The following is a 54,974-nucleotide window of genomic DNA, read 5'->3' as shown; positions in this document are numbered from 1 at the left end:
CCGCGGCCCGCCAGCGCTGCGGGACCACCATCCAGCCGATCCCGAACGCCGGGGCCAGCGTCTTGCTCGTCGAGCCGAGCAGCAGCACCCGGTCCGGGTCGAGCCCCTGGAGCGCGGGTACGGGCCGGCGGTCGTAGCGGAACTCGGCGTCGTAGTCGTCCTCGATCAACAGCCCGTCCACCTCGCGCGCCCAGTCGAGCAGCGCCGCGCGCCGCGCGTCCGGCAGCGCCGCGCCCAACGGGAACTGGTGCGCCGGGGTGAGCAGCGCGGCCCGGGCCCCCGTCCGGGCGGCCTCGGTGCGCAGCCGCACGGGCGAGATCCCGTCGTCGTCCACCGGCACCGGCACCGGGGTGAGGCCCGCCGCGGCGGCGACGTCGCGCAGCGCGGCCCAGCTCGGGTCCTCGACGAGCAGGTGCGTGTGGCCCGCCACGGCAAGGGCCGCCGCGATCCGGGACATGCCGTCGGCGGCGCCCCGGGTGAGCACCACGGCGGCGTCGTCGGGCCCGGACACCATCCGGGAGCGCCGGAGGTGCGTCGCCACCGCCGCGCGGGCCGCGGGGTGCCCGGCGGGCGGCTGCGCGCCCAGGTCCTGGTTGGTCGCCTCCGCGAGCGCCTCACGGGCCGCGCGCAGCCAGGCGTCGCGCGGGACGTGCCGCAGGTCGGGCACGCCGGGGGCGAGGTCGTGGGTGGCACGGTCAGGAGCGTGTTCGAGTCCGGGGCCCCGAGGTTCTGGTCGAGCGTGCCGGGTCTCGACAAGCTCGACCGACGGCTGCCCGGGCGCGACCGCGGCGACCCGCGTCGCCGACCCGGTGCGTGCCTCCAGCACCCCCTTGCCCACCAGGTGCCCGTACGCCTCCGTGACCACCCAGCGCGAGATGCCGAGGGCGTCGGCGAGCGTGCGGCTGGGCGGCAGCGCCGTGCCGGGGGCCAGGCGGCCGGAGGCGATGTCGCGGAGGATCGCCTCCTCCAGCCGGTGCCGTAGCGCGCCCGGACCAGGGGCCGGCGCGATCAGCACGTCGGCGGAATTGGTCTGGTCCGGGGCCATGGCATTGGACCGTAGCACCAGACCGATCTCTCCCTAGCGTGGTGCGTACCGGGCAGGAGCCCCGGGACGAGAACCGCCGAAGGAGCTGACATGCGGTACCGCACGCTGGACAACGGGCACACGTCGTTCGAGGTGTCGACGCTGTGCCTGGGCACCATGTGGATGGGGACCCGGACGGACGAGGAGACGTCGTTCGCGATCCTGGACCGGTTCGTCGAGGCCGGGGGCACCTTCCTCGACACGGCGAACAACTACAACGACTGGGGCGAGGGCTACGGTCGCGACTCGGAGGACGTGCTGGGTCGCTGGCTGGCCGCCCGCGGCAACCGGGACGACCTGCGGATCGCGACCAAGCTGGGCGCGGCGAAGAAGGACCCGGCGCTGCCGCTGTCGAACACGCCGCCCACCAACTTCCAGGGCCTGGGCGCCGCGACGGTCGACCGGGAGGCACGCGAGAGCCTGCGCCACCTGGGCACCGACCACATCGACCTGCTCTACGGGCACGTGGACGACCGGGACACGCCGCTGGAGGAGACGGTCGGCGCGTTCGGCAAGCTGGTCGACGAGGGCATCGTGGGGATCCCGGGCATCTCGAACGTCGCGCTGTGGCGGGTCGTCGAGGCGCGGGAGACCGCCGCGCGCCTCGGGGTGGCACCGTACGGCGCGGTGCAGCAGTGCCACAGCTACCTCTACCCGCGCCCGCAGCCCATCCGGACCAACTGGGCCACGCCCGAGCTGCTCGACTACGCCCGGTCCACGGGCACCGACGGCCGGCCGGGGCTCACCGTGCTGGCGTACTCACCGCTGCACCAGGGCGTGTTCAGCCGCGACGACAAGCCGTTCTACGACGGCGCGGACCACGCGGGCAACCGTGCCCGGATCACCGAGCTCCGGGCGGTCGCCGCCGAGCTCGGCGCGACGCCCAACCAGGTGGCGCTCGCGTGGCTCCTGGGCGGCGAGGTGCCGGTGGTGCCGGTGTTCGGCGCGAGCAGCGTGGCGCAGCTCGACGAGGCGCTCGGCGCCGCGGACCTGGTGCTGGACGACGAGGTGCGGGCACGGCTCGACGCCGCGTGAGGCCGGCCCGCGTGACGCCGGCCCGCGTGACGCCGGGTCACCACCCGCCGCGGTGCACCACCTCGTCCAGGGGCTTGCGCCGGCGGCGGGTGGGCGAGCCCTTCGCCCCGCCGTCGGCCGGGTGCCCGATCGCGACGACGCCCGTGATCTCGAACTCCTCCGGGATGCCGAGCTCGGCCCGGACCGCCGGGACGTCCGCGGGCGGGACGCCGAAGAAGCAGGCGCCCAGCCCTTCGTCGACGGCGGTCTGCAGCATGAGCAGCGACGCCATGCCGACGTCGACGTGCCAGAACGGGACGGGCCAGCGGGCCTCGTCGAGGTCTTCCCAGCCCTTGTCGGGTTCCGCGTACCGCCGCAGGTAGGCGGCCTTGGACGCGAGCGCCAGCACGATCACGGGCGCGGTGCGCATACCGGCGAGCCAGGCCGACATGTCGCGCTCCGAGCGCTCCGAGCCCTGCGGGGTGGACGCCGCCCAGAACCGGTCCCGGTCCTCGGGCGTCTCCAGCACCACGAACGCCCAGCCCTGACTGAACCCCGCGCTCGGGGCGCGGACGGCGTTGCGGGTGATCCGGTCGACGGCCTGCGCCGGGACGGGTTCGGCGGTGAACTTGCGGTGCATCCGCCGCGTGCGGACGACGTCCTGGAACTCCATGCCCGCATTCTCCACCGGCGGCGAACGTAGACACAGTCGCTCCATGGCCGCTCATGACGCGACCAGGCCTACGTTCGGCCACCCACGAATCTGGTTGCCGCGCCGTGGCGTGGCCGCCAGTCTGGGGAGCATGACTCTTCAGGCGATCGAGCAGGCGACGCTGCCGTACGGGAACTTCGAGGGTTACCTCCACGGCTCCGAGGTGTCCGTCATCTTCGAGAAGGTGGCCCAGGACGGCACCGGCCCGCGGCTGCACCGGCACCCCTACTCCGAGACGTTCGTGATCCGGTCCGGCCGGGCGCTCTTCACCGTGGACGGCAAGGAGTTCGAGGCCGTGGGCGGCCAGATCCTCGTGGTCGAGGCGATGGTGCCGCACAAGTTCCGCACCCTCGGCGCGGACCTCTACGAGGCGGTCCACATCCACGCCAACGACCGCTTCGAGACGGAGTGGCTGGAGTAGGCCGATTCACCCGGGTGGAATCCAGCCGGACTGCCGCCACCGGCACGGGAGCCGTGCCAGGATCCGGGCGTGACCGAACCAACCACCGACGTCCCGGCCCAGCGTGCCTTCGAGGCCGAGCTGCACCTGACGGCGCCGGACTACCGCGAAGCCCTGTGGCACTTCTCGATCATGAGCGCGTTCCGCGGGTTCGCGGTGACAGTGGTGTTGTCGTCCATCGTGCTGACCGTCCTGGGTGTCGAGTCCACCGACACCGAGTACCTGGTCCCCTGGATTTGGTCGCCACTCCTCGCACTGGGCATCGTCGCCTGGTTCGTCCCCAACCTGTTCGCCTGGCGCCTCCTGCAGACCTCTCCGTTCCGGGAAGGTGCCACGGTCCGGCTCGACGCAGAGCAGATCACGTACACCGGCCAGCAGTCCTCGCTGTCGTACAGGTGGCCGCTCGTCAGGAAGGCGGTCGAGACCCACTCGGCGTTCCACCTCGTGGCCGGCACAGGTCTGTCGGCGGCGGTCTGCGTCCTCCCGAAGCGCATGTTCCCCGTCGAGGACCACGTAGCGATGAGCGGCCTCATCCTGAGCAAGGTCGGGCAGCTCCGCCAGCGGTGAGCGGCGCCCTCGGCCAGAGCTCCCCACGCCTGAGCCTCTCGGCGTCGTCGTCGCCTACAGCCGGTCGGCGATGACCTCCAGCAGCGACCTGCCCTCGACGCCCATGAGGTCGAGCGCCTGGGTGCGGCACGAGAAGCCGTCGGCCAGGTAGGTGGTGCCGGGGGCGGCGTCGCGGAGCGCGGGCAGCAGCGCGTTCTCCGCGACCGCCACCGACGTCTCGTAGTGCCCCTTCTGCATGCCGAAGTTGCCGGCCAGGCCGCAGCAGCCCGCCAGCACCTCGATCTGCGCCCCGCCCTGCTCCAGCAGCGCCTGGTCCGCCTCATACCCCATCACGGAGTGCTGGTGGCAGTGCGGCTGCACGACGGCCGAGACGTCGGCCAGCGAGGGCAGCTCCCACTCGTCCGGGGTGTCGTCCGAGGTGAGCAGCTCCGCCGCCGTCCGCGTCATGCGGGCCACGGCCTGCGCGCGCGGGTCGTCCGGGAACAGGTCGATCAGGTCGGACCGCAGCACCGCGGTGCAGGACGGCTCCAGGCCCATGATCGGGATGCCGTTCACCGCGTACGGCCCCAGCACCTCCAGGAGCTTGAGCAGCCGGCGCCGGGCGCCGTCGAGCTGGCCGGTGGAGATCCAGGTCAGACCGCAGCACGCCTGCTCGTCCGGCACGATGACGTCGAACCCCGCGGAGGTCAGCACCTTCAGGGCCGCCTGCGGCACGGTCGGCGAGAGCGCGTCGCTGAACGAGTCGGTCCACAGGACCACCTTGGGCTTGGTCGCGAGCCGCGCCGCCGTCCTGCCCTCGCGCCCCGGCTCGCCCGTGACCGGCAGCCCGGGCACGCCGTGCGTCGCGCCGCCGCGCGCCCACCACTGGCGGAACGGCACCTCGGCGAACTTCGGCATCGACCGGCGGGTGTCCATGCCGCCCGCCCACAGCACCGCCTTGCCGATCCACCTCACGCCGAGCAGGGCGTTGACCAGCTCCGGGACGGCGCCCGCGAGACGCGCCCAGCGCGGCAGCCAGCCGAGGGCGTAGTGGTCCACGGGCCGCAGCTTGCCGCGGTAGGTCCGGTACAGCACCTCCGACTTGTACTGCGCCATGTCCACGCCTGCGGGGCAGTCGCTGGAGCAGGCCTTGCAGGACAGGCACAGGTCCAGCGACTCCCGGACCTCGGGCGCGGCGAGGCCGCCGACCAGGGTGCCGTTGACGGCCTCCTGCAGCACGCGGGCCCGCCCGCGCGTCACGTCCTTCTCGTCCTTCGTGGCCTGGTAGCTGGGGCACATGAAGCCGCCGGACGCCGAGTTGTCGGCCCGGCACTTGCCCACGCCCACGCAGCGGTGCACGGCCGTGGTCAGGTCGTTGTGGTCGTGCGCGAACGAGAACCCCTCGTACCCGGCCTTGCGGCGCACGCCGTGCCCCGAACCCTTGCCGACCAGCGGCAGCTTGGTGCGCACGGCCGCGGCGGCCGGGCGGCGCAGGTCGTCGTCCACGGCCCGCGGGCGCACGACGACGCCGGGGTTGAGCAGGTCCTCCGGGTCGAACAGGGCCTTGAACCGCTCCATCAGGGCGATGGCCTCGGGCGAGTAGATCAGGGGCAGCAGCTCCGAGCGGGCCCGGCCGTCGCCGTGCTCGCCGGACAGCGACCCGCCGTACCGGGCCACGAGCTCCGCGGCCTCCATCATGAAGGTGCGCAGCACCGAGCCCGAGGTCTCCAGCGGGATGTCGATGCGCAGGTGCACGCAGCCGTCGCCGAAGTGCCCGTAGGGCAGCCCGTCCACGCCGTAGCGGTCCATCAGCGCCTGGAGGTCGCGCAGGTAGGGGCCGAGCTTCTCGGGCGGCACCGCCGAGTCCTCCCAGCCGGGCCACGCCTGCTCCCCGGCGGGCGTGCGGCCGGCGAGCCCGGCGCCGTCGGCCCGGATCTGCCACATCTTGGTGGCGTCCGGTCCGGCGGGCAGCACGGCGGAGTCGAGCGCCGTCGACGCCGCGACGATCGCGTCCGCGCGGCCCAGCGCCTCGGCCTGCGACGAGCCGCCGACCTCGATCATGAGCCAGCCCGTGACGTTCGGGTCGCCCGCGCCCGGCAGCGGCGGGACCGAGGTCGCGCCCTTGGCGCGCCGCACGACGTCGACCAGCCGCGCGTCGAGCCCCTCGATGGCGAGCGGCTTGTGGTCCAGGAGCCGCGGGACGTCGTCGGCCGCGGTGGCCATGTCCGGGTAGCCGAGGACGACGAGGGTGGGCGCGCCCGGCACCTCGACCAGGTTGAGCTCGGCCTCCAGGACCGTGACGAGCGTGCCCTCCGTGCCCACGAGCGCGCGGGCGAGGTTCGAGCCGTTCTCGGGCAGGAGGTGCTCCAGCGAGTAGCCCGACACCTGGCGGCCGAACCGGCCGAACTCGGTGCGGATCAGCGCGAGGTTCTCCCGGACGAGCTCCTTGAGGCCGGGCACGTCGGCGAACTCCGGGTCGCCCGAGCCCGCGGTGAACCGCCGGCCGGCGCCGTCGACCACGTCGAGCGAGACGACGTTGTCGGCCGTGCGGCCGTACGCGACCGCGTGCGGGCCGCAGGCGTTGTTGCCGATCATGCCGCCGAGCGTGGCCCGGTTCTGGGTGCTCGGGTCCGGGCCGAACCGCAGGCCGTGCGGCTTGGCCGCCGCCTGGAGGGTGGACATGATCGTGCCCGGCTGCACGCGGGCCGTGCCGCGCTCCGGGTCGATCGCGAGCACCTGGTTCAGGTGCCGGCCCAGGTCGAGCACCACGCCAGGACCCACGGAGTTGCCCGCGACCGACGTGCCGGCGCCGCGCGCCGTGACCGGGACCGCCAGCTCGCGCAGCGCGCCGAGGGCCGCGACGACGTCGTCCGTGCTCTCCGGGAACACGACGCCCTCGGGGACCACACGGTAGTTCGACGCGTCCGTGGAGTACTCCGCGCGGCGGCGCGTGCTGGTGTCGACGGCGCCGCCCACGACGGTGCGCAGCGCGTCGGCGACCGCCTCGCGGGCGGCCTCCGCGGCGTGGTCCGCCTCGCGGCGGGCGGCCGTGCGCCGCTCCTCGCTCTCGGCGCGACGGCGCTCCGCGTCCTCGGCGGCGCGGGCCTCGGCCTGCTCGCGCGCGGTGCGGGCGGCCTCGGCGTCGTCAGCGGTGTGGCCCTTGTCGTTCATGCCGTTCAGGGGTCGGGCGTCGTCGTGGGTCTGGGGTGGCACCCCGCGATTCTCGCACCACGGGGCAGCAGATCGCGTCAGGCGTTCACGGGCGCGTGGCGCGCCCGTGAACGCGCTGATCAGCCTTCGAAGGTGACGTCGAGCGTGATCTGGCCGACGCCGGTCAGCGCCTTCGAGATGGGGCAGCCGACCTTGGCGGCCTCGGCGGCCGCCTTGAAGCCCGCCTCGTCGATGCCGGACGCGAACCCGCGCACCGTCAGGGCGCTCCTGCTGATGTGGAGACCGCCGGCCGGGTCCGGGCCCAGCGTGACCACGGCCGTGACCTCGATCTGCTCCGGCGTGGCGCCGGCCTGGCCCAGCTCGTTCGTGAACGCCATCGTGAAGCACGACGAGTGCGAGGCGGCGAGGAGCTCCTCGGGGCTCGTGACCCCGTTCGCCTCCTCGGCGGCGCGCGCCGGGAACGACACGTCGTACGTGCCGACGCCGGACGACGAGAGCTCGACCTGGCCCGACCCCTCCTGGAAGGTGCCGTTCCAGGCGGTGCGAGCGGTACGTGCTGGCATGGTGCACTCCTTGAAGATCGCGTTGTGACCTCGAACGGGTCCCTGCGTGCCCGACCCTACGACGCCCGCCGCGCCGTCGCGTCACGGCGTGAAGTCGAGGAGCTCCTCGTCCACCGCGAGCACGGTCCAGCTGCTGCCCGCGGCGTCCGCCAGGTCGTACGCGGGGACGAGCAGCACGGCGCCGTCCGGCAGGGTGTAGCGCACCTCGGTGAGCACCGCCGACACGATCGTGACGTCGTCGACGGGCCAGGCGATCGGGCCGCCGGGGGCGGGCGCCGCCGCGGAGGCGTCGCCGTCGGAACCGGACTGCCCGGCCCCGCGTGCCGCCGGCGCGAACCTCGGGTCGCCCAGGCGTTCCACGGCCTCCTCCTCGCTGACCACGGGGTAGCTACCCAGGCTCTCGCCGCCGACGGCGTGGACCTCCGCCGTCCGCGCCGTGTCGGAGAGGCCGACGCCCGCGTGGAACACGAGCCTGGTCGCCGAGCCCAGCTCGCCCCCCGCGGTGAGCGGCTCCACCCCCTCGGTCGCGGGCTGGTCGGGCGCCCCCAGGACGGACGTCGGCTCGTCGTCCGTCCTGGACTCCGCCTCGCCGGACCCGGACTCGGAGTCGGCCCCGGAGTCGGACCCGGACTCGGGCGCCGCACCGACGTCCTGTGCCGTGGTGGCCATCTCCAGCCCGGACTCGCCCGCCAGGTAACCGCCGCCGCCCGCCGCGACGATGCCCGCCACGGCGGCGGCGACCAGCCAGGGCGTCCGACGGCGGTGGCGCCGCACCGCGATCTCGTCCACCCGCCCGGCCCCGGCGGTCTCGCGCCGTGTCGGCTCGGTCCGGGTCGGCTCGGTCCGGGTCGGCTCGGCCCGGGCCGGCTCCCGCCCCGGCCCGGAGATCAGCGCGTCGACCTTGGCCCGGAGCACGCCCTCGACCGGTTCGGGCGCACGCTTCGCGGGGTCCGCCGCCGTCAGGCGGTCGAACGCCGGGTCCTCCGGTCGCTGGTGCTCGTTCATCGCTGTCCCTCCGTGCCGTGCCCGGCTGCGCGCCGTCCATACCCTCTACATGTGCTCATGCGTCCACCGCTTGCTCGTGCGCGTCCCACGCGTCGCGCAGCCGGGCCCGGGCCCGGGACAGCGCGGCGTCGGCGCCGCCGCGGGAGACGCCCAGCACCTGGGCGAGGCGGTCGCCCGACAGCCCGTCCCAGGCGACGAGCAGGAGGATGCGCCGGTCGCGCGGGGACAGGCGGGCCAGCACCTGCCGCACGGCGTCGTCGTCCACGGCCAGGGTCGCGGGGTCCACGTCGTCGGGTTCGTCGGGGACGATCGCGACCGGCAGGGCGCGCATCTTGCGCCGGTGGTTCGCCAGCACGTAGCCGGCGGTGCGGTAGAGCCAGGGCAGCGCCGCCGCGTCGGGCACGTCGTCGCGCCGCCGCCACGCGGTGGCGAGCACCTCGGCGGCGAGGTCCTCGGCGTCGGAGGCGCGGCCGCCGTCCGGCAGCCGGCGCACGAAGTAGGAGTAGAGGGCGCGCGAGTGCGCGTCGAAGAGCGCGCCGAACCAGGCCTCGTCGTGCTGGGGCGGCTCGTCCTGCGGGGCGCCGGGGCTGTCGTCCACGACCTCACTCTGTCGCGGGCGCCCGGTTCCTTGCACCCCCGGGCACAGGAGAACCCCGGCGGGACAGGTCCGTCCCGCCGGGGTTCTCCGTCAGCGTGCCGCAGGGTGCCTCAGGTCAGCAGGCGCCCAGGTCCTGCCACACGCCCCACTCCCCCGTGGTCCCGGGCGTCTCGCCCTGGGTCCACCACTTGGCGCGCCACTCGTGGCCGCCGTGCGAGACGGTGTTGCCGCCCACGTAGACGGCGGACGCGGTCCAGGCGGCCGAGGTGCAGGCGTCGCCCGGCGGGTCGGTCGGCGGGTCCGTGGGATCCGTCGGCGGGTCGGTCGGGTCCGTCGGGTCGGTCGGGTCGCCGCCCTCCACGGGACCCGGGGTGCCGGAGCCGAGCACGTTCCACAGCGCGCCGGTCAGCGCGCCGGAGCGGTCACCCGACAGGTCCCACCACATGGCGCCGCCGAGCCCCTCGGACCGGATGTAATGCGCCTTCTTGGCGACCGACTGGTCGTTGTCGTAGGACCACCAGGTGTTGCCGTCGTGCCGCCAGGCGGCGCCGAGGTTCGCGTCGTAGTACCCGGTGCCCACGTTCTTGATCACGTCGTAGTCGTTGATGCCGGCCTCCCACTGGCCGGGAGCTGCGCCGGTCGCCGTGCCCCACGCCGCGGACGACGTCGCGCCGGTCCAGCCGCGGCCGTACATCGCGAGGCCGAGGCCGAGCTGCGCGGGGTCGATCCCGGCGTCCGTGTACGTCCGCACGGCGAGGTCCGCGCTGAACTGCCGGGCCTCCTCCCGCGGGTCGGCGGGGTCGTGGTAGAGGTTGCCCTGGTGGCCGGTGAGTGCCGGGTCCCAGGCGCCGTGCAGGTCGTAACCCTGGACGTTGCCGAAGTCGAGGTAGTCGAAGACCTCGGGGTCGTTCCAGCCGCCGTCCTCGACGTCCGCCGGGTTGGCGGGCAGGAACGCCGAGAGCTCGTAGTCCTTGCCCGTCGTCGCGCCGAGGGCGTCGAGCTGCTCACGGAACTCGGCGAGCAGCAGCTTGAAGTTGCGCGCGTCGTTGGCCTCGTCGACGTGGTTGCCCACGTTGCCGTTCTGCGAGCCGGGCCACTCCCAGTCGATGTCGAACCCGTCGAAGACGCCCGCCGCGGCGCCGGTGCCGCCGCGCCCGTCGATCACCGGCAGGTTGCCCTTGATGAACATGTTGACGCAGCTGGAGACGAACTTCTGGCGCGAGGCGTCCGTCGCGGCCGCCAGCGAGAAGTTCTTGGACCAGGTCCAGCCGCCGATCGACATCAGCACCTTGAGGTCGGGGTGCTTGGCCTTGAGCTGCTTGAGCTGGTTGAAGGACCCGGCCAGGGGCTGGTCCCAGGTGTCGGCCGCGCCGGAGACCGAGTTGGCCGCCGTGTAGCCCATGCCGTAGTCGGCCCACGCGTCACCCGCGCCGTCGGACCCGTTGGGACCCTCGCCCTGCGCCTTGTTGGCCTCGAAGCACTCGAGGTTCTGGTGGTGGATGTTGGCGAAGGCGTAGTTGATGTGGGTCAGCTCGTCGGCCACGCCGGACGTGTCGAGCTGCTTGACCTGGTAGCCGCGGCCGTACACGCCCCACTGCGTGAAGTAGCCGACGCTGCGGAAGCCGTTGATGGCCGAGGTGCTCGCGCCGGCAGCCGCGGTCTCGACCTCGGCCGCGTTCGCGTCCCGCAGGCCCACGCCTGCCACGGCGGCGGAGGCTGCCACCGCGAGCGCGGCGACCCCCGCAAGTATTCGTCGGGTGGTCTTACTGGCACCTGATAGCGGTTGGTACGTCGAGTCCATCGTCTTCCCTCTCTGGTCCGGTCGTCGATCCGGCAACGGTGGTCGCGCTGGTCATGCTCCGTTAAAAGTAAGGAAACCTGCGTTAACGGGAAATAAGGGGATTCCACACGGTGGGACTACGTAGTGATACGGGGCGGTCGACGCCGGGTTGTTTCGGTGTGAAACCTTCGCCACCGAAACAACGTCGTGCGGTATCAGGTACTCGAACGGCACGAGGCGGGGCAGGATCCCAGGGTCGGGGCCACATCGCAGCAAAAGTCGCACGCCCAGGTTGATGCGGGTGAAACGTGTGGCGGTCATACTTGCGAGCACCGTGAACGAATCCGGGAGGCTCGACGATGACCGCGCTGCCGCAGCAAGTCGTTTTTCCGCTCCCCCTCGGTGACCGCACCGTGGCCCCTCACGTCGCGTGCGAGCTCACGCGCGTGGTGGGTGACGAACCTGGATGTGTGGACCAGACAGCACGGATGCTCGACGAGGAGCATCTGGTCGGGACGGCGCTGATGCCGGACCCGCTGCCTGCCGCACGTGCGGTCCGCGAGGCCGTAGGCCCGCTCGGCCTCGACGACGACGCACGCCGTGTGCTGCTCGTCGCCGCCGTCGCCGTGGTGGACCGCACCGAGCTGTTGCTCGCCGCGTCGGGCACAGACATCGACACCCTCATGGCCGGCCCCGCCGGTCGCCACCTCCACCTCGTGGGCGGCCGGTTCCGCTTCCACCATCCGCGCGTCCGGTCGGTGGTGCACGACGACGCCGACCTCGCCTCCCGCACCGCCGCCCACGTCGCGCTGGCGGAGGTGCACCGCAGGGCCGACGAGCCGCTCATCGCGATGTGGCACACGGCCCTGAGCACGCTCGCGGGCGACCCGCTGCTCGCGGACGGCCTGGTCGAGCTCGCCGAGCAGCACCTCGCGCGCGGCGACGTCCACCGCGCGCACGAGGTGGCGCGCGAGGCCGCGAGCCACGGCACCGACCGGGTGCGGTCGCGCGCCTTCGCGGTGGCCGGGCGGGCGGCGCTGTGGGCGGGGCACGTGCACGACGCCGTCGTGTACCTCCGCCGCGCGACCAGCCCCTCGGACGCCGGCTCGTCCGCGGCCGGCGCGCCCGACGCCGCCCGCTCGCTCGGTGTGGCGCTGGCCCTCCTGGACGGCCGGCCCGACGCCGTCGTCCCCGAGGACGCCGCCGGACCCGACCGCGCCGCGATCGCCGCCGCCCGCAAGACGATCCGCCTGCTCGACGGAGCGCCCGGCGAGGCCGCCGCGATCCTGTCGGAGGTGGCCGAGCTGGCCCCGGCGCGCCAGCCGGGCTGGTGGTTCGACGGGCCGGACGAGGCCCTGACCCCGCTCGCCGAGGCGCACCTCCGGGTGGCGCAGTCATACCTGGCGCTGCGGCTCGGCAACATCACCGAGGCGGCCTCGGTGCTCGACGACGCCGTCGAGCGCCTGCCCGTGGCCCTCGCCTTCGGCGGGCTCGGGATCGCGCTCGCACGCCGGCTCGACCTGGTCCGCGACGGGCACCTCCGGCGGCCGACCGCCGCCCTCGAGGCGTCGGTACCCGGCCAGGTCGCACCCGTGGTGCGGGCCGCCACGCTCGGCGACCGCGCCCAGACCGCCGTCTTCGACGGGCGCTGGGTGGAGGCCGCGACCCTGCTCGGGCTCGCGGCCGAGCGCGGCGGCGACGAGCTGCGGCGCCTCTGGCTGCCCACGCCCGACCCGGTGGAGCTGCTGGTGCTCGCCGGGCAGGACCGGGCCGCGCGCCGCTCCCACGAGCGGCTGCGGCTCCGGGTGCTGCCGTCGGTGGGCTCCGACGCGGGCGGTTATCCGGCCGGGGCCGGGCACGCCGGGACCGGGCACGCCGGCCATCCGGGGACCGGTCCCGGGATCGCCGGGCCCGGCATGTCGGGCGGGGGCTTCTCGGGCGGGCCCATGCGGCGCCGTCGGCTCGATCTCGCGCGCGCCGAGCTCGCGCTCGCCGACGCGTCCGGCGTGAACCGGGCGCGCGAGCGCGCGGTGGAGGCGTCGCTGCGCGTGGGCTCGACGTTCGAGCGGGGCCTCACGGAGCTGGTCGCCGCCCGTTCGTTCGCGCGGCTGGGCCTGCCCGGCGACGCAGCCGCGCACCTGCTCGGCGCCCACGAGCTGTTCGAGGAGTCGGGCGCCAAGGCGTGGGAGCACATCGCCGAGCAGGCCCTCACCACACCGGGGTTCGTCCGCGAGTCACCGGCCCAGGCGGGCCCGGCGCCCGGGGACGGCGGCGGCCGCGTCCGCGCCGCCGAGGTTCCCCCGCGCCACCCCGACGTCGGCCGCGCGCGCCGGGACCCGGCGGGGCCGGTGCCGACCGAGTCACCGGGCGAGCCGGTCGTCGACGTCGGCGAGGAGCTGTGCGGGCAGTGGACCGACCTGCTCACGGAGCGGGAGCTGGACGTCGCGCGGCTCGTGGTGCAGGGCCGCACCAACCGGCAGGTCGCCGCGAACCTCTACGTGTCGGTCCGCACCGTGGAGGTGCACCTGGGGCGGGTGTTCCGCAAGCTCGGGGTGCGCTCCCGCACGGAGCTGGCGGTGCTGGCCCTGCGCGGGTAGGCCCGGCTCAGGCCTCCAGGAGGATGGTCACCGGACCGTCGTTGACCAGCTCCACCTGCATGTCGGCGCCGAACCGGCCCGTCTCGACCGTCAGGCCGCGCTCGCGCAGCGCGGCCACGACGGCGTCCACGAGCGGTTCGGCGACCGGCCCCGGCGCCGCCTGGTTCCACGTGGGGCGGCGCCCCTTGCGGGCGTCGCCGTAGAGCGTGAACTGGCTGACGACGAGGACCGGCGCGCCCAGGTCGGCCACCGACTGCTCGTCCTGGAGGATGCGCAGGTCGGCGATCTTGCGGGCGATGGTCTCGACCTGCGCCGGCCCGTCGTCGTGCGTGACGCCGACCAGGGCGAGGATGCCGGGCTTGTCGATGGCGCCCACCACCTCGCCGTCGACCACCACGGACGCGCGGGTGACGCGCTGGAGCACCGCCCTCACCGGCGGCCCTCGGCGTACTGGTCGGCGAAGACGGCCCGGACCTCGCCGACCGGCCGGCCGCCGCCGAGCACCGGGATGCGGCCCAGCCCGTCCAGGCCACCGGGGTACACCCCCGGCAGGCCCGCCGCACCGGCGGCGCGCAGCGCGGCCGCGAGGATGGCGGGACGTGCCCGGGCGGAGCCGTCGAGCACCTTGAACGCCAGCGCGGAGCCGTCGGGCAGCCCGGCGGCGTAGACGCCCTCCGCGCCGTCCTTCGCGACCAGGCCCGGTACGGCCTGCATGGCGAGCGTGACGTCGCGGCCGGTGCCGCCCACCATGTCGGGGTGCGCGGAGATGGCGCGGGCGGCGCGCGCCTCGTGCGAGCGGACGTCCTCCGTCGGCGCCGCGCCCAGGGTCGAGAAGGCGCGCGCCAGGCCGAGCAGCGTCGTGGAGAACAGGGGCGCGCCACAGCCGTCGACGGTGGTGTGCATGACGAGCTCGGTGTCGCCGGTCAGCTCCAGGATGGTGCTGCGGACCGCCCGCTGCAGCGGGTGCTCGGGCGACAGGTACGTCTCGATGTCCCAGCCCTGCGTGAGGCAGGTGGCGAGCATCGCCGCGTGCTTGCCCGAGCAGTTCTGGGCGAGCGGCGCCGGGCCGGGCCCGCCGTCGTGCGGCGCGATGTGCCAGTCGAGCGCGGCCGGCGGGTAGAGCGGCAGGTCGGGGGTGTTCTGGAGCGCTCCGGAGCCGAGGCCGACGGAGCCCAGGATCTGCAGCACGCCCTCCAGGTGGAACTGCTCGCCGTTGTGGCTCGCCGAGGCCAGCGCGAGCAGCCGGTCCGGCAGCTCCAGGCCCGCGCGCAGCATCGCGAGGAGCTGGAGCGGCTTGAGCGACGACCGCGGCCAGACCGGCGTGGTCGGGTTGCCCACCTGGAGCACCGGCCGGCCGGACGGGTCCAGCACCACGAGGTGCCCCAGGTGGACCGACTCCACGAGGTCGCCGCGGATCACCTCGGCCAGCGGCGCGGCGCCGTCGAGCACCGCGTCCGACGTCGAGGCCGCGCGGCCGACCGCCATCGGCGCGCTCACCATCCGCCCTGCGGACCGCGCGGCTTGTTGCCCGTGCCGTACGGCAGCAGGCGGGGGCGCACGTCGGCCCAGTAGACGATGGCCGGGACCACCGCGATCACGTTCAGGAAGGAGTTGGCCGTGATGAAGCTCGGCGGCAGCCCCAGGAGGCCGAAGACGGCGGCCACGCCGAGGATCGCGAGCCAGATCGGCTTCGAGAGCTTGCCCTCGGACGTGTAGGCGTGGGCGGGACGACGGATCGCGTCGACCAGGGCGATGACCTGGACCGCGAAGACGATGACGCCCAGCACGATGAAGACGAACGTTTGGAGAGCTCCGAACACAGCACGAGCCTACGGCAACCGGGACGGCGTCTCGCCTGGTCCGGGTGCTCAGCCGGCCCGGGGCGCGTCGTCCTCGTGCTTGGCCCCGAACAACATGGTGGCGAGCATCAGCATGAACACCACCCAGCCGAGCACACCGGGGAGCCACACCCAGGACCAGCTCACCGTCGTGCCGACGACGAGCGCGACGACGCCCGTCAGGCTCCACACCACCACGGTGTAGATGCCGAAGCGTGCGGCGGCCGCCGGGTCGCGGTCGAACCGGGTCCCCGCCTCCGCGTGCACGGTCTCCTCCGCCAGCGCCCACTGCTTCTTCCGGTTGGTGGTCGTCGCGGCGAGCCACGAGAGCAGCACCACGCCGGCCACGAGCACGAGCCCGTCCAGGACGAGCCACCCGTTGGTCCCGCCGAACAGGTGCACCAGGGCGAGCAGGGCGCCCACGAGCACCAGGCCCCAGCCGACGCCGAACAGCGCGGCCCGCCGGCGGGGCACCGGGTGGCTGGCCGTCGTCTCCTGGCTCAGCGAGCCGCCCACGACGGCGCCGAGCGCGAGCCCCGCCACCAGCGCGAGCGCCGTGGGCAGCAGCGGTCCGAGCTCCCCGTGCGCGTACCCGACGGCCGCGAACGCCGTGCCCACCACGCTCGCCGCGAGCACGATCGACAGCAGCACCACGGCCGCGACGAACGCTCCGGACGCCGGGACCCGGTTCCGGGCCATCAGCTCGTACGCGGACGGCGCGGGCCGCCCGGCCGCACGCGGGCCCGCGTCCGCCTCGTCGACCAGCGCGCGCACGTCGCCGAGCTCGCCGACCGCGCGCCGCGCGGCGTCGTCGGGCGCCACGCCGCCCGCGGTCAGCTCGGCCACGCGGTCCACGAGGTTCGCCCGGATCTCCTCCTTGAGGTCCTGCACGTCAGGGGTCGTCGGGATGCCCGCGAAGGCTTCGTCCAGCAGGCGGTGCACCGAGGTGTTCGTCATCAGGAACCTTTCAGGTCGAGGAGGGAGTCGATGGTGCGTCGCGTGGCCACCCACGCGTCCACGTTGCGCCGGTACACGGCACGACCCGCGTCGGTGATGCGGTAGTACTTGCGGCGTCCGCCCTGGGACTCGTCGCCCCAGTACGCCTCGACCAGGCCGTCCTTCACGAGCCGCCGGTAGGCCGCGTAGAGCGTGGCCTCCTTGATCTCGTGGTCGCCGCCGGTCGCGTCGCGGATCTGCTTGTAGATCTCGAAGCCGTAGCGATCCCGGGCGCGCAGCACCCCGAGCACGATCGTGTCGGTGTGCCCGCGCAGGAGGTCGGCGGCGAAGGGGTCTATCACGCCAACTACTGTATCTGATCAAGTACCTGACGACAACAAGTTCTGTGCACAGCCTGTGGACAACCGGCTACAGCTCGGGCAGCGCCGCGCGCGCCTCGCCCGGGGTCGCCCCCGTGGCCTCCAGCGTGTCGACGACGGGCGAGCGCAGCAGCATCACCAGGGACTGCACCTGCCAGTCGCCCTCGCCCACGGTCCGCGGGTCCACCTGGGCGGCCACCGTGGCCAGCACCTCGCGCGCCCGCGCGGCGTCGCCCCCGGAGCCGACGTCGGAGGCCAGGAGCCGCACGCCCGACGCGAAGCCCTCGACCAGACCGGCGACGGGCCGGACGTCGTGCTCCCCCTCGACCACCGGGAGCACCCGGCGGGCCAGCACCCGCACCGACCGCATGGTCCGGTCCACGAGCACCGCCTGGTCCTCCAGCCGGGCGAGCTCGCCGCGGTGGATCCGCCCCACGGAGATCCGCGCCAGCTCGCGCGCGTCGCGCGCGGCCTCCTGCCACTCGGCGAGCACCGGCTCCGAGGCCCGGCCGCGCACGAGGGCCGCCCGGACGTCGTCCGCGTCGTCCGAGCGCAGGCCGCGGGCGAGCGTCTCCAGGGTCTCGGCGAGCTCGGTGACGGCCTGCTCGGCAAGAGCCCGCGGACGGCGCCGGGTGTCGCCGGGCGTGAGCAGCGCGACCGTGAGCGCGACGGCGCCGCCGACCAGGGCGTCGGTCCACCGGCCGAGCGGCCCGCCGGACACCTGGGGCAGGCCCACCACGATGATCGCCTGGACGCCGGCCTGCGTGACCAGGAGCGCGCCCCGGTCGATGAACCGCGCGGCGACGGCGGAGATGAACAGGACCAGGCTGAGCTGCCACCAGCCCGAGCCGATCAGGTGCACGATCAGGTCGCCCATCGCGACGCCGACCGCCACGCCCACGGCCATCTCGGAGACCCGGCGCACGTCCCGCTGCGCGGTGAACCCGAGCAGCACCCACGCCGCGACCGGCGCGAAGAACGGCTGCTCGTGCCCCAGGACGTACCGTGCGATCAGGTACGCGACCCCGGCGGCGAGCGACGCCTGAGCGATCGGGATCAGGCTCGCCCGCGCCCGGGTCCAGCCCTGGCGCAGCCGGGTGCGCAGCATGAGCGTGCGCATGGCCTTGCGCCACATCTCGTCGGCCGGGCCGGGCAGTGAGGTCACGGTGGCATCCTGCCATCCGCCCTCAGGCGTACGTCAGATGAGGCTGGCCGGGCCGCGCAGGCCGGGGGTCAGGGGCCCGTGGGACTCCGGACGGTCCACCGACATGCCGTCGCCGGGTACCACGATCTCCTGCGCCGCCGACACCTCGATGCCCTGCCCCGAGACCTCGCCGGACACGATGAGCTCGACGTCCTCCGGGACGTTCCGCTTGAGCACGGCCAGCCCGATCGGGCCCAGCTCGTGGTGGCGCGCCATCGAGGTCAGCGTGCCCACGACCTTGCCGGGCGCGCCGTCCGCCGACGGGAGGCGCACCTCGGCGCCGGCCTCCGGGAGCAGGTGCTGCGAGCCGTCGAGGTGCAGCATCACGAGCCGACGCGGCGGGCGGCCGAGGTTGTGCACGCGCGCGACCGTCTCCTGCCCGCGGTAGCAGCCCTTGTTGATGTGGACGGCGGTGCGCAGCCAGTCGAGCTCGTGCGGGATGGTGCGGCCGTCGACCTCGCGCGCGAGGCGCGGGCGCCAGGCCTCGACCCGCAGGGCCTCGGTGGCCCAGGTGCCGGCGAGCGGCCAGCCCGCGGCCTCGCGGGCGGCGACCTGCGCCTCCAGCTCGGCGCGCGGCACCAGGACGAGCCGCCAGGGCCGCATCGCGCCGGGGTGCTCGCTCTCGGCCGGCCCGTAGCGCGTGCCGCCGCCCACGACGTTCGGCCAGGCGTCGTGCCAGGTCACCGGCTCACCTTCGGCACCCTCCGCGGCCACGGGCTCGCCGATGGCCGCCCACTCGTCGGTGGCGTCCGTGATCTCGACGCGGAGCATGAACTTCATGCGGTCCAGCCAGCCGGCCAGGGCCGGCGCGGACTCGCGCTCGGTGATCAGCCAGGTGGCCTCGCCGTCGTCCACCACGCCGGCGACGTGCTCGACGTGACCCTGCGGCGACAGGACCAGCAGCTCGGTGCTGGTCCGGGGTGCCAGGCCCTCGAGCTGCTGGGACGTGATCGAGTGCAGCCAGCTCAGCCGGTCCGGGCCGGCGACGCGCACGATCCCGAGGTGCGACTGGTCCACCACGGCGCCGCCGCGCGACAGCGCGCGCTGCTCGGCCGTCGGGTCGCCGTAGTGCCAGGCGACCCCGGCGTCGGGCCCGGCGGCGGCGACCGCGCCGCGCCGGCTCAGCAGGGGGCTCTCGTAATCCATGCTCACCTCTGGTGCAGCGTCGGGGACCGGCGGGGCATTCCCGTCCGGCTCTGTTACTGCCGGTCCAGCTCGGCCGAGGCGTACGAGCGCAGCGGCTCGCCGAACGCGGCGAGCTCCTCCACCCACAGCAGGCGGCCCTGGACCAGGCCGTACAGCCGCTTCGACGCCCGCACCTCGGACGCCGTCGACGTCCGCGCGATCGCGTCCGAGGCCAGGTCGATCCGCCCGTTGCCCACGGCGCCGATGTAGACCGTGATGCGCCCGGAGGCGTCGGCCACGAGCACCTCGAGCGCGTGCTTGTTCTCCTCGAGGCCGTCGGGGCGGTCCGAGGACACACGCCAGTAGCCGGTCTCGGTGGACCAGACGGTGCCGGCCTCGCCGACCTCGGCGTCCGGTCCGGCGGACTCCGCCGGGTCCGACTCCGTCGGGTCCGGCACCGGTGCCGGCCACTCGCCGTCGTCGGGCAGCTTGTCGGGGACGACGCTCTCGAGCACCCGCAGCGTGGACTCGAACCGCAGGTACGGGCCGCCGTCGTGGTCGAAGACCAGGTCCTGCACGAAGGTCTTCTTGCCGACGCCGGGGTAGTCGATCACACCCTCACCGCGCCAGCGGCCGACCAGCCAGGCCAGCGGGTACACGTCGGGCGAGAGCCCGTCGGGAAAGGTGAACGTCATCAGCGCTGGCCGGTGTACAGCTTGTAGACGACGTAGCCGGCGAACCAGGCGACCGCGACTGCGACCGCCACGATGAGGCCGGTGAAGATGAGCTCAAGGGCATGGATCGACATGGTGCCGATCCTAACGTCCACGGCCTACAGTCGGCCCATGCGTCCGCTCGTGATCAAGACCACCTCAGGCCTCGACCGTCCCGAGGCCACCAACCAGGCCTTCACCGTCGCCGCGGCGGCCGTCGCGTCGGGCGCGGAGGTGAGCCTCTGGCTCACCGGCGAGTCGGCGTGGCTCGCGCTGCCCGGCCGCGCGGCCGAGCTGGAGCTGGAGCACGCGACGCCCCTGCCCCAGCTCATCGAGGTGGTCCTGGGCGCCGGCACCGTCACGGTGTGCACGCAGTGCGCGGCACGCCGGGACATCACCGAGGCGGACGTGCTGCCCGGCATCCGGATCGCGGGCTCGGCGCTGTTCACCGAGGAGATCCTGCGGGACGACGCCCAGGCGCTCGTCTACTAGGCGCGAACCAGGCCCGAGCGGCGCAGCAGCAGGTACAGCTCGCACCCGAGGCACAGCCCGACGACGGCGTTGAGCGCCGCCGCGACGAACGCCGCCGCGGCCGCGATCGGCACGGCCGGAAGCACCCCGAAGAAACCGAGGATCACGCCGACACCGGTGACGAAGAGGCCGACGCCCTGCGCGAAGCGCGGCGGGCGGCGGTCCTCCATCTCCGTGGGCGGGCTCAGCCGCGGCCGCACGAACCGCTTGTAGAGCAGGCCCTGCCACGAGCCCTCGGCGCCGCGCAGCGTGCCGAGCAGGAAGCTCAGCATGATGAACGTCAGCAGCCACAGCCCCGCGGTGCTCGCGCCCAGCAGCACGACGGCGGCCAGCAGCACCGCGGTGATGCTCGCCCCGACGCGCGGCCCCCGCGGGTCGATCCCCTTGCCGGCGTTCATGAGTGCGCCTCCCCCTCTGTCTCCAGCGCCCCTGCCGGAACCCGGCTCAGCGCCTGCCGCGCCTGCGTGTCGGACACCACGCCGCTCATCCGGGCCACCTCGCGGCCGCCGCCGTCGACCACGAGCACCGTGGGCGTGCGCAGCACGCCGAGGGTGCGGACCAGGTCGAGGTGGTCGTCCACCAGCACCTCACGGTGCTCGACGCCGGAGGTCGAACCGGTCAGACCGCCCAGGACCCGGGACGTGGACCGGCACGCGGCGCACACCTCGGCCGAGAACTGCACGAAGGTCACCCGGTCGGCGAGCGCGATCCCCGAGGAGGCCCAGTCGATCCCGACGGGCGTCTCGCGGGGCGCACGGACGGCACCCTGACGTGCCGACCACCACACGCCGAGCGCGGCAGTACCGAGCACCAGGACGACGAGTGCGATCACCTGTCCCAACATTCGCCCCACCCTGCCGTGCCTCGCTCGTCCAGACAAGTCCTCGTCCGCGATATGGATCCACCATGAGGCCGGTCACAGTGCGGGGCCCTGACCTTCTCGCGTGCCCGCCCACATGATTCCCTGGTCTGCACAACCCGTCGGAGCAGTATTTCTCGTGCCGAAATGCCACCCGAGCCGGCGACCCCCCGGTGGTAGCGTGCATGCATCCGCATATATAGGAGAATTGTCTAGGATGGAAGTTTTGCCAACTCGTACGTGGAATGGTCTGACCATCCCGGCGGCCGGGGTGTACCAGATCGACCAGAATCACAAGCGGCTCGGCTTCCTCGCCATGCACATGATGGTCAGCCCCGTCCGCGGCGAGTTCGCCGAGGGCGAGGCGACGGTCACCGTCGGCGAGGACCCCCTCGCCTCGCAGGTGACGTGCACCATCCAGGCGGCGTCGGTCGACACGCACGTGGGCGAGCGCGACACGCACCTGCGCAGCGCGGACTTCCTGGACGTCGAGAACCACCCGACCATCGAGTTCCGCAGCACCGGGTTCCGGATGCGCACCCAGGTGGACCCGATCTTCTCGTGGGCCCGGCTCAAGGCGGGCACCGCCGGCCGGCGGCCGCACGACCCGATGCAGGCGGACGGCTCGTTCACCAAGTTCGTCATGGACGGCCTGCTCACCGTGCGCGGCGTCACGCGCCCGGTCACCCTGGAGTGCGAGTTCGGCGGCGTGGGGCACGACCCCTACGGCCAGGACATCTTCGGCTTCCACGGGAGCTGCGAGATCGAGCGCGAGGAGTGGGGCCTGCTCTGGAACGTCGCGCTCGAGGCGGGCGGCGTGCTGGTGGCCAAGAAGGTCCGCATCGAGATCGCCGGCGAGATGATCCGCCAGTCCTGACCGCGGCCCGGCCGAGGGTCACCTCAGAGGATGACCATCCGGCCCACGACGAACACGAAGATGCCGCACACCGCGACGGGCAGCGCGCTCGCCGAGAGCCCGGCCAGCCGCGCGCCGCGGGCGGGCAGCCGCTCCAGCAGCAGGTGCAGCGCCCCGACGACGACTCCGGCGACCAGACCGCACCACAGCCCGCTCACGGTGTCGATGTTGGGCAGCAGCGTCCCGGCCGCGCCGCCCACCACGACAGCGGCGATCGCGGAGATCCCGAGCGCCACCCAGCCGCGCACCGGCAGCGCCGCGACGGCGGCGGCCACCGCGAGCGCGACCGCGCTCGTGACGACGAGCGCGGCCCCGGCGTCGGACCGGGCGGCGGCGATCCAGCCCGAGGCGGCGATCGCCGCCACGACTCCGGCCACGGTGCCCGACACGGACTCCGTGAGCTGGGGGCGCCCGTCGCGGCGCAGCATCTGCGCGATGAAGGCGAGCACCACCGCGCCCGCCAGCACCATCGGCAGGTGCCGCAGCACGGGCTCGCCCTGGGTGAGGTAGGTCGCGGCCGCTCCGCCGACGCCGCAGAGCGCGACGACCACCCGGGTGCTCCCCGAGGCGGGCAGGCGCAGCAACGACGGCCAGCCCAGCGCGACGAGGACCGCCAGGACCACGGCTGCGCCCACGAGGGGCAGGGGCCGGGGCTGGACGTAGGACGCGGCGGCGACGAGGGCCGCGAGCGCGGCGGTCGTCACGGCGCGGGTGGAGACGGACACGGCTCAGAGTTTTCCAGAGACTGACCGAGTTGCCTCAATCGCAGCCCGGGGCGCCGCCGTTCGGGCCAGTTCCCGGGCGTTCTCGCGGGCCTGGGCGAGACGAGCAACACCCGCGTCATGCGAACGTCACGGGTCCTGACCAGCATGGTGGTGCCCAGGAAAAGGGCGTGTAACATGCACGCAACAAGCAACAGGGCAGACTTCCGCAGAGCCAGTTGGACGCGACGGGACGTCTCGCTTCAGCGAGACCCGAGCCAGGGACGGTAGCAGCACGCCGGTTCCGAGAGGAGGTGCGTCAATGGCAGAGCTGTTGATCCTCACGCCCGCCACCGGCGGGTCGGCCGAGGTACTGCCCGCACTGGGACTGCTGTCCCATCGGGTGCGGGTGCTCCCGATGGAGCCCTCGGCGCTCGTCGACGCCCCGGACGCGGACGTCGTGCTGCTGGATGCCCGCCGCGACCTCGTCGCGGCCCGCACCACCTGCCGCCTGCTGCACGCGACCGGCCTGACCGTGCCGCTGGTGCTGATCCTCACCGAGGGCGGCCTCACGGTCGTGACCCACGAGTGGGGAGCCGATGACCTCCTGCTGGAGTCCGCCTCGCCCGCCGAGGTCGAGGCCCGGCTGCGCCTGGTGGTCGAGCGCTCGGCGCGCGGCCCGGCCGAGGAGTCGCAGCAGGAGATCTCCGCCGGCGAGCTCGCGATCGACGCCGGCGGGTACACCGCCCGGCTCCGCGGCCGCCCGATCGACCTGACCTACAAGGAGTTCGAGCTCCTCAAGTACCTCGTGCAGCACCCGGGCCGCGTGTTCACGCGGGCCCAGCTGCTGCAGGAGGTCTGGGGCTACGACTACTACGGGGGCACGCGCACCGTCGACGTCCACGTCCGGCGCCTGCGCGCCAAGCTGGGCCCCGAGCACGAGCAGCTCATCGGCACCGTGCGCAACGTCGGCTACCGGTTCGACCCGCCCAAGGAGCGTCCGGTCGAGGAGGCTCCGGCGCCCTCGGCCCCGGAGGCCCCGTCCGACGCCAAGCCCGCCGACGACCAGAACGGGCGACGCGCAGACCGCGCACCGAGCGCGTAGGTTCTTGTCTGTGACCGCACTCTCGGCCAGACCGGCCGTCCGCTCGGCAGCCACCAGCGACTACACGTGCGCCCTCGTCGACGGGCCGTGGCGGCACGAGTTCGTCTCGTCGGGCGGTTCGCGCTTCCACGTGGCGACCGCGGGCCCGGAGAGCCGCTTTGCGCCCCTGGTGCTCCTGCTGCACGGCTACCCGCAGTTCTGGTGGTCCTGGCGTGCACAGATCCCCGCCCTGGCGGACGCCGGCTACCGCGTCGCGGCGATGGACGTCCGTGGTGTGGGCGGCTCGGACAAGCCGCCGTCGGGCTACGGGCTGACGGCGCGGGCCGCGGACGTCGCCGGCGTCGTCCGCTCGCTCGGGCGGGAGAACGCGGTGGTCGTGGGGCACGGTACGGGCGGCACGCTCGCGTGGGCGGTCGCGGCGCTCCACCCCGGCACGACGTCGGGCGTCGCGGTCCTGGCCAGCCCGCACCCGGCCCGGGTGCGGCTGCGCAGCACCGCCGCGTTCACGCCCGCCGCGCTGCGCGAGCTGGCGTACCTCCAGGTCCCCACGCTGCCGGAGCGGGCGATGATCCAGGGTGACCTGGTGCGGCGCACCCTCGACCTGGGCGCGGCCGCCCCGCTGCCCGACGATGTCGTGGACCGGTACCGGGCCGTCATGCGCATCCCGTTCGCCGCCCACTCGGCCGCCGAGGCGCTGCGCTGGGTGGTCCGCTCGACGCCCCGGATGGACGGGCGCCGGTTCGGCGCCGCGCTGCGCCGTCCGCTGGACGTGCCCGCGCTGCAGCTCCAGGGCGCCCGGGACGGGTTCCTGCGGCACGAGCGCGCCGACGTGGACGCCATCGCGGTGGCGTCCGACCTGCGCTACGAGCTGCTGCCCGGGGCCGGCCACTTCCTCCCGGAGGAGGCGCCGGAGCGGGTGAACGAGATCCTGCTGGGCTGGCTCGCCCGGATCGCCTAGCTACTTCAGCGGCAGGCCTGCCAGCGGCGAGCGCTCCGGCGCGGGACGCACCAGCTTCTCCGCCTTGTCGGGGTCGGTCTCCCCCGCGCCGTACGACGGGCACAGGTGCGAGATGCTGCACGCCCCACAGGCCGGGGTGCGCGCGAGGCAGACGCGCCGGCCGTGCCACACGAGGTGGTGGCTGAGCATGGTCCAGTCCTTCTTCGGGAAGAGCTCACCCACCTCGGCCTCCACCTTGACCGGGTCCTCCTCGGTCGTCAGGCCCAGCCGCCGGGACACCCGCCCGAAGTGCGTGTCCACGGTGATGCCCGGCACGCCGAACGCGTTGCCGAGCACCACGTTCGCCGTCTTGCGCCCGACGCCGGGCAGCGTCACCAGGTCCTTCAGCCGGCCCGGGACCTCGCCGTCGAACCGCTCGACGAGCGCCTTGCCCAGGCCCATCACGGCCCTGGCCTTGGCCCGGAAGAAGCCGAGCGGGCGCAGGATCTCCTCCAGCTCCGCCGGGTTCGCCTCCGCGTAGGCCTGCGCGTCCGGATACATCACGAACAGCTCGGGCGTGGTCTGGTTGACGCGGACGTCGGTGGTCTGCGCGCTGAGCACCGTCGCGACCAGCAGCTCCAGCGGCGTCCGGAAGTCCAGCTCGGCCCGGGCGTCCGGGTAGGTCTCCCCGAGCACACGGTTGACGCGGCGCGCCCGGCGCACGAGCGCCAGCCGGCTCTCCGGCGCGGCTTCGCTCCTGGGGGCCTTGCGGGGCTGACGTTCGGGCTCGTGCTCGCTGACGGTCACGTCGCCACAGTAGCGACCCCCACTGACATCCGACCCGGATCCCCGCGAACGGGAACCTGGCGCGGGGTTGGCTCGTGTACCTAGGACGCGGAGTATGAGAAGGTCAAGGGCGCATCCGCCGTCCACCAGCCGAGCGGTCGCGACCCGATGCCCGCCCCACGGTCCGGGCAGCACCCCGGACCCCACGACGGTCCACGTGAATCGAGGAAGAGTCACCATGCCGTACACGCACCACCTACGCGTCTACCCGTCCGCCGAGCCGCTCAAGCGCACCGACCAGCTCGCCTGGAAGCTCGCGGAGCTCGCCACCGACACCGTCGAGCCCACGGCCGAGGTCACCGACATGGTGATCAACCGCGTGATCGACAACGCCTCGGTCGCCGCGGCCAGCCTGACGCGTGGCCCCGCGGTCGCCGCCCGCTCGCAGGCGCACGCGCACCCGTACTCCCCCGGCTCCACGGTCTTCGGCCTGGCCCCCGAGTCCACCAGCAGCCCCGAGTGGGCAGCGTGGGCCAACGGCGTCGCCGTCCGCGAGCTCGACTTCCACGACACCTTCCTCGCCGCCGAGTACTCGCACCCGGGCGACAACATCCCGCCGATCCTGGCCGTGGCGCAGCACGCCGGCCGCTCGGGCCGGGACCTGGTGCGCGGCATCGTGACCGGCTACGAGATCCAGGTGGACCTGGTCCGCTCGATCAGCCTGCACAAGCACAAGATCGACCACGTGGCGCACCTCGGCCCGTCGGCCGCGGCCGGTATCGGCACGCTGCTGGGGCTGGACACCGAGACGGTGTTCCAGGCGATCGGCCAGGCCCTGCACACGACGACCGCCACGCGGCAGAGCCGCAAGGGCCAGATCTCGACCTGGAAGGCGCACGCGCCGGCCTTCGCGGGCAAGCTCGCGATCGAGGCCGTGGACCGCGCCATGCGCGGCCAGACGTCCCCCGAGCCCATCTACGAGGGCGAGGACGGTGTCGTCGCGTGGCTCCTGGACGGGCCGGACGCCGCCTACGACGTGGTGCTCCCCGAGTCCGGCGAGGCCCGGACCGGCATCCTCGACACGTACACCAAGGAGCACTCCGCGGAGTACCAGGCGCAGGCGATCATCGACATGGCCCGCGCGCTGGGCAACGAGCGGCCCGAGCTGCGGGACCCCGCGAACGTCGCCTCGATCGTGCTGCACACCAGCCACCACACCCACTTCGTCATCGGCTCGGGCGCGAACGACCCGCAGAAGTACGACCCGACGGCGTCGCGCGAGACCCTGGACCACTCGGTGCCGTACATCTTCACGGTCGCGCTGCAGGACGGCGGCTGGCACCACGTGGACTCCTACGCCCCGTCGCGGGCCCAGCGCCCGGACACCGTCGAGCTCTGGCGCAAGGTCACCACCGCCGAGGACCCGGAGTGGACGCGCCGCTACCACTCGACCGACCCGGCCGAGAAGGCGTTCGGCGGCCGCGTCGAGATCACGCTCACCTCGGGCGAGGTCGTCTCGCGCGAGATCGCCGTCGCCGACGCCCACCCGCTGGGCGCCCGCCCGTTCGCCCGCGCGAACTACGTGGCCAAGTTCCGCACGCTGGCCGCGGGCATCCTGTCGGACGCCGAGATCGACCGGTTCCTCGGCCTGGCCGAGCGCCTGCCCGAGCTCACGCCCGCCGAGGTCCGCGAGCTCACGATCGTCGCGGCGCCCGGTGTGCTGGACGCCGTGCCGACCCCGACCGGGCTGTTCGAGCTGGGGAACCGCTGATGCTCTACTCGCACCTCACCGCCGCGGCCAAGCGCCGGGCCTTCCGCGAGGCCCTCGCCGGGCCGGACCTCCTGCGGCTCCCGGGCGCGTTCAACCCGTTGAGCGCCAAGCTCATCCAGGACAAGGGGTTCGACGGCGTCTACGTCTCGGGCGCCGTCCTCTCGGCCGACCTCGGCCTGCCCGACATCGGCCTGACCACGCTCACCGAGGTGGCCGGCCGGTCCGCGCAGGTCGCCCGGGTCACCGACCTGCCGGTGCTCGCCGACGCCGACACCGGGTTCGGCGAGCCCATGAACGTGGCCCGCACGGTCCAGACCATGGAGGACGCCGGCGTGGCCGGCATCCACATCGAGGACCAGGTCAACCCCAAGCGCTGCGGCCACCTCGACGGCAAGGAGGTGGTCGGGCTCGGCGACGCCGTCCGGCGCATCCGGGCCGCCGTCGACGGCCGCCGCGACCCCGACTTCCTCATCATGGCGCGCACCGACGTGCGCGGCACCGAGCCGGGCGAGCGCGGGCTGAAGCTCGCGATCGACCGCGCCAAGGCCCTGGCCGACGCCGGGGCGGACGCGATCTTCCCCGAGGCGATGAAGGACCTCGCCGAGTTCGAGGCCGTCGCGTCGGCCCTCGACGTGCCGGTGCTCGCCAACATGACCGAGTTCGGCAAGTCGGAGCTCTTCACGACCGAGCAGCTGCACGACGCCGGGGCCCGGCTCGTCATCTATCCCGTCACCCTGCTGCGCATCGCGATGGGTGCCGCGGAACGGGCGCTGGACCAGATCTCGGCGTCGGGCACGCAGGCGGACCTGGTGCCGCAGATGCAGACCCGGGCCCGGCTCTACGAGCTGACCGACTACGCGGCCTACAACCACTTCGACTCGAACGTCTTCACCTACCAGCCCTGACTTAGTCTCGACACGAAGGAGTGCGCATGACCGAGACCACGGAGATCCGCAAGGGTCTGGCCGGCGTCGTCGCCGACACGTCGGCGATCTCGAAGGTCAACCCGGAGACCAACTCGCTGCTGTACCGGGGCTACCCGGTGCAGGAGCTGGCCGCGAAGAAGTCCTTCGAGGAGGTCGCCTACCTGCTGTGGCACGGCGAGCTGCCGACGCCCGCGCAGCTCACCGAGCAGACGGCGGTCGAGCGCGTGCACCGCGAGCTGCCGGACAACATCCGGGACGCGATCCTGGAGCTGCCCACCGACTGCCACCCCATGGACGTGTGCCGCACCGCGGTGTCGATCCTGGGCGCGCACGACCCGCAGGCCGAGGACTCCTCGGTCGAGGCGGAGCTCGCCAAGGCGCTGCGGCTGTGGGCGGTCCTGCCCGCCGTCGTCGCGCTGGACCAGCGCCGCCGGCGCGGCCAGGAGCTCGTGCACCCGCGCGAGGACCTGGGCTACTCTGCCAACTTCCTGTGGATGACCTTCGGGGAGGAGGCGGAGCCTGCCGTCGTGCAGGCGTTCGAGGCCTCGATGGTGCTGTACGCCGAGCACTCGTTCAACGCGTCCACGTTCACCGCGCGCGTCATCACCTCGACGCTCGCCGACCTGCACTCGGCCGTCACGGGCGCCATCGGCGCCCTCAAGGGCCCGCTGCACGGCGGCGCGAACGAGGCCGTGCAGGCCACGTTCGAGGAGATCGGCTCGGCCGACCGGGCCGAGGCCTGGCTGGAGGACGCACTCGCGCAGAAGAAAAAGATCATGGGGTTCGGCCACCGGGTCTACAAGAACGGCGACTCGCGCGTGCCGACCATGCGCGCCGTGCTCGGCGACCTCGCCGCGCACTACGGCGACACCGAGGTGATCGACCTGTACGACACCCTCGAGAACGCCATGGTCAGCCGCAAGAACATCAAGCCGAACCTGGACTACCCCGCCGGGCCGGCGTACCACCTGATCGGGTTCGACACGAACATCTTCACGCCGCTGTTCGTGGCCTCCCGCATCACCGGGTGGACGGCGCACGTCATGGAGCAGCGGGCCGCCAACTCGCTCATCCGGCCCGTGTGCGAGTACGTGGGGCCGGAGCAGCGCGAGGTGCCCTGACGAGGTTCCCAGGACGCCCGTTCCGAACTCCCAGGTGACACCCCTAGGATTTATGGACGGGCGTCCTACTTCGTGCTGGGCAAAGCCGACATCCCGCATGAGGCGGACGATCGCGTCGGGCTGCACGCCACGCGGACGCCGCGAGAGAGACCGATGACCCGGCAATCTCGTGACATTGAGGCAGACTGAGAGGTGGAAAAGACTATGGACGAAAGTCCCCGACACGTGAGGACACCACTGGTGGACGACGAAGTCGTACTCTCTGCCCCCCTCTTCGCGGACATGGAAGGCGAGGAGACGCACGCGCTCTTCGAGTCCATGGTGCCCGTGGAGCTGGTCCGGGGTGACGTGCTCTTCCGCGAGGGCGAACCGGGCGACCGGCTCTATGTCATCGCGCAGGGCAAGATCAAGCTGGGCCGCCGGTCGAGCGACGGCCGCGAGAACCTGCTGTCGATCCTGGGCCCGGGCGAGATGTTCGGTGAGCTGTCCCTGTTCGACCCGGGCCCCCGCACCGCGTCCGCGTCCTCCGTCTCCGACTCCGTGGTCTACGAGCTGCGTCACGACTCGCTCGTGAAGTGGATCGCGGACCATCCCGGAGTCGCGACCCAGCTCCTGGGCGCCCTCGCACGCCGGCTGCGCCGTACCAACGAGACGCTCGCCGACCTCGTGTTCTCCGACGTCCCCGGCCGCGTCGCCAAGGCGCTGCTGGACCTGTCGACCCGGTTCGGCGAGCCCAACGACGACGGCATCCGCGTGGCGCACGACCTCACGCAGGAGGAGCTGGCGCAGCTCGTCGGCGCCTCGCGCGAGACCGTCAACAAGGCCCTGGCCGACTTCGCGACCCGCGGCTGGGTGCGCCGCGAGGGCCGCGCCGTGGTCCTGCTGGACCTCGACCGCCTGGAGCGCCGGGCCCGCTGAGGCCGCAACGACAGAGGCCAGGTGATCGTCCGATCACCTGGCCTCTTCGTCGTGCGGGTCAGACCGCGCGGGCCGTCAGCGTCATCAGCGTGGCCTCCGGGCGGCACGCGAAGCGCACCTGGGCGTACGGCGACGTACCGGCGCCCGCCGAGACGTGCAGCCACGTCGAGTCCTCGCCGCCCTCGCGGTCGGGCCGCGGGCCGGGCCAGCCGTGGAGGCCCGACGCCCGGCCGCGGTCCAGGTCGCAGTTGGTCACCAGGGCGCCGTAGTACGGCAGGCAGAGCTGCCCGCCGTGCGTGTGGCCCGCGATGATCGCGTCCACGCCGTCGTCCTTGAGCTGGTTCAGCACCCGCTGGTACGGGGCGTGCACGACGCCGAGGCGCAGCACGGCGTCCTCCTCACCGGGCGCGCGGCCCGGCTCCGGCATGACGTCGAGGTCGAGGTGCGGGTCGTCCATGCCGACCAGCCCGATGGTGCGCCCGTCGCGGAGCTCCACGAGCCCGCGCCGGTTGTCCAGGTCCACCCAGCCGGCGTCGGTGAACGCCTTCCGGAGCGACTCGGTGGGCAGCGGGACCTTCTCGCCGCCCTCGACGCGGGCGTCCGGGAGCAGGTACCGGGCGGGGTTCTTGAACGACGGCGCGTAGTAGTCGTTCGACCCCATGACGAACGCGCCGGGCACGTCCATGAGCTGGCCCAGGACGTCGAGCAGCGGGGCGAGCGACTGCTGGTGGCCGAAGTTGTCGCCCGTGTTGATCACCAGGTCGGGCTCGAGCGCGGCCAGCGACCGGACCCACGCCTGCTTGGTGCGCTGGCTGGGCGTCAGGTGCAGGTCGGCGACCTGCAGGATCCGGACGGGCCGCTGACCCGGGGGCAGCACCGGCACGGTCACCCGGCGCACGCGGAAGAGCTTGGTCTCCACGTGCGCGTAGGCGATTCCCGCGACGGCGATGCCCCCGACGATCCCGAGCGCCTTGCCGACGTTACCCAGCGTCCCCATGCGGATCAGTTGTCCCCGCCCGGGCCGGGTCCGCCGCCGGTGTCGCCGCCGCCAGGGCCCGCGTCGCCGCCGCCGGGGCCGGTACCGGCGTCGCCGCCACCGCCGCCGTTGTCGCCACCGGCGTCACCGCCGCCGTTGTCACCGCCGTCCGAGCCCTCGTCACCGTCATTGCTCTCCTCCGTCTTCGGCGGGGCCGGAGCCTTGCCGACGAGCGCGGGGTCAGGAGCGGGGAAGGCCGTCGCGGGCAGGTCGGCCATCGCCGTGTCCATGTACCGGCGCCACGTCGGCGCGGCGATCGTGCCGCCGTACATCGGGCCGGCCTTGGCCGAGGTGCTGTACCAGTTCATCGACGGCAGGTACACGTTCATGTGCGGCACGTTGCCGCTCGCCTCGCCCACCCAGACCGAGGTGGAGAGCTCGGGGGTGTACCCGGTGAACCAGCTCTGCATCGCGTCGTTGGTCGTACCGGTCTTGCCCGCCACCGGACGGCCGTCGGCGAGGCCGGGGGCGATGTCCCAGGCCGTACCGAACGGGCTCGTCTGGAACACCTTGGTCATGGCGTAGGCCACCGTGTTGGCGACCTCGGGCTCCAGCGTCTGCTTGCAGTCGGCCGAGGGCACATCGACCTTCTTGCCGTCGTGGTCCTTGACCTCCAGGATCGCGACCGGGTTGCAGTAGATGCCGCCCGAGGCGAACGTCGCGAAGGCGGACGCCTGGTTGACCGGCGTCGAGGCCTGCGTGCCGAGCGTCATCGACGCGAGCACGTCGATGTCCGCCTGCTGGGGGTTGTCGATCGTCCGGAAGGTCGGGGCGCCGTCGCGCGTCAGGGCCGACGTCATCGGCCGGAAGCCCACGTCCCACGCCGTCTTCTGCACGTTGCACAGGTCGAGCTGCTGCGACATCCGGGCGTAGACCGTGTTCAGGGACTGGAAGGTGCCCTGGAGCACGCTCACCGAGCCGCTGGCGGACCCGTCGACGTTCGACACGTTCCAGGGCAGGTGCGTGAAGGCGTGCACGCAGCCGTTGGCCTGGAACGCCGTCTGGTAGGCGGAGAAGGCGTTGGCGCTGACGCGGTCCTGGAGCGTGTGCCCGCTGCGCAGCCACTCCGCCAGCACGAACGGCTTGAAGTTGGAGCCCACCTGGAACCCGCGCGAGTTGCCGTGGTTGTAGTCGGCCGAGTAGTTCTGCGCCGTCGTGCGCGCCGCCGGTTCGGCCCGCGCGTCGTACGGCACGTTCTGCGCCATGGCCTTGATCTGACCGGTGCCCGGCTCGACCGACGTGACGGCCGCCTCGAGGTCGTAGGCGTTGTCGGCCGGGACCGAGTCGATGATCGTCTTCTCGGCGGCCTTCTGCATCTTGAGGTCCAGCGTGGTGACGATCCGCAGGCCGCCGCGGTACAGGAGGTCGTACCGGTCGTCCCTGGTCTCCCCGAACTCGGGGTTGGCCATGATCTCCTTGATCACGTAGTCGCAGAAGAACGCCGCGCCGCCCGCCGAGTCGCAGCCGACGTCGATGGGCTGCACGTCGAGCGTGTCCTCCAGCTTGGTCGCCATCGCCTCGTCGCGCTCGGCGGTGGAGATGTAGCCGAGCTGCCACATCTTGCCGATCACGAGGTTGCGACGCACCGACGCGTCGTCGGGGTTGGCGACCGGGTCGAACTGGCTCGGCGCCTTGGTGATACCGGCGATCGTAGCGGCCTCGACGATCGAGAGGTCCTTGGCGGACTTGTCGAAGTAGTGCTGCGAGGCCGTCTCGACGCCGTACACGCTCGTGCCGAACTGCGCGATGTTGAGGTAGCCCTGGAGGATGTCGTCCTTCGACATCTCCTTCTCCAGCGCGATCGCGAGCTTCGCCTCACGGAGCTTGCGGGTGAGCGAGTCCTCGCGGGCCTCCAGCACGCCGAAGGTGTCACCGGCGCGGTCGGCCTCCTCGATCAGCACATTCTTCACGTACTGCTGCGTCAGCGTCGACGCACCCTGGGTGTCGCCGCCGCCGAAGTTCTGCACCGCGGCGCGCGAGATACCCTCGGGGTCCACGCCGCCGTGGGTGTAGAAGCGCTCGTCCTCGATCGCGATGACGGCGTTCTTCATGTTGGCCGACACCTTGTCGAGCGGCACCACGATGCGGTTCTGCGCGTAGAACGTGGCCAGCTTCGTCTTGCCGTCGCTCGCGTAGATCTGCGACTGCTCCGACAAGGGCCCGGGCACCAGCTCGGCGGGTACCTCCTCGAACACCTCGACGCCCGTGTCGACCGCGGTGTCCATCCCGGACGCCAGCGGGATCACCAGTCCGGCCGCGATCACACCGCCGGCGCCGGCGGTGAGCACGAATGCGAGAAGAAGTCCGATGAGCTGAGCCGCGGGTATGGTCCGAGTGATCCGGCGCGGCTCGCGAGGGTTCGCCATGGCCATGCGCCCAGGTTACGGGGTGTCACTGACAGGGCACGCCGAAAACCTGCCCGGCCGGTGTGCAGGTCTCGTGCGGAATCGCCGTCACCGATCGCGGGCTAGCATCGTCGGCATGGCAACGAAGTGGGAGTACGCGACGATCCCCCTCCTCATTCACAACACCAAGGCGATCCTCGACCAATGGGGCTCGGACGGCTGGGAGCTCGTGCAGGTGGTCCCCGGACCCGACGGCACCGGTCTCGTCGCCTACCTGAAGCGCCCCACGGGCGGTGACGCATGACCCACGAGCAGCGTCTCGCCGAGCTGGGCATCAAGCTCCCCGAGGTGGCGGCCCCGGTCGCGGCCTACGTGCCGGCCGTGCAGACCGGCCGCTACGTCTACACGTCCGGCCAGCTGCCCTTCGCGGAGGGCACGCTCCAGGCCACCGGCAAGGTCGGCGAGGGCGAGGGTCTGGTCTCCCCCGAGGACGCCGCCCGCTACGCCCGCACCTGTGCGCTCAACGCGCTGGCCGCCGTCCGGTCGGTCACGGGCTCGCTCGACTCGATCTCCCGGATCGTCAAGGTGGTCGGCTTCGTCGCGAGCGACCCGTCCTTCACCGGCCAGCCCGGTGTGATCAACGGGGCCTCGAACGTGCTCGGCGAGATCTTCGGCGACGCCGGCCTGCACGCCCGCTCCGCCGTCGGCGTGGCAGTCCTCCCGCTGGACTCGCCGGTCGAGGTGGAGCTCGTGGTCGAGCTCGCGTAACGCCCGCGCAGCGGCCCGGAACGGGCGTGACCGGAGCCACTAGGGATTCGGTTTCCGTTCCGGGCCATGCGTCGGCTATTCTGAGCAGGCTTCCGCGGAAGGGCTTCGGGCCTGATGCGCGGTGGACTCCATCGGGGTGTGGCGCAGCTTGGTAGCGCGCTTCGTTCGGGACGAAGAGGTCGCAGGTTCAAATCCTGTCACCCCGACCATGTGAAAGGCCCTCTGACCAGCAGAAATGCTGCGTCGGAGGGCCTTTCTCCTTGCTGGATGCTGGGACGCGACGGGAGGCTTGTCGCACCGACGAGGCTCCCGATAGACATGGGCACGTGACAGACCAACGCCGCGCTGCCAGCGCCGTCATCGCAACCTCTCTGACCGTGATCGCCTGCTGCGCCCTGGCAGTGACCGTCAAGGTGTTCGCCGGAAGCCCCTTCGAGATCGACCAGCCCAGAGTCTTGGAGCAGAGGGCTCTGGAGCAGCACGTGGTCGACGCGGTGCAGTACGGCGCACCCAGGACCGTGACCAAGGACGACGTCACCTGCCCGGCGTCGGTCGTCGTCGAGGTGGGACGCACGTTCGAATGCGATGCCCGGGTGGTCGACGACACCACGTCGACGACGGTCACCGTCGAGATCGTGGACGAGCTGGGCAACCTGTCCGCGACTACCGACTGAGGCCCACGCCGAGACGGCCGAAGCGTCGGGTGACGAGCACCGCCGCCGTCCGGCAGCACGGGCGGGAACTGGTGCCTGCATCCAGCTCGGGTGCAAGACTGAACGCCTACCCCAAGCCCGGGAGTCCGAGCCCAGGAGGAGTCCTATGAACCCGTACGTTCTGGTCGGTGGCGGACTGACGACGGCCCGCGCGGCGGAGGCGCTGCGCACGGAGGGATACCGCGGCGATCTCGTGGTCGTCACCAGCGAGCCCCATCATCCGTACGAGCGCCCGCCGCTGAGCAAGGACTACCTGCGCGGCGAGGCGGAGCGCGACGCCGTCTTCCCGCTGGACGAGACCTGGTACCGGGAGCACGAGGTCACCGTCCGCACCAACGAGACCGTGGTCGGGCTGAACCCCGACGGGCACACGCTGACCCTGTCCGACGGCGCCACGCTCCCCTTCACCAAGCTGCTCCTCGCACCCGGGTCCACGCCGCGGCCGCTCGACGTCACCGGCACCGATCTCGCGGGCGTGCACTACCTGCGCACGATCGACGACTCCGACCGCATCTCCAGCATGCTGCTCGAGGCCTCGCTGGAGGGTGTGGGGCGGGTCGCCGTCGTCGGCGACGGCTGGATCGGGCTCGAGGTCGCGGCGTCGGCCCGGACGCTCGGGCTGGACGTCACGATCGTGGGCCGCGGGACGCATCCGCTCGGGCGCGTGCTGGGACCCGAGATGGGCGACTTCTACGCCGGCGTCCACGCCGAGCACGACGTACGCCTGCTGCGGCGGACGTCGGTCTCGGGCCTCCACGGCGCGGAGGGCCGGGTCACCGGGGTCGACCTGTCGGACGGGACGCAGATCGGCGCCGACGTCGTCGTCATCGGCGTCGGCGCGACCCCGAACATCGGGCTCGCGGAGGTCGCGGGGCTGGACCTCCGGTCCGCGTCGGAGGGCGGCGGCATCGTGGTCGACGGCACGCTCGCGACGTCGCACCCGGACATCTTCGCCGCGGGCGACGTGGCCAGCATCCCCTCGCCGCACTACGGGCGGCCGTTGCGCGTGGAGCACTGGGCCACTGCGGAGCGGACCGGCGCGCACGCCGGCCGCGCGATGCTCGGCGCCACCGAACCGTTCGACCGGCTGCCCTACTTCTACAGCGACCAGTACGACGTCGGCATGGAGTACACCGGCTGGGTGGACGTGCCCGGCGGGTACGACGACGTGGTGGTCTCCGGCGACCTGAGCGCCCGCGAGTTCGTGGCGTTCTGGCTGCTCGACGGGCAGGTCGTGGCCGGGATGGCCGTGAACGTGTGGGAAAAGATGGACGCTGTGGAGGAACTGATCAGGTCTCGGAGGAAGGTTCCGCGCGAGGAGCTGGACGCCTTCGTGGGCTGAGCTGCGGTGGGACGATCACGGGGTGCCGCCACTCCGCCGCGTCCTCCTGCTCGCCGCCGCGTCCGCGCTCGCTCTTGCCGGGTGCACGCCGTCCGCCGACGAACCGCCGGCCGAGGTCGCGGCGGCCGCTGACGCCGTCCGGGATCTCCCGGGCGTCGACGACGTCGCGATCACCCGGACCACCACCGGCCCCGAACCCGTCCAGGGCAACTTCGGGCAGCGCAAGGAGCCGGCGCCGAGCACGGTGAGCGTTGAGGTCGCCCTGGTGGGGACGCCCGATCCCCGGGCAGCGGCCGAGGCTGCCGGGGAGGCCCACCGGCTCCTGGCAGCGGCGGCGAGCGAGGTGGACGAGCACGAGAACGTCACCGTGACGTCGGAGTTCGTCGGGTCGGGCCTGACCGTCAGGACCGGGCAGGACACGACGCCCGAGGCAGTGGCCGACGCCGTCGAGGACGGTTACGGCCTGCTCGCGGCGGGGGCCACGACCGTCGATCTCGTGCCGGGTCAGGGTGGCTCGGACCCGCTCGCCGCGTCCGCGCACGTCGTGGCCCTCGCACCCGGCGACCTGGTCGGCCTCGCCCAGGCGGCCGAGACGCTGGACCGTGGGGTCGAGCTGGAGGCCCCGGGCGCCCGTTACCGGTCCACGGCACCTGTGCTCGACGTCGACGCGGTGCGGCTGCTGGTCGCCGCCTCCGGGCGGCCGGGCGTGCGGGACGCCACCTACCTCGCCGGAAAAGGGCAGCTCACGCTCCAGTCCGACGCCTCGGCCGGCGCGCAGAGCCTTGCTGACCTGCGCGGTTGGCTCGAGGCCCGGGAGTTCGCCACCGCGGACCGCCCGTTGGCCTACACGGTCCTGGACGCGGGGTACGCCGAGACGACCGGCTGGGTGTCCGGCGCGGAACCCGCCTCGCACGCGCCCCACTCCCTCGACCCGTTCGGCGGATCGACACCCTGGCCCGACGATCCGGCTGCCGCCGACTGCACGGGGCGGGACCTGGAGGTCACGTTCGGCACCGTGGACTCGGCGGCGGGCACCCGAGGCGCCTCGGTCCTGGCTCGCAACGTGTCAGGCCGGCCGTGCGCCGTCGAGAACGTGCCCGGCCTCGTCTTCGAGAACGAGGCAGGGCAGCCCCAGGAAGACGTCGCGATCCAGCCGTACGAGCCCGGCGTGGTACCCGCCCGCGTGGTGGTGCCCGACGGCGGGACCGTGCTCGCCCCGCTGCTCTGGCGCGCCATGTCGACGGCCAACGACCCGGACACCACCACGACGCTCCTGGTCACCCCGGTCCGAGGCACCGACCCGGTGCCGCTCGACACGACGACGGACGGGACATCCGCGACGGGGCTCGACGTCCTCGACGGCGCGGAGGTCCGCGTCGGGCCGTGGACGCAGAGCGGCTAGGCCCTCAGGCTTCGCACGCCTCTTGCAGTGCACGGTCGAGCCGGGCGGCCGTGGGCTCGGCCCCGCCCACGGCGATCGTTCCCCGCAGCGGCAGGGGGAGCTCACGCTCCACTCCGAGCACGCGCACGGCGAGGTCCGCGTGCTCGAACATGTACCACCCCTCAAAGGACGACAGGTCGCCCTGCGGATCGACGATCCACATCGTCGCCTCACGGTCGGGCGGGATGACCACGCGATCGGAGGTCAGCGAGCGGTCCGGCGCGCCGTCCGCCGCGTTCTTGAGATACAGGTAGTCGTCCCGAAAGTCGTCGGCCATCGGCTCGAACCGGAACACGTCCGGTTTCGTGCTGATCACCGTGACCGGCCACCGAGAACCGTTCCGCACTGACTGCACCAGCACGACGTCCTCGTCCGTACCGAACATCGCCCACAGGTCTTCGCCGGGAACGCAGTCGGGGAGGGTCGCACCGGCCCCGCTGTTGCTCCACGAACCCGGCTCCACCACTGCTGTCCGCGCCGCGATCTGCCAGGCCGCGACCCCCGCGACCAGCGCCAGCGCCACGACCGCACCCACGATCCGGACGACCCGCCGCCCGCGCGACCGCGCGCCCGGCGCGGACTCGGCCGACTCCACCCCTGCGACAGTCATGCCCGGACAGTAGGGGCAGATCGCACGGGCAGTCCATGAAAACGCCCTCAGGCGTCGCACGCCACCGGCCGGGCCACCAGGCCCGGCCGGTTCCGCGACGAGATCAGATCAGCCGCGCCGCTCGCGGACCGCCTTGGCGAGGTCACGGAGCAGGTCCTCCGTGGTGTCCCAGTCCATGCACTTGTCGGTGACGGACTGGCCGTACGTGAGCTCCGACAGCGGGCCCGGCTGCTGCGCGCCGGCCTCGATGAAGCTCTCCATCATGAGGCCCGTGATGCCGTGCTCACCGTCGGCGATGCGGTTGGCGATCTCGTGCACCACGCCCGCCTGGCGCACGTGGTCCTTGCCCGAGTTGCCGTGGCTCGCGTCGACGATCACGCCGTTCTCGACGGCGCCGCCGAGTCCGGAGGTGCGCGCCACGCGCAGGGCGGCGGCGACGTCCTCCTGCGAGTAGTTGGGGCCCGACCGCCCGCCGCGCAGGATCACGTGGCAGTCCGGGTTACCCGTCGTCTCGACGGCGGCGGCGCGGCCCTCGGCGTCCGCACCGAAGAAGGTGTGCTCGCTCGCGGCGGTGATGCAGCCGTCCACGGCGATCTGCACGTCGCCGTCGGTCGCGTTCTTGAACCCGACGGGCATCGAGAGACCCGACGCGAGCTGCCGGTGCACCTGCGACTCGACGTTGCGGGCGCCGATGGCGCCCCAGGTCACAGCGTCGGCGATGTACTGCGGGCTGGTGGGCTCCAGGAACTCGGCGCCCGCGGGCACGCCGGCGTCGAGCACCCCGAGCAGCACCTCGCGGGCCAGGCTCAGGCCGTGGCGCACGTCGTGCGACCCGTCCAGGTGCGGGTCGTTGATGAGGCCCTTCCAGCCCACCGTGGTGCGCGGCTTCTCGAAGTACACCCGCATCACCACGACGAGGTCGTCGGACAGCTCGCGCCGGAGCGCAGCGAGCCGCGTGGCGTAGTCGAGCGCGGCGACCGGGTCGTGCACCGAGCACGGGCCGACGATCGTCAGCAGCCGGTCGTCCTCACCGGTCAGCACGTCACGCACCTCACGGCGGGACGTCGTGACGAGGTCACTGCGGGCGGTGCCGAGCGGCATCGCCTCCAGCAGGCTCCGCGGGGCGGGCAGCGGGTCGAGAGCGCGGATGCGCAGGTCGGAGGTGCGGGTACCGAGGTCGGTGGTCGCCTCGGTGCTGGGTTCCGCGGGGGTGATGCTCATCGGGATCGGGGCTCCTGGTTGGCGGGGTCTGGTTCGAGGAACCGGACGGCCCGCCACCGACTCCTGGTCCGGAGCGGCCCGTCTCGGTAAAGACGAAGGGCCTGGACGCGATCGGCGTCCCAGGCCCTGGCTCCGGGTGGAAGGTTGGTCAGGCGTACGCCCGCCGAGCTCCACCAGGAGCCGACGTAAAGCGCCAATACCAACGGATGTCCACGGCCAAAACGGTAGCCCCACCCCCGGCGACTGTCTACCGGATCCCAGGATGCGGTCGATCACAGTGCTCGGGACCTGCGGAGCTACCGGGCGTACCGCTCCACGAACGCTCGCAGGACGCGCATCGGCTCGGTGACCTCCACGGCGAGGCAGCGCTCCTGGACCAGCTCCGCCTCCTCGGGCGGGAAGTAGCCGTAGTCGCGGTAGACGGCGATCCGCTGTTCGATGCCCGGGCCGTCGAGCTCGGGGTGGAACTGCGTGGCGTACAGGTTCTGCTTGATCCGGAACATCTGCACCGGGCAGCCGGCCGACGACGCGAGCAGCACCGCGTGGTCGGGCAGCTTGCGCACCGCCTCCTTGTGCCCGACGTACGCCGCGAAGGACTGCTGGAGCCCGGCCAGCAGCGGGTCGTCCGTCGCGTCCGGGGTGAGCTCGATGGTCACGGGCCCCACCGGCTCGGCGTAGGTCGCGTCGATCACCGCGCCCTGGTGCGCCCCGAGCGTGCCGACGCCGTAGCAGGCGCCCAGGAACGGGAAGTCGCGCGCCACGACCTCGTCGAGCAGCCCGGACAGCTCGGCCTCGACCCGCCGCTGCGCGGGACCCTTCAGCTCCGCGGGGTCCGAGGAGTTGAAGGGTCCCCCGCCGACGAGGACTCCCGAGTAGTCGTCCAGGTCGATCGGCGGCAGCGGCTCGCGCTCGAGGCGGACCCGGTGCAGCTGCTCGGGTTCGAGGCCTCCGTACCGGAGGAACGCCTCGTGCTCACCGTCTGCGGCGAGGTCCTCCGCACGCGTCGCGAGCAGCAGAAACGGCTTCATGACACGAGCCTAGGGGACCCCTGACCAGGGGTCACGTCCAGCGGAAGAGCTTGACGCCGAGCGGGAAGAGCACCACGGTCCAGCCGACCAGGACGAGCACCTGCGCGAGCGGGAAGCCCTCGGTGCCGAACCAGCCGACGGTGAGCCCCTGAGCCGCGGCGCCGAGCGGCAGGTAGAGGCCGATCGTCTCCATCCAGTCCGGCATGACGGACAGCGGGACCCACACGCCGGAGAACATCAGGGACGGGAAGTAGAGCAACATGCCCAGCCCGGACGCCGTCGCGCCCTTCTCGGCCCGCGCCGCGACGAGCAGCCCGAGCGAGAACATGGCGGTCGTCGACAGCACCAGGACGAGCAGCACCGTCAGCGGGTCGGCCGCGAACGGGACGCCCAGCACCAGCATGGCCCCGACCACGGCCGCGCTCGTGGACACGATGAGCGCCAGCACGTTGATCACCAGGTGCGCGCCGATCAGGTTCTGCGGCGGCATCGGGGTGGTCGAGAGCCGCTTGAGGATGCCCTTCTCGCGGAAGGTCGCGAACTGCACCGGCATGGTGGTGAGCGCAATGGTGCCCACCGCGAGCGCGATGATGGTGGGCAGGTAGCTCGTCACGCCCGGCGCCTCGTTCCAGGGCGGCGGCGCGTCGGTCATGGGCTGGGAGAAGTCGGGGATGGCCAGCCCGAGGCCGAGCAGCAGCAGGCTGGGGAAGACGAGCGCGAAGAAGACGCCCGTCGGCTCCCGCAGCCACACCTTGAGCTCGGTGGTGAACAGGGTGCCGAAGCCCCTGGCCCGGATCCCGCGCAACGCGCCCCGTGGGGCCACAGCGGTCTCGACGGCGGTCATGCCGCCACCTCCTCGTTCTCCTCTGCCCGGTACTCCCGACCGGTGACCTGCACGAACACGTCCTCCAGGGTGCGTTCGACGGTCCGCACGTCGTCGGGGACGACGTCGGCGGCCGCGAGCGCCTGCACGACGGCGAACAGCACCTTGCGGGTACCGGTCACCTCGATCTCGTCCCCGGCGGGGACGACGCCGGCGACGTCGGGGTCCCGCTCGGAGAGCGCGGTGAGCAGCCGGGCCGCACGGGCACGGGCGGCGTCGTCCGCGAACCGGAGCCGGACGCCGCGGTGGCCCTCGAGCCCTTCGATCAGGGCGGCCGGCGTGCCCTCGGCGACGACGCGGCCGGCGTCGATCACGACGAGCCGGTCGCAGAGCCGCTCGGCCTCGTCCATGAAGTGGGTGACGAGCAGCACGGTGACGCCGGAGTCGCGGACGCGTTCGACGAGGTCCCAGGTGGCGCGCCGGGCGGCGGGGTCGAGGCCGGTGGTGAGCTCGTCGAGGATGGCGACCTGGGGCCTGCCCACCAGGGCGAGCGCGATGGAGAGGCGCTGCTTCTGGCCGCCGGACAGCTTGCCGAACTGCTGGTCGCGCTGCGCGGTCAGGTCGAGCAGGTCGAGCAGCTCCGCGGAGTCCGCCCGCTGCGGGTAGAAGGAGCCGAAGACGTCGAGCGCCTCGCCGACGGTGATCTTGTCGTGCAGGGCTGCCTCCTGGAGCTGCACGCCCACGTGCTCGCGCACGGCCGTGGGGTCGGCCTGCGGGTCGTGGCCGAGGATCCGCACGGTCCCGCCGTCGGCGTGCCGCAGCCCGGCGACGCACTCGACGGTGGTGGTCTTGCCGGCGCCGTTGGGGCCGAGGATCCCGAAGATCTCGCCGCGGGCGACCTGGAAGGACACGTCGGCGACGGCGGTCTTGGGGGCGGCGCCGCGACCGGCGCCGGGATAGGCCTTTCTGAGGTGGCTGACTTCGACGACTGGGGACGTCATGGTCACTCCTTCTGGGTCGGTTCGGGGGGTCAGGCGGCGCGCACGGGGGCCGTGCGCAGCAGGACACGGAGGGCGACGGCGGCGAGGACGACGGCGAGGACGCCGCCCCCGAGGCCGATGAGCATGGTCGTGAGGCCCTCGGCCGTCGGGACCTCCGCGTGGTCGATGTCGGGCACCAGCTCGACGTTGGCGATCGCGCCCACGACGCCGGTCCGGGTCGCGAGGTCGACGAGCACCGCGGGCACCACGAGCGGGACCAGCAGGAGCGTGCCCCAACCCTTGGAGTGCGTGAACCCGATCCCCATGCCTGCCCCGACGAGGATGTAGGTGACGAGCACGAGGGACTCGGCGACGGCAGTGCCGAGCACCATGGCGGGCGAGTCGAAGGGCAGGGCACCGAGCCGCTGCCAGGTCATCCCGAGCGCGGTGCTCAGCACGCGCTCGCCCAGGAGGGCGAGCGTGGTGACGACGCCGAAGAGCGCCCCGACGACGACCGCGCCGCGGAACACCCCCTCGAAGAGGGACCGGCGGCTGCCGCCGGCGGCGACGTGCAGCGTCAGGATCGCCGACGAGGCGAGGACGCCGAGCGTGATCATGGGCCAGCGCGACGCGCCGAGCGTGGCGTCGAGCGCGCTGATCTCCAGGTCGTTGCCCGCGACGGCGTTGCCGACGGTGATCCCGACGGCGTACAGCGCGTAGATGCCCCAGAACCAGATCCCGATGACGAGACCGGAGCGGCGGAGCCTCCGGCTCGCACCGGCGACGCCGCGCAGGTGCCCGGCCCGGGCGAGGTCGGTGCGGCTCATCGTTGTCTCCTCGATGGTCGGTGTGGTCATCGTCGTCCCCTCAGAGCGGTGGCCGCAGTGGCACGGAGCGCAGCGGGACGCTGAACAGCCAGCCGGCCAGGGCGACCGCGGCCACCCCTCCCGCCAGGCCCAGCAGCACGCCGGTTCTGCCGTCGGGCAGGGTGTCGAGGCCGACGACCAGGGCCGTGACCCCGGAGTGCGTCGCCAGGTCGACGAGCGCGGCCGGGACGAGCGCCGCGAGGATGTAGGCCGTGCCCCGCACGATGCCGAGCCGGTAGTAGCCGGCGGAGACCGCGGCACCGGCCAGGTAGTACGTGGCGGCGACCAGGGCCTCGGTGACGACGGTCAGCGCGATGCCTCCGAAGCCGTCCACGGGCAGGCCGTACTCACGCGACCAGGTCAGGTCCAGCGCCCCGAACAGCGCGCGCTCGCCAGCCGTGTACAGGGCGGTGACCAGGCCGATCAGCGCGCCGCCGACGACGGCTCCGCGGACGGTGCCGGTCGTGAGCGACCGGCGGGTGCCGCCCGCCGCGACGTGCAGCCGGAGGTAGGCGGCGGGGACGATGATGCCGAGCACCATCATGAACCACCGCGACGAGCCGCCGATCTGGGCGTCGACGACGCCCTGGTCCAGGCCCGAGCCGAACCGCACGCTGCCCAGGATGACGGCCACGGCCACGACCACGAAGATCGCCCAGTACCACCCGCCGATGACGCCGACCACCCGTACGGTGACCGCTGCCGCTCGACGGGCGCCACGGCGGTCTGCCGCCCGGACCGCGGCCTCCCGGTCCGCTCCCGTCGCGACGGGGTGGGTCGTACCGGCGCTCATGGCTGCACGCTCCCCGGACCCGTCAGACGGACGAAGAGGTCCTGCACCGGCACGGCGCCCACCTCGACACCGGCGCCACGGGCCGCGGCCAGCTCGTCGGCCTCGAGGGCGCCCTCCAGCGTGATCTGCACGGTGGCGCCGAGCTGCTGGCGGTGCAGCACGCGGCGTCCGCCCGCGATCCGCTCGACGGCGTCCTTCGCGCCGGTGAGGCTGAACCCGCGAGCCCGCATCTCGTCGGCGGTCTCGGCCAGGAGCACGCGGCCGTGATCGATGACCACGACGTCCTCGAACAGCCGCTCGACCTCCTCGACCAGGTGGCTCGAGAGCAGGATGGTGCGGGGGTGCTCGGCGTAGTCGGCGAGGAGCTCGTCGTAGAACGCGTACCGCGTGGGCGCGTCCATGCCGAGGTAGACCTCGTCGAAGATCGTCAGAGGTGCTCGCGCGGCCAGGCCCAGGGTGGCACCGACCGCCGACCGCTTGCCCCGGGACAGGGCCGACGGCTTCTTGCGGACGTCGACCTCGAACAGGTCCAGCAGGCGCTCGGCCGTCTCGGCGCTCCACCCGGGCCGCATGTCGGCGTAGTAGCTGAGCGAGGTGGCGACCTTCTCCTCGGTCATCAGGTCACCGCTCTCGCGGACGAGCTGCGTGCCCGAGGTGATCCACGGGTTCTCCCACGGGTCCTCCTGCGCCCCCTCCGGCCCGACGACGACGGTGCCGCTGGTGGGACGGGTGAACGCCGCCAGCAGCGAGAGCATCGTCGTCTTGCCGGCACCGTTGCGGCCCAGCACGCCGGTGATGACGCCGGGGCGGATGGTCAGAGTGGCGCCGTCGAGCGCGGTGCTCGCCTCGTCCCGGACCATGGTGCCGTTGTCCAGCATCCTGTGGGTCCTGCCGAAGTGGACGACGACGTCGTCCAGCCGGGCTCCGAAAGGTGCGGTCGTCATGACTCCTCCGTGGTCCGCTTGCGGGCGCCGAGCACATAGGCCACGACGTCGTCGGTCGAGATCCCGAGGATGTCCGCCTGCTGCAGCGCGGGGGCCAGGACCTCCTCGAAGTAGCGCTTGCGGTGGTCCGCGAGCAGGCGCTCCCTGGCCTGCGGCGCGACGAACATTCCCAGGCCACGGCGCTTGTAGAGCACGCCCTCCTCGACCAGACCGGCGAACGCCTTCTGGGCGGTGGCCGGGTTGATGCGGAACGTCGTCGCGAACTGTGTGGTGGACATGACCTGTTCCTCCTCCTTCAGCTCACCGGCGAGTACCTGCGCGCGGATCATCTGCGCGATCTGGATGTAGATCGGCTCGGGCCCGTCGAACACCGGCTCACCCCCTCCATTGGTTCATTACTTGACTAATGAACCATAGATGCGGGGGCGGGCGCAAGCATGTCGGGGAAACTCGTGCGAAGAAGAAGAGGGGCGGGACGGACCAGAAGTCCGTCCCGCCCCTCGGCGGTGCTGCGGGCGTGCTCTACGTGTCGGCCGCCTCGGCGGCGTCGAGCACCGCGAGCTCCGCCAGGTCGTTCGCGATGAGCTCCGCGATCTGGATGGTGTTCAGGGCCGCCCCCTTGCGGAGGTTGTCGTTGCTGACGAACAGGACGAGGCCGCGACCGTCCGGCACGGACTGGTCCTGCCGGATCCGGCCCACCAGGGACGGGTCGACGCCGGCCGCCGCGAGCGGCGTCGGGACGTCGGCGAGCTGGACGCCCGGGGCGTCGGCCAGCAGCTTGCGGGCCTCGTCCGGGGTGATGGGCCGGGCGAACTCGGCGTGGACCGACAGCGAGTGCCCCGTGAACACGGGTACGCGCACGCAGGTGCCGGCCACGGCCAGGTCGGGCAGGCCCAGGATCTTGCGGGACTCGTTGCGGAGCTTCTGCTCCTCGTCGGTCTCGCCCGAGCCGTCGTCCACCAGGTTGCCGGCCAGCGGCAGCACGTTGAACGCGATCGGCGCCGCGTAGATCGTGGGATCCGGCAGGTCGACGGACCCGCCGTCGTGCACCAGGCCCTCGATCTCCTGCCCGACGGCGGCCCGCACCTGCCCGGCGAGCTCGGCCACGCCGGCCAGGCCGGAGCCGGACACGGCCTGGTACGTCGCGACCCGCAGCCGCTCCAGCCCGGCCGCCTGCGCCAGCGGCGACAGCACCGGCATCGCGGCCATCGTGGTGCAGTTCGGGTTGGCGACGATGCCCTTGACGGCGTCCCCGATCGCGTCGGGGTTCACCTCGGAGACCACCAGCGGCACCTCGGGGTCGCGCCGCCAGGCCGACGAGTTGTCGACGACCAGCGCGCCCGCGTCCGCGAACCGGGGCGCGTGCTCGCGCGACGTGCCGCCGCCGGCGGAGAAGAGGGCGATGTCGATGTCGGCGAGGTCGTCGGTCGAGGTCGCGGCGACGTCCTCGACGGGCACGTCCACCCCCGCGAACGGGAGGGTGGTGCCCGCCGAGCGGGCCGAGGCGAAGAACCGGATCGCCGCCACGGGGAACTCGCGCTCCTCCAGCAGACGGCGCATGACGGCGCCCACCTGGCCGGTGGCGCCGACGACGGCGACGTTCACACCCTGGTCAGAGATGGCAACCATGTCAGCGCCCCGTTCCTGCGTAGACGACGGCCTCGCCGTCGGACGCGTCGAGCTCGAACGCGGTGTGCACCGCGCGCACCGCGTCGTCCAGCGAGTCCGCGCGGGTCACCACGGAGATCCGGATCTCCGAGGTGGAGATCATCTCGATGTTGATGCCCGCGTCGCGCAGCGCGCCGAACAGCCGCGCCGAGACGCCCGGGTGCGACTTCATGCCGGCGCCCACGAGCGACAGCTTGCCGATCTGGTCGTCGAACTGCAGCGAGTCGAAGGCCAGCTCGCCCTGCACGGCGGTGAGGGCGGCCATGGTGGCGGGGCCGTCGCCGTCGGGCAGCGTGAACGAGATGTCGGTGAGGCCCGTGGCCGCGGCCGACACGTTCTGCACGATCATGTCGATGTTCGCGCCCGCGCCGGCGACGACCTCGAAGATGCGGGCGGCCATGCCGGGCACGTCCGGCACGCCGATCACGGTGATCTTGGACTCGGAGCGGTCGTGCGCGACACCGGAGATGATCGGGGCTTCCATGGCGTTCTCCTTCGACTTCTTCTCGGCCGCGACCACCCGCGTGCCGTCGTGGGCGCTGAACGAGCTGCGCACGTGCACCGGCACGCCGTAGCGGCGCGCGTACTCCACGCTGCGCAGCGCCAGCACCTTGGCGCCGCAGGCCGCGAGCTCCAGCATCTCCTCGTAGGAGACCTGGTCGATCTTCCGGGCGGCGGGGACGATGCGCGGGTCGGCCGTGAACACGCCGTCCACGTCGGTGTAGATCTCGCAGACGTCGGCGTCCAGGCCCGCGGCGAGCGCCACGGCGGTCGTGTCGGAGCCGCCCCGGCCGAGGGTGGTGACGTCGTTCGTGGCCTGGGTCACGCCCTGGAACCCGGCCACGATCGCGACCTGGCCCCGGTTCAGGGTCTCGCGGATGCGGTGCGGCACGACGTCGACGATCCGCGCCCGCCCGTGCACGGCGTCCGTGATGACGCCCGCCTGCTGGCCCGTGTAGGACTTGGCCTTCACGCCCAGGTTGGTGATCGCCATCGCGAGCAGCGACATCGAGATGCGCTCGCCCGCGGTGAGGAGGATGTCGAGCTCCCGCTGGGGTGGGAGCGGGGTGATCTGCTGGGCGAGGTCGAGGAGCTCGTCGGTGGTGTCGCCCATGGCGCTCACCACCACGACCACGTCGTTGCCCGCTCGCTTCGCCTCGGCGATCCGCTTGGCGACACGCTTCACGCTGCGCGCGTCCCCGACCGAGGATCCGCCGTACTTCTGCACGACAAGTGCCATGCGCCTGCCTTCCGTTGCCGGCCTCCGTCTGTCTCAACGGCCCGCCGGGTGGTTGGGTTTGCGGATCGATGGTACGACGGCGGGAATTCCGGGCGCTGCGGCGTTCACCGTGCGGGACGGCGGCGTCTAGCCCGCGAAGACGTCCCAGGCCAGGCGGGCGATCAGGGCCCCCACCACGACGACGAAGACCACGCGGACGAACTTCGATCCCTTGGCGACGGCCATCCGGGCGCCGATGTAGGCGCCGAGGATGTTGGCCACGCCCATCCCGAGACCGAGCGCCCAGATGACGGCGCCGCTGGGGACGAAGAAGAGCAGCGCGCCCAGGTTGGTCGCGAAGTTCACGATCTTGGCGATGGCCGACGCCGGGAGGAACGAGTACCCGAGGAAGCTCACCAGGCTGATCACGAGGAACGTGCCGGTGCCGGGGCCGAGCAGCCCGTCGTACGCGCCGATGAGCAGGCCGATCAGGGCGGCGATGCGCCGGTGCCCGTTGCCGACCCACCGCAGGTTGTCGTGCTGGCCGACGTTCGGCTTGAGCAGGGTCCAGGCCAGCACGCCGACGAGCACCACGAGGATGATCGGCTTGAAGAGCTGGGCCGGGATGTGCGACGCCCCGACCGCGCCACCGAACGCGCCCACCAGCGCCGCGAGCGCCATGGGTCCGGCGGTGCGCAGGTCGGGCTGGACCCGCCGGTAGTAGGTGAGCGCGCTGGTGGAGGTGCCCATGATGCTGGCGAGCTTGTTGGTCGCCAGGGCCTGCACGGGGCTGATCCCGGGGACGAGCAGCAGCGCGGGGAGCTGGATCAGCCCTCCCCCGCCCACGACGGCGTCGACCCAGCCCGCGGCGAGGCCGGCGAGCAGGAGCAGGACGATGGTCAGGAGATCGAGTTCGGGCACCTGTGCATTGTGCGCGAACCTCGCGCTTCGTCCGGTCCTGTCTCGCGCCCGCATGTCGGTGCCGCCCCGTAGGCTGACCTCTTGTGTACGAAGGCGCGGTCCAAGACCTGATCGACGAGCTCGGCCGGCTTCCCGGCGTCGGGCCCAAGAGCGCGCAGCGCATCGCGTTCCACCTGCTGGCCACGGACAACCACGAGGTCAAGCGGCTGGTCGACGCGCTCACCGAGGTGAAGCTGCGCGTGCGGTTCTGCGAGCTGTGCGGCAACGTGGCGGAGGCCGAGCGCTGCCGCATCTGCCTGGACCCGCGGCGCAGCGACGAGGTGATCTGCGTCGTGGAGGAGCCCAAGGACGTCGTCGCCATCGAGCGCACCCGGGAGTTCCGCGGGCGCTACCACGTGCTCGGCGGGGCCATCAATCCCATCGAGAACGTGGGGCCGGACGACCTGCGGATCAGCGAGCTGCTGGCCCGCCTCGCGGACGGAACGGTGCAGGAGGTCATCCTCGCCACCGACCCCAACGTCGAGGGAGAGGCCACGGCGACCTATCTTTCCCGACTGATGGCTCACATGGGAATCACTGTCTCGCGGCTGGCCTCGGGTCTGCCCGTGGGTGGAGACTTGGAGTACGCGGACGAGGTGACGCTCGGTCGCGCGTTCGAAGGCCGCCGTGTCATCGGCAACGACAAGTAGGTGAGGATCACGATGAGCGAGATCACGCCCGGTTCGGACCTCCGAGAGGTCGCAGACCAGGTGTCCACGCAGGCACGGACGTTCCTGTCGACGGTGACCCAGGTCGCCTCCGGCGGGATGCCCGGGGCGGAGCTCTCGCTGCTCGTGCTCGCCGCGTCCGACCTGCTGTCCGCAGGTGCGCGGCTCGCCGCGATCGTGGACGTCGTGCCCAAGGAGCGCTACGAGCCCGACGCCGGACCCGACACCGACCTCGACCCGCTGCGCGAGGCCCTGTCCAAGATGTTCGACGGGTTCGACGACTACACCGAGGTGGTGGACCCCGTGCTCGGCGAGGACGTCGGGTCGGCGTCGCTGTCGGGCGACCTCGCGTGCGTCGCCGAGGCCCTGGCCAAGGGCCTGCAGCACTTCGACAGCGGCCACGAGCTCGAGGCCCTGTGGTGGTGGCAGTTCTCGTACTTCTCGCTGTGGGGCGAGCGCGCGGCCTCCGCGCTGCGCGTGCTGCAGGTGCTGCTGGCGCACCTGCGCCTGGACGTGGAGGACGACGTCGCCGCCGAGGCGGAGTACGACGCCCTCCACTCCTGACGGTCAGGCGACGCGGGTGCCCTGCGGGAGCTGCGCCGTCGGGACCCGCAGGCGGTTCACGGCGACGATCACACCGGCGGCGCCGAGCAGCAGGTCGAACCCGAGCCCCCACGGCCAGACGAGCTGGTCCGTGACCTCGACGGGTTCCACGGGCGACTCGGCCTGCGGGCCGGCGTCCATGTAGACCCCGGTGCACCAGTCCTGCGGCCCGGTGTCGCCCGTCCGGGCGTAGCGCACGCCGTACTGCAGCAGCGCGAGCACGTTGCCGTCCTCGGAGAGCTTCTCCGGGTCGCCGAGCGGCTGCGCGTCCGCGACCACGACGAACGGGTTCGGGGCCAGCAGCCACCACGTGCGCTCGCTGTGCCAGACGTCGACCTCCTGGGTCTGCCACTCGCAGTCGGGCGCCGTGGTCTCCTCCCAGGTGTAACCGGCCTCGACGCCCCACACCCGAACGCTCTCGGTGGTGGTGGTCGCGGGGACCAGGAGGCCGAACAAGATGGGCAGCACCGCGGTGATCCCGCCCACCGTGAGGTAGGTGAGCACGGCCGACCCCGACGTCTTGGCGACGACGGCCGAGAACCCGAGCCCGATGGCGCACACGACGCCGAGCACGAGCGCCAGCATGAGCACCGTCGTGAGCAGCGCGAGCCAGGACACGCCGCCGCCGACCAGCGCCCACACCAGGAACGGGATGCTCGCCACGAGGAACGCGAGCGCCGCGATCCAGGCCGCGGCGAGCTTGCCGAGCACGATCTCCGCGGGCGTCAGCAGGGTCACCTGCAGGGTCGCGAGCGTCCCCGCGTTCCGGTCGCCGTTGATCGCGCCCGACGCCAGGGTCGGTGCCACCAGCAGCCCGAGGAACAGGACGAACCCGACGACGATGCTGTAGACCACCCCGCCGAACGACTCGTCGGTGCTCTCGCCGGAGATGATGGCGAACGCGCCGGTGGTCAGCATCGTGATGACGCCGACCACGACGAACCACACGATCAGCGCGGTCTTCCACCGCGTGGAGCGCACGCGCTGGCGCAGCTCCAGCACCGTGACGGTGCGCAGGCCGTGCCAGGACAGGGACCAGGTGCCGCGTCCGGCGGGCACGCCGCCGTCGGCCGGTGCCGGCTCGGCCACTTCCAGGTCAACGCTCATCGCCGCTCCTCCTCAAGGGCCAGGTAGGCCTGTTCCAGCACGCCGCCTGCGGGGGCGAGGCTCGACACGTCGACGCCGGCCTCGACCGCCGACCGCAGCAGTGCCGCCGCCGCGACGTCGCCCGCCAGCTCGACGAGCACGCCGGGACCGTCGGACTCCCGGCGGTAGGCCGGGCCGTTCTGGTCCAGCCAGGCCGTGAGCGCCTCGGGGTCCAACCCGGTCAGGCGCCACTCGCGCGGCCGGTCGCCGTCGGCCACCGACTGCGTGGCGACCGTGCGCCCGCGCGAGATGAACACGGCATCGTCGGCCATCTCGTCGAGCTCGGTGAGCACGTGCGAGGAGACCAGCACCGTCTTGCCCTCGGCCGCGAGCCGGCGCACGAGCACACGCAGGTCAACGCGGGAGCGCGGGTCCAGCCCGGAGGCGGGCTCGTCCAGCAGCAGGACGGCGGGGTCGTGCACCAGGGCACGGGCCAGGCCGAGGCGCTGCTTCTGGCCGCGCGACAGCACGTGCGCGGGCTGGTCGGCGAGCTCCGACAGGTGCACCAGCTCCAGCAGCTCGCCGGCACGGGCCTGCCCGGCTGCCGCGTCCATCCGGTACGCCGCCGCGACCGTCGTCAGCACCTCACGCGCGGTCAGCGAGTCCCACGTGCCGAACACGTCGGGCATCCAGCCGGTGCGCGAGCGTGCGGCGTAGTTCTGGGTGACCGGGTCTGCCCCGGCGATGCTGATGGTCCCCGCGTCGGGCGTCAGCAGCCCCGCGAGCATCAGCAGGAGGGTCGTCTTGCCCGACCCGTTGGGACCGATGAGCGCGGTGACGCGGCCTGGTGCGGCGACCAGGTCGACGTCGGCCACGGCGTGGACCGGCCCGAACGAACGCCGCACGCCCTGCGCGCGGATACCACCGTCTGGTGTCATGCGGGGACACTAGCGCGAGTCGCCCGCACGGGCCGTCGACCCCCGGGATGAACCGGGTCTACGACCTGGGGATGACGTCGCAGGTCAGGCGCGTCGCGCCGTGCCCTTCACGGCCAGCAGCCCACGCTCGCCGAAGGCGACGTTCTGGTCGATCGTCACCGCGACGTCGTCGCCCGAGAACCGCAGCTCCAGGCGCCACTCGAAGGGGGTGCCGAGAAAGACCACGCGGGCGCGCAGCGTCGACTCGTCGGCCCAGGCGGCCGCGGCCGCGACGTCGGCCGGCTCGCCACGGAGCGACCAGGTGCCCGGGACCCACTCCCCGTGCCCGAACACCACGGCGTGGTCCAGGTCGCCGACGGTGAACGTAACCTCGGTGCGGCCGCCCGCATCGCGGCCGACGGCCAGCGCGCTGACGTCCCGCGGGTTCGGCTCCAGCGCGTAGGTCGTCACCCCGCGCAGCGCGCCCTCCAGCGGGGACGACGCCGCGCCGGCCGGCGTCGCGAGGGCCGGCTCCAACGGGGCCGCCTCCGCGTCCGGCGCCGTCGCGGCCGGGGCGACCCAGGCGGCGTCGGGCAGCAGGGTGTCCCAGACGGCGTCCAGCACGGACTGCAGGTCCGAGAGGCCCGAGGTCATGGTGATGACCAGGTCCTTCTCCGGCCAGACCACGACGTACTGCCCGAATGCGCCGTCGGCCCGGTAGGCGCCGTGGCGGCACTGCCAGAACTGGTAGCCGTACCCCTGGTTCCAGTCGGGCCAGTCATGCGGACCGTTGGGGACCTGCGCGGCCGTCGCCGCCGCCACCCACTCGGCGGGGACGAGCTGCCGCCCCTGCCAGACGCCGCCCTGCAGGTAGAGCTGCCCGAACGCGGCCATCTCCTCGGTCGTGATCGACAGCCCGAAGCCGCCCACGTCGATGCCGTCGGGGTCCTGCTCCCACGTGGCGTGCGTGATGCCGAGCGGCTCCAGCAGGCGCGGCGTCAGGTAGTCGAGCAGCCGCTCGCCGGTGAGCCGGTGCAGGATCGCCGACAGCAGGTAGGTCGCGCCCGTGTTGTAGACGAAGCGGGTCCCCGGCTCGTGCTCCACGGGCTGGGCCAGGATCGCGCGCGCCCAGCCGGCGCCCGGCAGGGAGATCGTGCGGTCGATGCCCTCCATCGTGGAGGCGCTGTGCCCCGTCGTCATGGTGAGCAGGTCGCGCACGCGCAGGGCGCGCAGGTGCTCGCCCGGATCGGCCGGGGCGTCGTCCGGCAGGAGGTCGACGACCCGGTCGTCCAGGGTCAGGAGCCCCTCGTGGACCGCGATGCCGACCGCCGTGGACGTGAAGCTCTTGCTCACCGAGAACATGACGTGCGGGCGGTCGGCGGTGTGCGGGTACCACCAGGCCTCGCCGACCACGCTGCCGTGGCGCAGCACCATCAGGCTGTGCACGTCCTCCAGGGCGTCCAGACGGGCGACCAGACGGCGCAGCGCCGCGGGGTCGAGCCCCTCGGCCTCGGGGGTGGATCGGGGCAGGATCCGCGACATGCTGGAGCACGTCCTTTCGCTCGGCGACGCGCCATTGTTGCGGACCGGGCGCGACGCCGGAAGCCCAGGCCCGGCATGCGATATGGGCTCACCGACGCCCGCGGTCACCCGGTCGGTTCGAGGACGCCGGACGGGCGGTCCAGCAGGCGCCGGAACGCGTCGTCGGCGAGCGACCAGGCACGGTCACGGGCCGTACCCGCCCGGGACGGCGCGGTGCCCGACAGGGTCGCCTCGGCCTGCGCCAGCTCCGCCTCGACGAACCCCAGCAGGACGTCCGGCACCGCGATCGCGCCCATCTCCCGGGTGGCCGACTTGTGGCGGACCAGCTCCTCGACGGCCGACCGGACGTCCTCAGGCACGACCGAACCCGCGACGAGCGTCGGCAGGTCCATCGGCGGCGTGCGCGCCGCCTCCTGCACGCGCATCCAGCGCAGCGTGACTGCCGGCCGCAGGGCGTAGAGGAACTTCTTGGCAGCCCCGGTCGACGCGTACAGACCCAGGCTGCTCCTGCCGACGTGCAGGTAGTGGTTCGTCAGGGCGCGCCGGTCCGTGACGTCGCCGGCCAGGGCCAGCAGCTCGTCGCGCACGGCGGCGTCACCGCGGTACACGATCGGCGAGCGCAGCCACTCCCCGACCGTGGCGTTGCCCTTGACCATCAGCCCGAGCGCCTTGCGCACGTCCCAGCCGTTGACGTCGAAGATCTTGTCCAGCGGCGTCTCGATCACGTCGCGCCCGGGGCGCAGGCCCAGGTAGTCGTGGGCGCGTCGCACGTACAGGAACCGGCAGTCGTAGTCCGAGTCCGGGGACGGGAAGCCCCAGGCCCGGCTGCCGCTCTCGATCGCCCACAGCGCCCGCACGTCGTACTCCCGCTCGACCTGGTCCAGGCGCGCGTCGACGGCCCGGACGACCGCCGGGTCCATCGAGTGGGGGATGCTCCGCATCCCCGGAAGCTAGCGCCCCGACGGCCGCGGAGTCGTGCTCTTTTCGAGCCGCTCCCGGGCCTCCATGAGGGCGAAGCCCAGCAGGTTGAGGCCACGCCAGGCCGCCGGGTTCTCCGCGTTCTCGTTCTTGGCGCCCATCCCGATTCCCCAGACGCGGTCGCGC

The 54,974-nt window shown here is 72.8% G+C and carries 57 protein-coding genes and 1 tRNA gene (2 of these 58 running past the window's edge); 20 read left to right on the top strand and 38 right to left on the bottom strand.

Going from position 1 to position 54,974, the window contains the following annotated elements; genetic code table 11:
• Positions 1–1,045 carry the 5' portion of an aminotransferase-like domain-containing protein gene (locus tag ACZ7LE_RS22555; RefSeq protein ID WP_470405472.1) on the bottom strand. The gene continues 587 nt to the left of window position 1, outside the view, so 1,045 of the gene's 1,632 nt are visible here — the first part of the coding sequence; it begins with the start codon at positions 1,043–1,045; the stop codon falls past the left edge of the window.
• A 90-nt stretch (positions 1,046–1,135) separates the two neighbouring features.
• On the opposite strand from ACZ7LE_RS22555, the gene ACZ7LE_RS22550 reads away from it, so the two are divergent.
• Positions 1,136–2,119 (top strand): aldo/keto reductase, encoded by a 984-nt coding sequence (locus ACZ7LE_RS22550; protein ID WP_470405471.1) that lies wholly within the window; start codon positions 1,136–1,138, stop codon positions 2,117–2,119.
• A gap of 37 nt (positions 2,120–2,156) precedes the next feature.
• Here the strand turns inward: ACZ7LE_RS22550 and ACZ7LE_RS22545 are convergent, their stop codons facing one another.
• Positions 2,157–2,771 carry a nitroreductase family protein gene (locus tag ACZ7LE_RS22545; protein WP_470405470.1) on the bottom strand — a complete coding sequence of 205 codons (615 nt, stop codon included), beginning with the start codon at positions 2,769–2,771 and terminating at the stop codon, positions 2,157–2,159.
• 130 nt (positions 2,772–2,901) lie between these two features.
• Here ACZ7LE_RS22545 and ACZ7LE_RS22540 point away from each other — a divergent pair, with 130 nt between their 5' ends.
• Complete coding sequence (locus ACZ7LE_RS22540) at positions 2,902–3,231, top strand: cupin domain-containing protein (RefSeq protein WP_020017913.1); 330 nt, start codon at positions 2,902–2,904, stop codon at positions 3,229–3,231.
• A gap of 69 nt (positions 3,232–3,300) precedes the next feature.
• A complete protein-coding gene (locus tag ACZ7LE_RS22535; protein ID WP_470405469.1) occupies positions 3,301–3,837 on the top strand; it encodes a hypothetical protein in 537 nt (178 codons plus the stop codon).
• 54 nt (positions 3,838–3,891) lie between these two features.
• Here ACZ7LE_RS22535 and ACZ7LE_RS22530 read toward each other — a convergent pair whose 3' ends face one another.
• The 5 genes from ACZ7LE_RS22530 to ACZ7LE_RS22510 all read right to left on the bottom strand — a co-directional run bounded on the left by ACZ7LE_RS22530 (position 3,892) and on the right by ACZ7LE_RS22510 (position 10,858).
• Complete coding sequence (locus tag ACZ7LE_RS22530; RefSeq protein ID WP_470405725.1) at positions 3,892–6,987, bottom strand: FAD-binding and (Fe-S)-binding domain-containing protein; 3,096 nt, start codon at positions 6,985–6,987, stop codon at positions 3,892–3,894.
• Between the two features lie 119 nt (positions 6,988–7,106).
• On the bottom strand, positions 7,107–7,550 hold the full coding sequence (locus ACZ7LE_RS22525; RefSeq protein ID WP_470405468.1) for an OsmC family peroxiredoxin: 444 nt from the start codon (positions 7,548–7,550) through the stop codon (positions 7,107–7,109).
• A gap of 81 nt (positions 7,551–7,631) precedes the next feature.
• Entirely contained in the window at positions 7,632–8,555 is a 924-nt protein-coding gene (locus ACZ7LE_RS22520; protein WP_470405467.1) for a hypothetical protein, read from the bottom strand.
• Positions 8,556–8,610: 55 nt separating this feature from the next.
• Positions 8,611–9,153, bottom strand: coding sequence for an RNA polymerase sigma factor (locus tag ACZ7LE_RS22515; RefSeq protein WP_470405466.1), 543 nt, complete (start codon positions 9,151–9,153; stop codon positions 8,611–8,613).
• Between the two features lie 115 nt (positions 9,154–9,268).
• A complete protein-coding gene (locus tag ACZ7LE_RS22510; RefSeq protein WP_470405465.1) occupies positions 9,269–10,858 on the bottom strand; it encodes a glycosyl hydrolase family 18 protein in 1,590 nt (529 codons plus the stop codon).
• Positions 10,859–11,403: 545 nt separating this feature from the next.
• On the opposite strand from ACZ7LE_RS22510, the gene ACZ7LE_RS22505 reads away from it, so the two are divergent.
• Positions 11,404–13,530, top strand: a complete 2,127-nt coding sequence (locus ACZ7LE_RS22505; protein ID WP_470405464.1) for a helix-turn-helix transcriptional regulator — start codon at positions 11,404–11,406, stop codon at positions 13,528–13,530.
• Between the two features lie 7 nt (positions 13,531–13,537).
• Here ACZ7LE_RS22505 and dtd read toward each other — a convergent pair whose 3' ends face one another.
• From dtd to ACZ7LE_RS22465, 8 genes are all read right to left on the bottom strand, one after another.
• The gene (gene dtd / locus ACZ7LE_RS22500; RefSeq protein ID WP_377228330.1) at positions 13,538–13,963 is read right to left on the bottom strand and encodes a D-aminoacyl-tRNA deacylase; all 426 of its coding nucleotides are present in this window, start codon (positions 13,961–13,963) and stop codon (positions 13,538–13,540) included.
• Positions 13,960–15,030, bottom strand: coding sequence for an asparaginase (locus ACZ7LE_RS22495; RefSeq protein WP_470405463.1), 1,071 nt, complete (start codon positions 15,028–15,030; stop codon positions 13,960–13,962). Before ACZ7LE_RS22495 ends, dtd begins: the two co-directional genes overlap by 4 nt.
• Positions 15,024–15,350: a DUF2516 family protein gene (locus tag ACZ7LE_RS22490; RefSeq protein WP_470405462.1), complete on the bottom strand. Its 327-nt coding sequence runs from the start codon at positions 15,348–15,350 to the stop codon at positions 15,024–15,026. Before ACZ7LE_RS22490 ends, ACZ7LE_RS22495 begins: the two co-directional genes overlap by 7 nt.
• Positions 15,351–15,398: 48 nt before the next feature.
• On the bottom strand, positions 15,399–16,325 hold the full coding sequence (locus ACZ7LE_RS22485) for a permease prefix domain 1-containing protein (protein ID WP_470405461.1): 927 nt from the start codon (positions 16,323–16,325) through the stop codon (positions 15,399–15,401).
• Positions 16,325–16,666 carry a PadR family transcriptional regulator gene (locus ACZ7LE_RS22480; RefSeq protein ID WP_377243464.1) on the bottom strand — a complete coding sequence of 114 codons (342 nt, stop codon included), beginning with the start codon at positions 16,664–16,666 and terminating at the stop codon, positions 16,325–16,327. The genes ACZ7LE_RS22485 and ACZ7LE_RS22480 overlap by 1 nt, the downstream gene beginning before the upstream one ends.
• Before the next feature lie 67 nt (positions 16,667–16,733).
• A complete protein-coding gene (locus ACZ7LE_RS22475) occupies positions 16,734–17,849 on the bottom strand; it encodes an FUSC family protein (RefSeq protein ID WP_470405460.1) in 1,116 nt (371 codons plus the stop codon).
• 33 nt (positions 17,850–17,882) lie between these two features.
• Entirely contained in the window at positions 17,883–19,034 is a 1,152-nt protein-coding gene (gene ygfZ, locus ACZ7LE_RS22470; RefSeq protein ID WP_470405459.1) for a CAF17-like 4Fe-4S cluster assembly/insertion protein YgfZ, read from the bottom strand.
• A gap of 53 nt (positions 19,035–19,087) precedes the next feature.
• Positions 19,088–19,708, bottom strand: coding sequence for a heme-binding beta-barrel domain-containing protein (locus ACZ7LE_RS22465; protein WP_470405458.1), 621 nt, complete (start codon positions 19,706–19,708; stop codon positions 19,088–19,090).
• A gap of 150 nt (positions 19,709–19,858) precedes the next feature.
• On the opposite strand from ACZ7LE_RS22465, the gene ACZ7LE_RS22460 reads away from it, so the two are divergent.
• The gene (locus ACZ7LE_RS22460; RefSeq protein ID WP_397397796.1) at positions 19,859–20,218 is read left to right on the top strand and encodes a DsrE family protein; all 360 of its coding nucleotides are present in this window, start codon (positions 19,859–19,861) and stop codon (positions 20,216–20,218) included.
• Here the strand turns inward: ACZ7LE_RS22460 and ACZ7LE_RS22455 are convergent.
• Positions 20,215–20,655, bottom strand: a complete 441-nt coding sequence (locus ACZ7LE_RS22455) for a DUF4395 domain-containing protein (protein ID WP_470405457.1) — start codon at positions 20,653–20,655, stop codon at positions 20,215–20,217. The two genes, ACZ7LE_RS22460 and ACZ7LE_RS22455, sit on opposite strands and share 4 nt — an antisense overlap.
• Positions 20,652–21,089 (bottom strand): TlpA family protein disulfide reductase, encoded by a 438-nt coding sequence (locus ACZ7LE_RS22450; protein ID WP_470405456.1) that lies wholly within the window; start codon positions 21,087–21,089, stop codon positions 20,652–20,654. Before ACZ7LE_RS22450 ends, ACZ7LE_RS22455 begins: the two co-directional genes overlap by 4 nt.
• 244 nt (positions 21,090–21,333) lie before the next feature.
• Between ACZ7LE_RS22450 and ACZ7LE_RS22445 the strand changes: the two genes are divergently transcribed.
• Positions 21,334–21,993, top strand: a complete 660-nt coding sequence (locus tag ACZ7LE_RS22445; RefSeq protein ID WP_377236196.1) for a YceI family protein — start codon at positions 21,334–21,336, stop codon at positions 21,991–21,993.
• Positions 21,994–22,016: 23 nt separating this feature from the next.
• On the opposite strand, the gene ACZ7LE_RS22440 is transcribed toward ACZ7LE_RS22445, so the two are convergent.
• Entirely contained in the window at positions 22,017–22,757 is a 741-nt protein-coding gene (locus ACZ7LE_RS22440) for a hypothetical protein (protein ID WP_397397790.1), read from the bottom strand.
• 298 nt (positions 22,758–23,055) lie between these two features.
• On the opposite strand from ACZ7LE_RS22440, the gene ACZ7LE_RS22435 reads away from it, so the two are divergent.
• Positions 23,056–23,838, top strand: a complete 783-nt coding sequence (locus ACZ7LE_RS22435; protein ID WP_470405455.1) for a winged helix-turn-helix transcriptional regulator — start codon at positions 23,056–23,058, stop codon at positions 23,836–23,838.
• Between the two features lie 10 nt (positions 23,839–23,848).
• Positions 23,849–24,796 (top strand): alpha/beta fold hydrolase, encoded by a 948-nt coding sequence (locus ACZ7LE_RS22430; RefSeq protein WP_470405454.1) that lies wholly within the window; start codon positions 23,849–23,851, stop codon positions 24,794–24,796.
• On the opposite strand, the gene nth is transcribed toward ACZ7LE_RS22430, so the two are convergent.
• Positions 24,797–25,582 (bottom strand): endonuclease III, encoded by a 786-nt coding sequence (gene nth, locus ACZ7LE_RS22425; RefSeq protein WP_470405453.1) that lies wholly within the window; start codon positions 25,580–25,582, stop codon positions 24,797–24,799.
• Between the two features lie 217 nt (positions 25,583–25,799).
• On the opposite strand from nth, the gene ACZ7LE_RS22420 reads away from it, so the two are divergent.
• From ACZ7LE_RS22420 to ACZ7LE_RS22405, 4 genes are all read left to right on the top strand, one after another.
• Complete coding sequence (locus ACZ7LE_RS22420; protein WP_470405452.1) at positions 25,800–27,332, top strand: MmgE/PrpD family protein; 1,533 nt, start codon at positions 25,800–25,802, stop codon at positions 27,330–27,332.
• Positions 27,332–28,237, top strand: a complete 906-nt coding sequence (gene prpB, locus ACZ7LE_RS22415; protein WP_470405451.1) for a methylisocitrate lyase — start codon at positions 27,332–27,334, stop codon at positions 28,235–28,237. The genes ACZ7LE_RS22420 and prpB overlap by 1 nt, the downstream gene beginning before the upstream one ends.
• A gap of 26 nt (positions 28,238–28,263) precedes the next feature.
• Complete coding sequence (locus ACZ7LE_RS22410; RefSeq protein ID WP_470405450.1) at positions 28,264–29,379, top strand: bifunctional 2-methylcitrate synthase/citrate synthase; 1,116 nt, start codon at positions 28,264–28,266, stop codon at positions 29,377–29,379.
• Between the two features lie 240 nt (positions 29,380–29,619).
• Positions 29,620–30,297, top strand: a complete 678-nt coding sequence (locus ACZ7LE_RS22405) for a Crp/Fnr family transcriptional regulator (RefSeq protein ID WP_026366137.1) — start codon at positions 29,620–29,622, stop codon at positions 30,295–30,297.
• A 58-nt stretch (positions 30,298–30,355) separates the two neighbouring features.
• On the opposite strand, the gene ACZ7LE_RS22400 is transcribed toward ACZ7LE_RS22405, so the two are convergent.
• Together ACZ7LE_RS22400 and ACZ7LE_RS22395 are read right to left on the bottom strand one after the other, a co-directional pair.
• Entirely contained in the window at positions 30,356–31,294 is a 939-nt protein-coding gene (locus ACZ7LE_RS22400) for a metallophosphoesterase (protein ID WP_470405449.1), read from the bottom strand.
• Positions 31,295–31,299: 5 nt separating this feature from the next.
• Positions 31,300–33,705, bottom strand: coding sequence for a transglycosylase domain-containing protein (locus tag ACZ7LE_RS22395; RefSeq protein ID WP_470405448.1), 2,406 nt, complete (start codon positions 33,703–33,705; stop codon positions 31,300–31,302).
• Between the two features lie 109 nt (positions 33,706–33,814).
• Between ACZ7LE_RS22395 and ACZ7LE_RS22390 the strand changes: the two genes are divergently transcribed.
• From ACZ7LE_RS22390 to ACZ7LE_RS22365, 6 genes are all read left to right on the top strand, one after another.
• Positions 33,815–33,982, top strand: a complete 168-nt coding sequence (locus ACZ7LE_RS22390; RefSeq protein ID WP_020017885.1) for a DUF4177 domain-containing protein — start codon at positions 33,815–33,817, stop codon at positions 33,980–33,982.
• Positions 33,979–34,446: a RidA family protein gene (locus ACZ7LE_RS22385; protein ID WP_470405447.1), complete on the top strand. Its 468-nt coding sequence runs from the start codon at positions 33,979–33,981 to the stop codon at positions 34,444–34,446. Before ACZ7LE_RS22390 ends, ACZ7LE_RS22385 begins: the two co-directional genes overlap by 4 nt.
• 132 nt (positions 34,447–34,578) lie before the next feature.
• A tRNA-Pro gene (locus ACZ7LE_RS22380) sits at positions 34,579–34,655 on the top strand.
• Between the two features lie 117 nt (positions 34,656–34,772).
• Complete coding sequence (locus ACZ7LE_RS22375; protein WP_470405446.1) at positions 34,773–35,120, top strand: DUF4333 domain-containing protein; 348 nt, start codon at positions 34,773–34,775, stop codon at positions 35,118–35,120.
• A gap of 145 nt (positions 35,121–35,265) precedes the next feature.
• Entirely contained in the window at positions 35,266–36,501 is a 1,236-nt protein-coding gene (locus ACZ7LE_RS22370) for an NAD(P)/FAD-dependent oxidoreductase (protein WP_470405445.1), read from the top strand.
• A 22-nt stretch (positions 36,502–36,523) separates the two neighbouring features.
• Positions 36,524–37,903 (top strand): DUF4232 domain-containing protein, encoded by a 1,380-nt coding sequence (locus tag ACZ7LE_RS22365; RefSeq protein ID WP_470405444.1) that lies wholly within the window; start codon positions 36,524–36,526, stop codon positions 37,901–37,903.
• Between the two features lie 4 nt (positions 37,904–37,907).
• Here ACZ7LE_RS22365 and ACZ7LE_RS22360 read toward each other — a convergent pair whose 3' ends face one another.
• The 12 genes from ACZ7LE_RS22360 to ACZ7LE_RS22305 form a co-directional block, all read right to left on the bottom strand.
• Positions 37,908–38,465, bottom strand: a complete 558-nt coding sequence (locus tag ACZ7LE_RS22360; RefSeq protein WP_470405443.1) for a hypothetical protein — start codon at positions 38,463–38,465, stop codon at positions 37,908–37,910.
• A 195-nt stretch (positions 38,466–38,660) separates the two neighbouring features.
• A complete protein-coding gene (locus tag ACZ7LE_RS22355; protein WP_470405442.1) occupies positions 38,661–39,773 on the bottom strand; it encodes a 3-deoxy-7-phosphoheptulonate synthase in 1,113 nt (370 codons plus the stop codon).
• 296 nt (positions 39,774–40,069) lie between these two features.
• Positions 40,070–40,801: a glutamine amidotransferase gene (locus ACZ7LE_RS22350; RefSeq protein ID WP_470405441.1), complete on the bottom strand. Its 732-nt coding sequence runs from the start codon at positions 40,799–40,801 to the stop codon at positions 40,070–40,072.
• Positions 40,802–40,832: 31 nt separating this feature from the next.
• Positions 40,833–41,645, bottom strand: a complete 813-nt coding sequence (locus ACZ7LE_RS22345) for an ABC transporter permease (protein ID WP_470405440.1) — start codon at positions 41,643–41,645, stop codon at positions 40,833–40,835.
• Positions 41,642–42,625, bottom strand: coding sequence for an ABC transporter ATP-binding protein (locus ACZ7LE_RS22340; RefSeq protein ID WP_470405439.1), 984 nt, complete (start codon positions 42,623–42,625; stop codon positions 41,642–41,644). The genes ACZ7LE_RS22345 and ACZ7LE_RS22340 overlap by 4 nt, the downstream gene beginning before the upstream one ends.
• 29 nt (positions 42,626–42,654) lie before the next feature.
• Entirely contained in the window at positions 42,655–43,461 is an 807-nt protein-coding gene (locus ACZ7LE_RS22335) for a hypothetical protein (RefSeq protein ID WP_470405438.1), read from the bottom strand.
• Between the two features lie 10 nt (positions 43,462–43,471).
• A complete protein-coding gene (locus tag ACZ7LE_RS22330; protein ID WP_470405437.1) occupies positions 43,472–44,263 on the bottom strand; it encodes a hypothetical protein in 792 nt (263 codons plus the stop codon).
• Positions 44,260–45,207 (bottom strand): ATP-binding cassette domain-containing protein, encoded by a 948-nt coding sequence (locus ACZ7LE_RS22325; RefSeq protein ID WP_470405436.1) that lies wholly within the window; start codon positions 45,205–45,207, stop codon positions 44,260–44,262. Before ACZ7LE_RS22325 ends, ACZ7LE_RS22330 begins: the two co-directional genes overlap by 4 nt.
• Positions 45,204–45,578 carry a GntR family transcriptional regulator gene (locus ACZ7LE_RS22320; protein ID WP_470405435.1) on the bottom strand — a complete coding sequence of 125 codons (375 nt, stop codon included), beginning with the start codon at positions 45,576–45,578 and terminating at the stop codon, positions 45,204–45,206. The genes ACZ7LE_RS22325 and ACZ7LE_RS22320 overlap by 4 nt, the downstream gene beginning before the upstream one ends.
• Before the next feature lie 151 nt (positions 45,579–45,729).
• Positions 45,730–46,836, bottom strand: coding sequence for an aspartate-semialdehyde dehydrogenase (locus ACZ7LE_RS22315; protein WP_470405434.1), 1,107 nt, complete (start codon positions 46,834–46,836; stop codon positions 45,730–45,732).
• 1 nt (position 46,837) lies between these two features.
• Positions 46,838–48,115 carry an aspartate kinase gene (locus ACZ7LE_RS22310; RefSeq protein ID WP_026366136.1) on the bottom strand — a complete coding sequence of 426 codons (1,278 nt, stop codon included), beginning with the start codon at positions 48,113–48,115 and terminating at the stop codon, positions 46,838–46,840.
• 126 nt (positions 48,116–48,241) lie between these two features.
• Positions 48,242–49,015, bottom strand: a complete 774-nt coding sequence (locus ACZ7LE_RS22305; RefSeq protein WP_470405433.1) for a TSUP family transporter — start codon at positions 49,013–49,015, stop codon at positions 48,242–48,244.
• A gap of 83 nt (positions 49,016–49,098) precedes the next feature.
• Here ACZ7LE_RS22305 and recR point away from each other — a divergent pair, with 83 nt between their 5' ends.
• Both recR and ACZ7LE_RS22295 read left to right on the top strand, forming a co-directional pair.
• Entirely contained in the window at positions 49,099–49,704 is a 606-nt protein-coding gene (recR, locus tag ACZ7LE_RS22300) for a recombination mediator RecR (protein WP_285108000.1), read from the top strand.
• Between the two features lie 12 nt (positions 49,705–49,716).
• Positions 49,717–50,286: a DUF5063 domain-containing protein gene (locus ACZ7LE_RS22295; RefSeq protein WP_470405432.1), complete on the top strand. Its 570-nt coding sequence runs from the start codon at positions 49,717–49,719 to the stop codon at positions 50,284–50,286.
• Between the two features lie 3 nt (positions 50,287–50,289).
• Here ACZ7LE_RS22295 and ACZ7LE_RS22290 read toward each other — a convergent pair whose 3' ends face one another.
• The 5 genes from ACZ7LE_RS22290 to ACZ7LE_RS22270 all read right to left on the bottom strand — a co-directional run.
• On the bottom strand, positions 50,290–51,432 hold the full coding sequence (locus tag ACZ7LE_RS22290; protein WP_470405431.1) for an ABC transporter permease: 1,143 nt from the start codon (positions 51,430–51,432) through the stop codon (positions 50,290–50,292).
• Positions 51,429–52,349 (bottom strand): ABC transporter ATP-binding protein, encoded by a 921-nt coding sequence (locus ACZ7LE_RS22285; RefSeq protein WP_470405430.1) that lies wholly within the window; start codon positions 52,347–52,349, stop codon positions 51,429–51,431. Before ACZ7LE_RS22285 ends, ACZ7LE_RS22290 begins: the two co-directional genes overlap by 4 nt.
• Before the next feature lie 84 nt (positions 52,350–52,433).
• Entirely contained in the window at positions 52,434–53,870 is a 1,437-nt protein-coding gene (locus tag ACZ7LE_RS22280) for a serine hydrolase domain-containing protein (RefSeq protein WP_470405429.1), read from the bottom strand.
• A 104-nt stretch (positions 53,871–53,974) separates the two neighbouring features.
• Complete coding sequence (locus ACZ7LE_RS22275; RefSeq protein ID WP_470405428.1) at positions 53,975–54,811, bottom strand: nucleotidyltransferase domain-containing protein; 837 nt, start codon at positions 54,809–54,811, stop codon at positions 53,975–53,977.
• 9 nt (positions 54,812–54,820) lie between these two features.
• Positions 54,821–54,974, bottom strand: the 3' end of a protein-coding gene (locus tag ACZ7LE_RS22270) for an NADAR family protein (protein ID WP_470405427.1). 452 nt of this gene lie beyond the right edge of the window; 154 of the gene's 606 nt are visible here — the last part of the coding sequence; its start codon lies beyond the right edge, outside the window; its stop codon occupies positions 54,821–54,823.

The sequence above is a fragment of the Promicromonospora sp. NPDC110617 genome, from assembly GCF_055598465.1.
This window is presented reverse-complemented; position numbering and strand designations above follow the sequence as displayed.

What these genes read in the sequence shown, in the direction of transcription:
- ACZ7LE_RS22550 (WP_470405471.1), top strand. Translation starts at nt 1,136, where the DNA reads ATGCGGTACCGCACGCTGGACAACGGGCACACGTCGTTCGAGGTGTCG.
- ACZ7LE_RS22545 (WP_470405470.1), bottom strand. Translation starts at nt 2,771, where the DNA reads ATGGAGTTCCAGGACGTCGTCCGCACGCGGCGGATGCACCGCAAGTTC.
- ACZ7LE_RS22540 (WP_020017913.1), top strand. Translation starts at nt 2,902, where the DNA reads ATGACTCTTCAGGCGATCGAGCAGGCGACGCTGCCGTACGGGAACTTC.
- ACZ7LE_RS22530 (WP_470405725.1), bottom strand. Translation starts at nt 6,987, where the DNA reads ATGAACGACAAGGGCCACACCGCTGACGACGCCGAGGCCGCCCGCACC.
- ACZ7LE_RS22525 (WP_470405468.1), bottom strand. Translation starts at nt 7,550, where the DNA reads ATGCCAGCACGTACCGCTCGCACCGCCTGGAACGGCACCTTCCAGGAG.
- ACZ7LE_RS22520 (WP_470405467.1), bottom strand. Translation starts at nt 8,555, where the DNA reads ATGAACGAGCACCAGCGACCGGAGGACCCGGCGTTCGACCGCCTGACG.
- ACZ7LE_RS22495 (WP_470405463.1), bottom strand. Translation starts at nt 15,030, where the DNA reads ATGGTGAGCGCGCCGATGGCGGTCGGCCGCGCGGCCTCGACGTCGGAC.
- ACZ7LE_RS22485 (WP_470405461.1), bottom strand. Translation starts at nt 16,325, where the DNA reads ATGACGAACACCTCGGTGCACCGCCTGCTGGACGAAGCCTTCGCGGGC.
- ygfZ (WP_470405459.1), bottom strand. Translation starts at nt 19,034, where the DNA reads ATGGATTACGAGAGCCCCCTGCTGAGCCGGCGCGGCGCGGTCGCCGCC.
- ACZ7LE_RS22465 (WP_470405458.1), bottom strand. Translation starts at nt 19,708, where the DNA reads ATGACGTTCACCTTTCCCGACGGGCTCTCGCCCGACGTGTACCCGCTG.
- ACZ7LE_RS22460 (WP_397397796.1), top strand. Translation starts at nt 19,859, where the DNA reads ATGCGTCCGCTCGTGATCAAGACCACCTCAGGCCTCGACCGTCCCGAG.
- ACZ7LE_RS22455 (WP_470405457.1), bottom strand. Translation starts at nt 20,655, where the DNA reads ATGAACGCCGGCAAGGGGATCGACCCGCGGGGGCCGCGCGTCGGGGCG.
- ACZ7LE_RS22445 (WP_377236196.1), top strand. Translation starts at nt 21,334, where the DNA reads ATGGAAGTTTTGCCAACTCGTACGTGGAATGGTCTGACCATCCCGGCG.
- ACZ7LE_RS22435 (WP_470405455.1), top strand. Translation starts at nt 23,056, where the DNA reads ATGGCAGAGCTGTTGATCCTCACGCCCGCCACCGGCGGGTCGGCCGAG.
- ACZ7LE_RS22420 (WP_470405452.1), top strand. Translation starts at nt 25,800, where the DNA reads ATGCCGTACACGCACCACCTACGCGTCTACCCGTCCGCCGAGCCGCTC.
- prpB (WP_470405451.1), top strand. Translation starts at nt 27,332, where the DNA reads ATGCTCTACTCGCACCTCACCGCCGCGGCCAAGCGCCGGGCCTTCCGC.
- ACZ7LE_RS22410 (WP_470405450.1), top strand. Translation starts at nt 28,264, where the DNA reads ATGACCGAGACCACGGAGATCCGCAAGGGTCTGGCCGGCGTCGTCGCC.
- ACZ7LE_RS22400 (WP_470405449.1), bottom strand. Translation starts at nt 31,294, where the DNA reads ATGGGGACGCTGGGTAACGTCGGCAAGGCGCTCGGGATCGTCGGGGGC.
- ACZ7LE_RS22395 (WP_470405448.1), bottom strand. Translation starts at nt 33,705, where the DNA reads ATGGCCATGGCGAACCCTCGCGAGCCGCGCCGGATCACTCGGACCATA.
- ACZ7LE_RS22390 (WP_020017885.1), top strand. Translation starts at nt 33,815, where the DNA reads ATGGCAACGAAGTGGGAGTACGCGACGATCCCCCTCCTCATTCACAAC.
- ACZ7LE_RS22385 (WP_470405447.1), top strand. Translation starts at nt 33,979, where the DNA reads ATGACCCACGAGCAGCGTCTCGCCGAGCTGGGCATCAAGCTCCCCGAG.
- ACZ7LE_RS22370 (WP_470405445.1), top strand. Translation starts at nt 35,266, where the DNA reads ATGAACCCGTACGTTCTGGTCGGTGGCGGACTGACGACGGCCCGCGCG.
- ACZ7LE_RS22355 (WP_470405442.1), bottom strand. Translation starts at nt 39,773, where the DNA reads ATGAGCATCACCCCCGCGGAACCCAGCACCGAGGCGACCACCGACCTC.
- ACZ7LE_RS22350 (WP_470405441.1), bottom strand. Translation starts at nt 40,801, where the DNA reads ATGAAGCCGTTTCTGCTGCTCGCGACGCGTGCGGAGGACCTCGCCGCA.
- ACZ7LE_RS22345 (WP_470405440.1), bottom strand. Translation starts at nt 41,645, where the DNA reads ATGACCGCCGTCGAGACCGCTGTGGCCCCACGGGGCGCGTTGCGCGGG.
- ACZ7LE_RS22340 (WP_470405439.1), bottom strand. Translation starts at nt 42,625, where the DNA reads ATGACGTCCCCAGTCGTCGAAGTCAGCCACCTCAGAAAGGCCTATCCC.
- ACZ7LE_RS22335 (WP_470405438.1), bottom strand. Translation starts at nt 43,461, where the DNA reads ATGACCACACCGACCATCGAGGAGACAACGATGAGCCGCACCGACCTC.
- ACZ7LE_RS22330 (WP_470405437.1), bottom strand. Translation starts at nt 44,263, where the DNA reads ATGAGCGCCGGTACGACCCACCCCGTCGCGACGGGAGCGGACCGGGAG.
- ACZ7LE_RS22325 (WP_470405436.1), bottom strand. Translation starts at nt 45,207, where the DNA reads ATGACGACCGCACCTTTCGGAGCCCGGCTGGACGACGTCGTCGTCCAC.
- ACZ7LE_RS22315 (WP_470405434.1), bottom strand. Translation starts at nt 46,836, where the DNA reads ATGGTTGCCATCTCTGACCAGGGTGTGAACGTCGCCGTCGTCGGCGCC.
- ACZ7LE_RS22310 (WP_026366136.1), bottom strand. Translation starts at nt 48,115, where the DNA reads ATGGCACTTGTCGTGCAGAAGTACGGCGGATCCTCGGTCGGGGACGCG.
- ACZ7LE_RS22295 (WP_470405432.1), top strand. Translation starts at nt 49,717, where the DNA reads ATGAGCGAGATCACGCCCGGTTCGGACCTCCGAGAGGTCGCAGACCAG.
- ACZ7LE_RS22290 (WP_470405431.1), bottom strand. Translation starts at nt 51,432, where the DNA reads ATGAGCGTTGACCTGGAAGTGGCCGAGCCGGCACCGGCCGACGGCGGC.
- ACZ7LE_RS22285 (WP_470405430.1), bottom strand. Translation starts at nt 52,349, where the DNA reads ATGACACCAGACGGTGGTATCCGCGCGCAGGGCGTGCGGCGTTCGTTC.
- ACZ7LE_RS22280 (WP_470405429.1), bottom strand. Translation starts at nt 53,870, where the DNA reads ATGTCGCGGATCCTGCCCCGATCCACCCCCGAGGCCGAGGGGCTCGAC.
- ACZ7LE_RS22275 (WP_470405428.1), bottom strand. Translation starts at nt 54,811, where the DNA reads ATGCGGAGCATCCCCCACTCGATGGACCCGGCGGTCGTCCGGGCCGTC.